Source organism: Streptomyces sp. NPDC091377 (genome assembly GCF_044757045.1).
In the GTDB taxonomy this organism is placed as follows: Bacteria; Actinomycetota; Actinomycetes; order Streptomycetales; family Streptomycetaceae; genus Streptomyces.
Window position 1 is genome coordinate 1 of sequence record NZ_JBIVUE010000031.1, and the last position, 57,277, is coordinate 57,277.

At 71.3% G+C, this 57,277-nt stretch carries 43 protein-coding genes; 30 read left to right on the forward strand and 13 right to left on the reverse strand.

Going from position 1 to position 57,277, the window contains the following annotated elements; translation table 11 throughout:
• From ACIQNG_RS37315 to ACIQNG_RS37330, 4 genes are all read left to right on the forward strand, one after another.
• Positions 1–453, forward strand: a 453-nt coding sequence (locus ACIQNG_RS37315; RefSeq protein WP_401491470.1) for a flavodoxin-dependent (E)-4-hydroxy-3-methylbut-2-enyl-diphosphate synthase, incomplete at its 5' end; no start/stop codon positions are given.
• A gap of 475 nt (positions 454–928) precedes the next feature.
• On the forward strand, positions 929–1,777 hold the full coding sequence (locus ACIQNG_RS37320) for a GNAT family N-acetyltransferase (RefSeq protein ID WP_401432706.1): 849 nt from the start codon (positions 929–931) through the stop codon (positions 1,775–1,777).
• A gap of 44 nt (positions 1,778–1,821) precedes the next feature.
• Positions 1,822–2,349 carry a GNAT family N-acetyltransferase gene (locus ACIQNG_RS37325; RefSeq protein WP_401432709.1) on the forward strand — a complete coding sequence of 176 codons (528 nt, stop codon included), beginning with the start codon at positions 1,822–1,824 and terminating at the stop codon, positions 2,347–2,349.
• 73 nt (positions 2,350–2,422) lie between these two features.
• Complete coding sequence (locus tag ACIQNG_RS37330) at positions 2,423–4,132, forward strand: proline--tRNA ligase (protein ID WP_401432712.1); 1,710 nt, start codon at positions 2,423–2,425, stop codon at positions 4,130–4,132.
• A gap of 209 nt (positions 4,133–4,341) precedes the next feature.
• Here ACIQNG_RS37330 and ACIQNG_RS37335 read toward each other — a convergent pair whose 3' ends face one another.
• The 3 genes from ACIQNG_RS37335 to ACIQNG_RS37345 form a co-directional block, all read right to left on the reverse strand.
• Complete coding sequence (locus tag ACIQNG_RS37335) at positions 4,342–5,253, reverse strand: aminoglycoside phosphotransferase family protein (protein WP_401432715.1); 912 nt, start codon at positions 5,251–5,253, stop codon at positions 4,342–4,344.
• Between the two features lie 69 nt (positions 5,254–5,322).
• Complete coding sequence (locus ACIQNG_RS37340) at positions 5,323–5,844, reverse strand: ferritin-like domain-containing protein (protein WP_401432717.1); 522 nt, start codon at positions 5,842–5,844, stop codon at positions 5,323–5,325.
• A complete protein-coding gene (locus tag ACIQNG_RS37345) occupies positions 5,841–6,365 on the reverse strand; it encodes a fimbrillin family protein (RefSeq protein WP_401491473.1) in 525 nt (174 codons plus the stop codon). Before ACIQNG_RS37345 ends, ACIQNG_RS37340 begins: the two co-directional genes overlap by 4 nt.
• A gap of 260 nt (positions 6,366–6,625) precedes the next feature.
• Here ACIQNG_RS37345 and rimP point away from each other — a divergent pair, with 260 nt between their 5' ends.
• The 9 genes from rimP (at position 6,626) to ACIQNG_RS37390 (ending at position 18,983) form a co-directional block, all read left to right on the forward strand.
• Positions 6,626–7,162 (forward strand): ribosome maturation factor RimP, encoded by a 537-nt coding sequence (gene rimP / locus ACIQNG_RS37350; RefSeq protein ID WP_401491475.1) that lies wholly within the window; start codon positions 6,626–6,628, stop codon positions 7,160–7,162.
• Positions 7,163–7,164: 2 nt separating this feature from the next.
• On the forward strand, positions 7,165–8,178 hold the full coding sequence (nusA, locus tag ACIQNG_RS37355; protein ID WP_401432725.1) for a transcription termination factor NusA: 1,014 nt from the start codon (positions 7,165–7,167) through the stop codon (positions 8,176–8,178).
• A gap of 201 nt (positions 8,179–8,379) precedes the next feature.
• Positions 8,380–8,661, forward strand: a complete 282-nt coding sequence (locus ACIQNG_RS37360) for a YlxR family protein (RefSeq protein ID WP_401432728.1) — start codon at positions 8,380–8,382, stop codon at positions 8,659–8,661.
• A gap of 163 nt (positions 8,662–8,824) precedes the next feature.
• Entirely contained in the window at positions 8,825–11,968 is a 3,144-nt protein-coding gene (gene infB / locus ACIQNG_RS37365; protein WP_401432731.1) for a translation initiation factor IF-2, read from the forward strand.
• Positions 11,969–12,134: 166 nt separating this feature from the next.
• On the forward strand, positions 12,135–12,428 hold the full coding sequence (locus tag ACIQNG_RS37370) for a DUF503 domain-containing protein (RefSeq protein WP_401432734.1): 294 nt from the start codon (positions 12,135–12,137) through the stop codon (positions 12,426–12,428).
• A gap of 47 nt (positions 12,429–12,475) precedes the next feature.
• On the forward strand, positions 12,476–12,922 hold the full coding sequence (gene rbfA / locus ACIQNG_RS37375; protein ID WP_401432737.1) for a 30S ribosome-binding factor RbfA: 447 nt from the start codon (positions 12,476–12,478) through the stop codon (positions 12,920–12,922).
• On the forward strand, positions 12,919–13,824 hold the full coding sequence (gene truB / locus ACIQNG_RS37380) for a tRNA pseudouridine(55) synthase TruB (RefSeq protein WP_401491478.1): 906 nt from the start codon (positions 12,919–12,921) through the stop codon (positions 13,822–13,824). The genes rbfA and truB overlap by 4 nt, the downstream gene beginning before the upstream one ends.
• A 383-nt stretch (positions 13,825–14,207) precedes the next feature.
• On the forward strand, positions 14,208–17,813 hold the full coding sequence (locus ACIQNG_RS37385; RefSeq protein WP_401491480.1) for a serine protease: 3,606 nt from the start codon (positions 14,208–14,210) through the stop codon (positions 17,811–17,813).
• A 183-nt stretch (positions 17,814–17,996) separates the two neighbouring features.
• Complete coding sequence (locus tag ACIQNG_RS37390; RefSeq protein WP_401491482.1) at positions 17,997–18,983, forward strand: bifunctional riboflavin kinase/FAD synthetase; 987 nt, start codon at positions 17,997–17,999, stop codon at positions 18,981–18,983.
• A gap of 173 nt (positions 18,984–19,156) precedes the next feature.
• Here the strand turns inward: ACIQNG_RS37390 and ACIQNG_RS37395 are convergent, their stop codons facing one another.
• From ACIQNG_RS37395 to eccE, 3 genes are all read right to left on the reverse strand, one after another.
• Entirely contained in the window at positions 19,157–22,735 is a 3,579-nt protein-coding gene (locus ACIQNG_RS37395) for an SCO5717 family growth-regulating ATPase (RefSeq protein ID WP_401491484.1), read from the reverse strand.
• Between the two features lie 468 nt (positions 22,736–23,203).
• Positions 23,204–24,058 (reverse strand): hypothetical protein, encoded by an 855-nt coding sequence (locus tag ACIQNG_RS37400; RefSeq protein WP_401491486.1) that lies wholly within the window; start codon positions 24,056–24,058, stop codon positions 23,204–23,206.
• 5 nt (positions 24,059–24,063) lie between these two features.
• Positions 24,064–25,236, reverse strand: a complete 1,173-nt coding sequence (gene eccE / locus ACIQNG_RS37405) for a type VII secretion protein EccE (protein ID WP_401491488.1) — start codon at positions 25,234–25,236, stop codon at positions 24,064–24,066.
• Between the two features lie 428 nt (positions 25,237–25,664).
• Between eccE and eccB the strand changes: the two genes are divergently transcribed.
• The gene (gene eccB, locus ACIQNG_RS37410) at positions 25,665–27,194 is read left to right on the forward strand and encodes a type VII secretion protein EccB (RefSeq protein WP_401491490.1); all 1,530 of its coding nucleotides are present in this window, start codon (positions 25,665–25,667) and stop codon (positions 27,192–27,194) included.
• A 191-nt stretch (positions 27,195–27,385) separates the two neighbouring features.
• Positions 27,386–28,636 carry a type VII secretion-associated serine protease mycosin gene (gene mycP, locus ACIQNG_RS37415; RefSeq protein WP_401491492.1) on the forward strand — a complete coding sequence of 417 codons (1,251 nt, stop codon included), beginning with the start codon at positions 27,386–27,388 and terminating at the stop codon, positions 28,634–28,636.
• Between the two features lie 10 nt (positions 28,637–28,646).
• On the opposite strand, the gene ACIQNG_RS37420 is transcribed toward mycP, so the two are convergent.
• From ACIQNG_RS37420 to ACIQNG_RS37430, 3 genes are read right to left on the reverse strand one after another with little or no spacing between them, the layout of a single operon-like run.
• Positions 28,647–29,237 (reverse strand): hypothetical protein, encoded by a 591-nt coding sequence (locus tag ACIQNG_RS37420; RefSeq protein ID WP_401491494.1) that lies wholly within the window; start codon positions 29,235–29,237, stop codon positions 28,647–28,649.
• A 2-nt stretch (positions 29,238–29,239) separates the two neighbouring features.
• Positions 29,240–31,552: a hypothetical protein gene (locus ACIQNG_RS37425; RefSeq protein ID WP_401491496.1), complete on the reverse strand. Its 2,313-nt coding sequence runs from the start codon at positions 31,550–31,552 to the stop codon at positions 29,240–29,242.
• Positions 31,553–31,582: 30 nt separating this feature from the next.
• The gene (locus ACIQNG_RS37430; RefSeq protein WP_401491498.1) at positions 31,583–32,095 is read right to left on the reverse strand and encodes a hypothetical protein; all 513 of its coding nucleotides are present in this window, start codon (positions 32,093–32,095) and stop codon (positions 31,583–31,585) included.
• Positions 32,096–32,875: 780 nt separating this feature from the next.
• Between ACIQNG_RS37430 and ACIQNG_RS37435 the strand changes: the two genes are divergently transcribed.
• The 5 genes from ACIQNG_RS37435 (at position 32,876) to ACIQNG_RS37455 (ending at position 37,286) form a co-directional block, all read left to right on the forward strand.
• Complete coding sequence (locus tag ACIQNG_RS37435) at positions 32,876–33,277, forward strand: hypothetical protein (RefSeq protein WP_401432769.1); 402 nt, start codon at positions 32,876–32,878, stop codon at positions 33,275–33,277.
• A gap of 2 nt (positions 33,278–33,279) precedes the next feature.
• Positions 33,280–35,097, forward strand: coding sequence for a hypothetical protein (locus tag ACIQNG_RS37440; RefSeq protein ID WP_401491500.1), 1,818 nt, complete (start codon positions 33,280–33,282; stop codon positions 35,095–35,097).
• Between the two features lie 90 nt (positions 35,098–35,187).
• Positions 35,188–36,414 (forward strand): S8 family serine peptidase, encoded by a 1,227-nt coding sequence (locus ACIQNG_RS37445; RefSeq protein ID WP_401491513.1) that lies wholly within the window; start codon positions 35,188–35,190, stop codon positions 36,412–36,414.
• Positions 36,415–36,562: 148 nt separating this feature from the next.
• Positions 36,563–36,910 carry a hypothetical protein gene (locus tag ACIQNG_RS37450; RefSeq protein ID WP_401432775.1) on the forward strand — a complete coding sequence of 116 codons (348 nt, stop codon included), beginning with the start codon at positions 36,563–36,565 and terminating at the stop codon, positions 36,908–36,910.
• 79 nt (positions 36,911–36,989) lie between these two features.
• Positions 36,990–37,286, forward strand: coding sequence for a WXG100 family type VII secretion target (locus ACIQNG_RS37455; RefSeq protein ID WP_401432777.1), 297 nt, complete (start codon positions 36,990–36,992; stop codon positions 37,284–37,286).
• Between the two features lie 373 nt (positions 37,287–37,659).
• On the opposite strand, the gene eccCa is transcribed toward ACIQNG_RS37455, so the two are convergent.
• Positions 37,660–41,634, reverse strand: a complete 3,975-nt coding sequence (gene eccCa, locus ACIQNG_RS37460; RefSeq protein WP_401491503.1) for a type VII secretion protein EccCa — start codon at positions 41,632–41,634, stop codon at positions 37,660–37,662.
• A gap of 428 nt (positions 41,635–42,062) precedes the next feature.
• Here eccCa and eccD point away from each other — a divergent pair, with 428 nt between their 5' ends.
• Together eccD and ACIQNG_RS37470 are read left to right on the forward strand one after the other, a co-directional pair.
• Complete coding sequence (eccD, locus tag ACIQNG_RS37465; protein ID WP_401432860.1) at positions 42,063–43,571, forward strand: type VII secretion integral membrane protein EccD; 1,509 nt, start codon at positions 42,063–42,065, stop codon at positions 43,569–43,571.
• 463 nt (positions 43,572–44,034) lie between these two features.
• The gene (locus ACIQNG_RS37470) at positions 44,035–45,525 is read left to right on the forward strand and encodes a PQQ-binding-like beta-propeller repeat protein (protein WP_401491505.1); all 1,491 of its coding nucleotides are present in this window, start codon (positions 44,035–44,037) and stop codon (positions 45,523–45,525) included.
• 205 nt (positions 45,526–45,730) lie between these two features.
• Here ACIQNG_RS37470 and ACIQNG_RS37475 read toward each other — a convergent pair whose 3' ends face one another.
• On the reverse strand, positions 45,731–46,057 hold the full coding sequence (locus ACIQNG_RS37475; protein WP_401432786.1) for a DUF397 domain-containing protein: 327 nt from the start codon (positions 46,055–46,057) through the stop codon (positions 45,731–45,733).
• Between the two features lie 277 nt (positions 46,058–46,334).
• On the opposite strand from ACIQNG_RS37475, the gene rpsO reads away from it, so the two are divergent.
• The 5 genes from rpsO (at position 46,335) to ACIQNG_RS37500 (ending at position 51,983) form a co-directional block, all read left to right on the forward strand.
• Positions 46,335–46,622, forward strand: coding sequence for a 30S ribosomal protein S15 (gene rpsO / locus ACIQNG_RS37480; protein ID WP_401432789.1), 288 nt, complete (start codon positions 46,335–46,337; stop codon positions 46,620–46,622).
• Between the two features lie 482 nt (positions 46,623–47,104).
• The gene (locus tag ACIQNG_RS37485) at positions 47,105–49,336 is read left to right on the forward strand and encodes a polyribonucleotide nucleotidyltransferase (protein ID WP_401432792.1); all 2,232 of its coding nucleotides are present in this window, start codon (positions 47,105–47,107) and stop codon (positions 49,334–49,336) included.
• A complete protein-coding gene (locus ACIQNG_RS37490) occupies positions 49,333–50,712 on the forward strand; it encodes a M16 family metallopeptidase (protein ID WP_401491508.1) in 1,380 nt (459 codons plus the stop codon). The genes ACIQNG_RS37485 and ACIQNG_RS37490 overlap by 4 nt, the downstream gene beginning before the upstream one ends.
• A 51-nt stretch (positions 50,713–50,763) precedes the next feature.
• Positions 50,764–51,516 (forward strand): 4-hydroxy-tetrahydrodipicolinate reductase, encoded by a 753-nt coding sequence (gene dapB / locus ACIQNG_RS37495; RefSeq protein ID WP_401432798.1) that lies wholly within the window; start codon positions 50,764–50,766, stop codon positions 51,514–51,516.
• A gap of 14 nt (positions 51,517–51,530) precedes the next feature.
• Positions 51,531–51,983, forward strand: coding sequence for a hypothetical protein (locus ACIQNG_RS37500; RefSeq protein ID WP_401432801.1), 453 nt, complete (start codon positions 51,531–51,533; stop codon positions 51,981–51,983).
• Positions 51,984–52,067: 84 nt separating this feature from the next.
• On the opposite strand, the gene ACIQNG_RS37505 is transcribed toward ACIQNG_RS37500, so the two are convergent.
• Positions 52,068–52,628: a hypothetical protein gene (locus tag ACIQNG_RS37505; protein WP_401432804.1), complete on the reverse strand. Its 561-nt coding sequence runs from the start codon at positions 52,626–52,628 to the stop codon at positions 52,068–52,070.
• A 102-nt stretch (positions 52,629–52,730) separates the two neighbouring features.
• Positions 52,731–52,970, reverse strand: a complete 240-nt coding sequence (locus tag ACIQNG_RS37510; RefSeq protein WP_401432807.1) for a hypothetical protein — start codon at positions 52,968–52,970, stop codon at positions 52,731–52,733.
• Between the two features lie 245 nt (positions 52,971–53,215).
• Between ACIQNG_RS37510 and thyX the strand changes: the two genes are divergently transcribed.
• From thyX to ACIQNG_RS37525, 3 genes are all read left to right on the forward strand, one after another.
• A complete protein-coding gene (gene thyX / locus ACIQNG_RS37515; RefSeq protein WP_401432810.1) occupies positions 53,216–53,974 on the forward strand; it encodes an FAD-dependent thymidylate synthase in 759 nt (252 codons plus the stop codon).
• A gap of 219 nt (positions 53,975–54,193) precedes the next feature.
• Positions 54,194–55,093 (forward strand): 4-hydroxy-tetrahydrodipicolinate synthase, encoded by a 900-nt coding sequence (gene dapA, locus ACIQNG_RS37520; RefSeq protein WP_401432813.1) that lies wholly within the window; start codon positions 54,194–54,196, stop codon positions 55,091–55,093.
• A 183-nt stretch (positions 55,094–55,276) separates the two neighbouring features.
• Positions 55,277–56,962 (forward strand): ribonuclease J, encoded by a 1,686-nt coding sequence (locus tag ACIQNG_RS37525; protein WP_401432816.1) that lies wholly within the window; start codon positions 55,277–55,279, stop codon positions 56,960–56,962.
• Positions 56,963–57,277: the final 315 nt, after the last annotated feature.

A 57,277-nucleotide genomic window follows, 5' to 3' on the forward strand; every position in this document is an offset into this window, starting at 1 on the left:
GCCCTCCTCTCCCAGGGCATCGGCGACACCATCCGCGTCTCCCTCTCCGCCCCGCCCGCCGAGGAGGTCAAGGTCGGCCTCCAGATCCTGGAGTCCCTCGGCCTCAAGGAGCGCGGCCTGGAGATCGTCTCCTGCCCCTCCTGCGGCCGGGCCCAGGTCGATGTCTACAAGCTCGCCGAAGAGGTCACGGCCGGCCTGGAGGGCATGGAGGTCCCCCTCCGCGTCGCCGTCATGGGCTGTGTCGTCAACGGCCCCGGCGAGGCCCGCGAAGCCGACCTCGGCGTCGCCTCCGGCAACGGCAAGGGCCAGATCTTCGTCAAGGGCGAGGTCATCAAGACCGTCCCCGAGTCCAAGATCGTGGAAACCCTCATCGAAGAGGCGATGAAGCTCGCCGAACAGATGGAATCCACCACCACCGAATCCGGCCCCCCCACCATCTCCGTAGCAGGCTGACCCAAAATCGCCCCGAACCCCCACCCCCTAAAGGGGCGCGGGGAACTGCGCAAACCCCACCCGCGGCGGACAGCCGAAGTCACACCCCGATCCACCCCCACCAGGGGCGCGGGGAACTGCGCGCGCAACCCCCCACAACCAGCACACGCAACCACACGGCTCCCGCGGCCCCAAGAACCCCCTGGGGCGGCCACCCCCTAAAGGGGCGCGGGGAACTGCGCAAACCCCACCCGCGGCGGACAGCCGAAGTCACACCCCGATCCACCCCCACCAGGGGCGCGGGGAACTGCGCGCGCAACCCCCCACAACCAGCACACGCAACCACACAGCCCCACCCCCCAGCCCTCCACCCCCACCCCCGGCCGGCAGGCCAACCGCCCCCAGGAAAACAGCCGGCCCCGCCGGCAACTCGGCACCACAGAGCATCCGCAGGTACAGTGCGGAGACCGGCAGCCCCCACCCGCGAAGGCCGTACGTGCTGACCCAGACCACCTCCCGGGTCCTCGAACCGAGAGACCTGGACGCCGCGCTCGCCGTCCTGCACCGCGAGCCGGTCGCCAACGCCTTCGTGACCTCCCGGGTCCAGGTCGCCGGCCTCGATCCCTGGCGCCTCGGCGGCGAGATGTGGGGCTGGTACGAGGACGGCATGCTCACCTCCCTCTGCTACGCGGGCGCCAACCTCGTCCCCATCTGCGCCACCCCCCGCGCGGTCCGCGCCTTCGCCGACCGCGCCCGCCGCGCGGGCCGCCGCTGCTCCTCCATCGTCGGCCCCGCCGAGCCCACCACCGCCCTGTGGCGCCTGCTCGAACCGCACTGGGGCCCGCCCCGCGAGGTCCGCGCCCACCAGCCCCTCATGGTCACCGACCGACTGCCCGCCACCGTCGCCCCGGACCCCTACGTCCGCCGCGTCCGCAAGGACGAGATGGAGACGATCATGCCGGCGTGCATCGCGATGTTCACCGAGGAGGTGGGCATCTCCCCGATGGCCGGCGACGGCGGCCTCCTCTACCAGGCCCGCGTCGCCGAACTCGTCGGCTCAGGACGCTCCTTCGCCCGCCTCGACGACCGCGGCAAGGTCGTTTTCAAGGCCGAGATCGGCGCCGCCACCGACCACACCTGCCAGATCCAGGGCGTCTGGGTCGCCCCCGAGTACCGCGGCCGGGGCCTCGCCGCCCCCGGCATGGCCGCCGTCCTCACCTACGCCCTGGCCGACGTCGCCCCCGTGGTCAGCCTGTACGTGAACGACTACAACACCGCCGCGCGAAGGGCGTACACCCGCGTCGGCTTCCGGGAAGTCGGCGCGTTCATGAGCGTCCTGTTCTGAGAACGTTCCGAGGCTGCCACCCGCCACCCCTGTACGCTCCCGCCATGGACCTCGTCATCGGCCCCCTCGACCTGCCGGCCCATGTGGACGAGGCCCTGGACGTCCAGGCCCTGGCCTTCGGCCTCTCGCCGGAGGAGGTCGCGGTCCGCCGCCAGATCGTCCTGCGCCACATCACCTACCCCGGCGCCCGCGCCTACGGAGCCACCGTCGACGGCGTACTCGTCGGCTTCGTGTACGGCATGCCCAACGACCGCACCCACTGGTGGTCCACCGTCGTGGAGCCCTACCTCCGCGCCGAGCACAACTCCCACTGGCTCGACGACTCGTTCGTGATCACCGAACTCCATGTCCACCCGGCCCACCAGAACCACGGCATCGGCCGCGCCCTGATCACCACCATCACCGACACCGCCACCGAGCCCCGCTCGATCCTCTCCGCGATCGACACCGACAGCCCCGCCCGCGGCCTGTACCGCTCCCTCGGCTACACGGACCTCGCCCGCCGCGTCCACTTCCCGAGCGCCCCCAAGCCGTACGCCGTCATGGGCGCCCCGCTCCCGCTCGGCCGGTAACGGATTTCCACCGGCCGGTGCCGCCCGGCTAACCTCCATGGCATCACCGTTACCCGGCAGGAGTACGAGAACCATGGCGAACGCACCGGTCCAGCGCATGTCCCAGTTGTTGGCGAAGACGCTGCGCGACGACCCGGCGGACGCCGAGGTCCTCAGTCACAAGCTGCTCGTGCGCGCGGGATACGTCCGCCGCACCGCCGCCGGCATCTGGTCCTGGCTGCCCCTCGGCAAGAAGGTCCTCGCCAACGTGGAGCGCGTCGTCCGCGAGGAGATGGACGCCATCGGCGCCCAGGAGGTGCTGCTCCCCGCCCTGCTGCCCCGTGAGCCCTACGAGGCCACCGGCCGCTGGGAGGAGTACGGCCCCGAGCTGTTCCGCCTCCAGGACCGCAAGGGCGGCGACTACCTCCTCGGCCCGACCCACGAGGAGATCTTCACCCTCCTCGTCAAGGACCAGGCGTCCTCGTACAAGGACCTGCCGGTCATCCTGTACCAGATCCAGAGCAAGTACCGCGACGAGGCCCGCCCGCGCGCCGGCATCCTGCGCGGCCGTGAGTTCCTGATGAAGGACTCGTACTCCTTCGACGTGAGCGACGAGGGCCTGACGGAGTCCTACGGGCTGCACCGCCAGGCGTACCAGCGGGTCTTCGACCGGCTCGGCCTGGACTACCGCATCTGCGCGGCGACCGCGGGCGCGATGGGCGGCTCCAAGTCGGAGGAGTTCCTGGCGCCCGCCGAGGCCGGCGAGGACATCTTCGCGGACTGCCCGAGCTGCGCGTTCGCGGCGAACACCGAGGCGATCCACTACGAGCTGAAGCCGGTGGACGGCTCCGCGGTCCCCGCCGCCGAGGACATCGACACCCCCGACACCCCGACCATCGAGACCCTGGCCGCCTCCCTGGGCGTCCCCGCCTCCGCCACCCTCAAGAACCTGCTGGTCAAGGTGGGTGGCGAGAACGGCGAGATCGTCGCCGTGGGCGTGCCCGGCGACCGCGAGGTCGACCTCGGCAAGGTCGAGGCCCACTTCGCGCCCGCCACCGTGGAACTGGTCACCGCCGAGGACTTCGTCGGCCGCCCCGACCTGGTACGCGGCTATGTGGGACCGCAGGGCCTGGCCAAGGTGACCTACCTCGCCGACCCGCGCGTCGCCCCGGGCACCGCGTGGATCACCGGCGCCAACAAGGAGAACGTGCACGCCAGGAACGTGGTCGCGGGCCGCGACTTCGACGTGGACGAGTACGTCGACGTCGTGGTGGTGCAGGAGGGCGACCCCTGCCCCAACTGCGGCACCGGCCTGCGCCTGGACCGCGCCATCGAGATCGGGCACATCTTCCAGCTGGGCCGCAAGTACGCCGACGCGCTCAAGCTCGACGTCCTCGGCCAGAACGGCAAGCCGGTCCGGGTGACCATGGGCTCCTACGGCATCGGCGTCTCCCGCGCGGTCGCCGCGATCGCCGAGCAGACCGCCGACGACCAGGGCCTGTGCTGGCCCGCCGAGATCGCCCCGGCCGACGTCCACGTGGTCGCCGCGGGCAAGGCCCTCCAGACCGAGCTGGCCCTCGACATCTCCGACCGGCTCGCCGCCGCCGGCCTGCGCGTCCTGGTCGACGACCGCCCCGGCGTCTCCCCGGGCGTCAAGTTCACCGACTCCGAGCTGATGGGCGTCCCCAAGATCCTGGTGGCCGGCCGCCGCGCCGCGGACGGCATCCTCGAACTGAAGGACCGCCGCACCGGAGAACGCGAGGAACTCACGGCCGAGGAAGCCATCACCCGTCTGACGGCCTGACCTCCCCCTCGAACGCCGGACCGGGCTGGACACAGCCCGTCCGGCGGGCGAGGACGGGTCCAGGGCCGAGGCCCGGGTCCGGGGGCGAGGCGCGGGTCCGGGTCCGAGGCGCGGGTCCGAGGCGCGGGCCCGGGTCCGAGGCCCGGGTCCGGGGGCGCAGCCCCTGGGACGGACCCCCGCGGCGACGCCGGACGACCGTCACCCCCGCCCTACAGCCACGCCGCGAACTCCAGCAACAGCTCCGCGTCCCCCCGCCGCCCCACCCGCAGCGCCCGCGCGCCGGACTCCACCGCCCGGAACAACGTCCACCCCCGCAGCCGCTCCTGGTCCACCTCCAGCGACTCCGCCAGCCGCTTCACCCGCCGCCGCGTCGTCGCCGCCCCGGACGGACTGCCGATCAGATCCTCCACCCGGTCCCGCACCAGCCGCGCCAGATCGAACGCGCACTCACCGACCACCGGGTCCGGCCCCACCGCCAGCCACGGCATCCGCTCGGCCGCCAGCACCTTGCTCTGCCGGAACGTGCCGTGCAGCAGCCGCCGCTCCGGCGGCGCCGCCAGCAGCGACTCCCGCGCCGCGAGCGCCGCCTCCACCAGCGGCTCCAGCGCCCCGTCCGCGTCCGCGCCCGCCGCCACACCCGCCCGCATCGCCGCCGCCTGCCGCCCGGTCCGCTCGGCCACCGACTCGAAGACCACCCCGGACGGCGGCTCGACCCAGAGCCGCCGCAGCACCCCGGCCGCCTCCAGCAACGCCTTCGCCTCCGGCAGCGACCGCACCGACACATCCGGATGCAGCCGCTCCAGCACCAGCGCCCCGTCGGCCGACCCCGCCTCCAGCAGGAGTACGGCACCCCGCCCCGCCCAGTGCGCCAGCGCGGCCCGCTCACCCTCCGGCCGGGCCCGCGGCGGCGCCAGCTTCAGCACCGCCGGTGCCCCGTCGGCCCCCCGCACCAGCACCACCAGGCTGCTCCGCCCGCCCGGCACCTGCACCCGCTCCACGGTCAACTCACGTAGCGCGACGGCCTGTCGGGCGGCCTCGGGCAGCCCCGCCAGCCAGTCGTCACCCTCCGGCGCCGTCTCGCCCAGCGCCCTGATCAGCCGCTGCGGCGGTGCGATAGCCATACGCGAGTCCGTTCCTTCCCGTCCCTTCCCCTGCCTGTCCCGTTCCCCCGCCCCACCCGTCCCGGCCGGTCAGTCCCCGGGCACGGGCGCCGCGGCCGACCCAGGACCGGCCCGCTCGGTGAGACCAGGGAAGGCTACGCTGCCGCCCCGCCAGCGCACCGACCGCACCGCCGCCTCCCGCAGCGCCTCGGCCGCCGTGCCCCGCAGCCCGCCCCCGACAGCCCGCACCAGGTCGGAGTAGACCCCGGCCACCCGGTCCTCCAGCTCGGCGGCGAGCCGTACCGCCGCCGACGAGTCCGGCACCGCGAAGGGCAGCGCGTACCCGGCCGCCGCCGGCACCGGCTCCCCGCCCCGGTCCCGCACCTCCCGGGCCAGCGCGTCCCGCCGGGCGCGATGGGCGTCGTAGGCCGCCCTGGCCTCCGCCCGCCGGCCCTCGCGGATCTTCCCGCCGACGACCCCGTACCCGTACACGGCCGCGTGCTCGGCCGCCAGCGCCGCCTGGACGGCGTCCAGTTCGGCCTTCTTCGCCTCGTCCGTCTTCTCCGTCTTGTCCGCCCTGTTCGCCCCGGCGGACCTCGCCCTGCCCGTCATGCCTGCCCCTCCGTCAGCAGAAACGCGTGTGCCGCCCCGGCCGCCGCCACCGAGGCCAGCAGCCGTGCCAGCTCGCCCGGCAGCTCCAGCAGCGCCGCGGCCCGCCGGTCCGCCAGCGCCCGCTCGGCGCTCGCGAGCGCGGCGAGTGCCCCCTTCTCGTCACGGGGCACGTCCACGGAAGGCGCCCCCGAAGCGGAAGGCGACGCCGACGAACCCCCGGCCCCCTTCCCCGTCGCCCCGAACGCCTTCGCGTGCCGTACGGTCGCCTCCCGCAGCGGTCGCAGCCGCTCACCGAGCGCCGGATGGGCGGCGAGGACGGCGTCGTAGCGCTCCACGAGCGCCCGGCTGTCCACGACGGCCCGCGCGCGGACCCGCTGGACCGCCGCGGGGCTGCCGCCCGTGGCCCCCTCGGAGCCGTCGTCGGAGGTGCAGCCCGTCAGCAGGAGCGTTCCCGCGGCCGAGGCGAGCAGGGTTCTTCTGCGCGGCCCGGAGCGGGCCCGCGGAGACAGGGGGAGCGGCACGGCAGACGTCCTCGGCAGGCTCGTACGGATGGAGAGGCGAACAGACGGTCGCATCAGGTGGCACGTCCGCGATCACCGTACCCGCGTGAAGGCGCGACGCTCGTCAGCGGCACCACCCGGGCGCCCCGCGCGCACTCCCGTACGCCCCCCCTGGCCGTCGGCCGTCCCGGGGTGGGCGGCGACACGTCCGCGGACCGGATACCCTTTGACCAGACACGCGACGTTCCCACAACAGCACACGCGGCCGAGGAGTCACCCGGATGAGCACCACCCAGAGCGAGAGGCTGCGCGAGCTGCTGGAACCGCTCGTCGCCTCCCAGGGACTGGATCTCGAAGAGATCGCCGTGGACTCCGTAGGACGCAAGCGGGTGCTGCGTGTCGTGGTCGACTCCGACACCGGGGCCGACCTGGACCAGGTCGCCGATGTGAGCCGCGCGCTCTCGGCGAAGCTGGACGAGACCGACGCGATGGGCGACGACGAGTACACCCTTGAGGTCGGTACCCCCGGCGCCGAGCGCCCCCTCACCGAGCCGCGGCACTATGTGCGCGCGACCGGCCGGCTGGCCAGGTTCCAGCTCGCCGCGGGCGGGGACGTGGTCGCCAGGATCCTGACCGTGGACGACGACGGCGTGGACACCGAGGTGCCCGGCGTCAAGGGCCGCAAGCCCACCGCGCACCGCCTCTCCTTCGAGGAGATCGCCAAGGCGCGCGTCCAGGTCGAGTTCGGCCGCCCCGACAAGGGTGAGAAGAACGGCAAGGGCAGCGACAAGGACATGAAGGAAGAGGAGGAGGCGTAGCCATGGACATCGACATGAGTGCCCTGCGGGGCTTGGTGCGGGAGAAGGAGATCTCCTTCGACCTGCTGGTCGAGGCGATCGAGGCGGCCCTCCTCATCGCCTACCACCGGACCGAGGGAAGCCGTCGGCACGCGCGCGTGGAGCTGAACCGGGAGACCGGCCACGTCACCGTGTGGGCGAAGGAGGACCCCGAGGACCTGGAGGAGGGCCAGGAGGCCCGCGCGTTCGACGACACACCGTCCGACTTCGGCCGGATCGCCGCGACCACCGCCAAGCAGGTCATCCTGCAACGGCTGCGCGACGCGGAGGACGACGCCACGCTCGGCGAGTACGCGGGGCGCGAGGGCGACATCGTCACCGGCGTGGTCCAGCAGGGCCGCGACCCGAAGAACGTCCTCGTGGACATCGGCAAGCTGGAGGCCATCCTCCCGGTGCAGGAGCAGGTGCCCGGCGAGACCTATCCGCACGGCATGCGGCTGCGGTCGTACGTCGTCCGGGTGGCGAAGGGCGTGCGCGGTCCGTCGGTCACCCTCTCGCGCACACATCCCAATCTGGTGAAGAAACTCTTCGCCCTGGAGGTGCCGGAGATCGCCGACGGCTCCGTGGAGATCTCCGCGATCGCCCGCGAGGCCGGCCACCGCACCAAGATCGCCGTACGGTCCACCCGGTCCGGTCTGAACGCCAAGGGCGCCTGCATCGGCCCGATGGGCGGCCGGGTCCGCAATGTGATGGGCGAGCTGAACGGCGAGAAGATCGACATCGTGGACTGGTCGGACGACCCGGCGGAGATGGTGGCCAACGCGCTGTCGCCCGCCCGGGTGTCCAAGGTGGAGGTCGTCGACCTCGCCGCCCGCTCCGCACGGGTGACCGTGCCGGACTACCAGCTCTCGCTGGCCATCGGCAAGGAGGGCCAGAACGCCCGGCTCGCCGCCCGGCTGACCGGCTGGCGGATCGACATCCGCTCGGACACCGAGCAGCCGTCCGAGCGGCCCGAGCCGTCGCGGCCGTCGGAGTAGTCCGGCCGGTAGTCCGGCCAGTAGTCCGGCCATTGGCTCGGCCGGTAGTCCGGCCGGTAGTCCGGCCGGTCGAGGAGGCCGCGCGGTCCTTCACCCTTCGGAGGGGAATAGTTCCGCGCCGTAGCGGGGTTGGATCACGACAACGCGCGTTCGATTCTTGCCCCGTAGGGGTGAGGTCGGTGCGGGGAGGTAGACTGAGCGGTGTCTGGCCGGACGCGTGCCGTTGCACGCCCTGAGCGCACCTGTCTGGGGTGCAGGCAGCGAGCGGCCAAGATCGAACTGCTGCGGATCGTGGCGGTCGAGGGCGCATGCGTCCCCGATCCTCGCGGTACGCTGCCCGGCCGGGGTGCGTATGTACACCCCGCCCAGGTCTGTCTGGACCAGGCGGTGCGCCGCCGGGCGTTCCCGCGGGCGTTCCGCGTCCCGGGACCGCTCGACGTAAAGGCGTTGCGCCTGTACGTCGAGCAGGCACACAGTTGCTGATGGCAACACGGTAGAAAGCATGCCGCGCGGAGGTCCCCGTGCGGTCAGGTACCTCGCGAGTCGAAAGCAGGTCGAGATTGCGATGAGCACTCGATGAGTACGCGATGAGTACGCCCATGAACTAGCGACGGTCCGGACGCAACCCGGACCTCAAAGGAGCGAAGTGGCTAAGGTCCGGGTCTACGAACTCGCCAAGGAGTTCGGCGTCGAGAGCAAGGTCGTCATGGCCAAGCTCCAGGAACTCGGTGAATTCGTCCGTTCGGCGTCTTCGACCATCGAAGCGCCCGTTGTACGCAAGCTGACCGACGCCTTCCAGCAGGGCAGTGGCAACGGCAAGTCCGCCGCCAGGCCCGCCCCTCGGAAGGCCGCCCCCAAGCCCGCCGCGCCCTCTCCGGCGCAGGGGGCCCGTTCTGCTGCCCCGAAGCCCGGCGCCCCGCGCCCGGCCCCGGCGCAGCCCGCGGCTCCGGAGGCCCCGGCCCCGGCCGCCGCCCAGGAGACCTCCGCTCCGGCGGCCTCCGCCCCGGCGGAGCCGGCCGCGGCGCCGGTGGCGCCCGGTCCGCGTCCCACCCCGGGTCCCAAGCCCGCGCCGCGTCCGGCGCCGGCCGCCCCGGAGTTCACCGCGCCGCCGGCCGCCTCCCCGGCACCGGCCGGGCCCAAGCCGGGCGGTCCCCGTCCGGGTGGTCCCAAGCCGGGCGCCCGTCCCAGTGGCGGCTCCGGTCAGGGGCAGGGTCAGGGTCAGGCCCGTCCCGGCCAGGGCGCTCCGCGCTCCGGCGGTCAGGGCGCCCGTCCCGGTGCCCGTCCTTCCGGGCCGCGTCCCGGTAACAACCCCTTCACCTCCGGCGGCAACGCCGGTATGGCCCGCCCCCAGTCGCCGCGCCCCCAGGGCTCGCGTCCGGGCGGTCCCGGTGGTCCCGGCGGCGCCCCGCGTCCGCAGGCGACCGGCGCCCAGGGTGGCGGCGGCGGTCCGCGTCCGCAGGCTCCGGGCGGCTCCCGGCCGTCCCCCGGCTCGATGCCCCGCCCGCAGGGTGGCGGTCCTCGTCCCGGCGGCGGTCCCGGTGGCGGTCCCGGCGGTCCGCGTCCCAACCCCGGCATGATGCCGCAGCGGCCCGCGGCCGGTCCCCGCCCCGGTGGCGGCGGTCCCGGTGGCCGTGGTCCCGGCGGCGGCGGTCGTCCCGGCGGCGGTGGCGGCGGCGGTCGTCCCGGTGGCGGCGGCGGCTTCGCCGGTCGTCCCGGTGGCGGCGGCGGTGGCTTCGCCGGTCGTCCCGGTGGTCCCGGTGGCGGTGGCGGCGGTTTCGCCGGCCGTCCCGGTGGTCCCGGCGGTGGCGGCGGTGGCCGTCCCGGCTTCGGTGGCCGTCCCGGCGGTCCCGGTGGCCGCGGTGGCACGCAGGGCGCCTTCGGCCGTCCCGGCGGTCCCGCGCGTCGTGGCCGCAAGTCGAAGCGGCAGAGGCGCCAGGAGTACGAGGCCATGCAGGCCCCGAGCGTCGGCGGCGTGATGCTGCCGCGCGGCAACGGCGAGAGCATCCGGCTCTCCCGTGGCGCGTCGCTCACCGACTTCGCCGAGAAGATCAACGCCAACCCGGCGTCCCTCGTCGCGGTCATGATGAACCTCGGCGAGATGGTCACGGCCACCCAGTCCGTCTCCGACGAGACGCTGGAACTCCTCGCGGGCGAGATGAATTACACGATTCAGATCGTCAGCCCCGAGGAGGAGGACCGCGAGCTGCTGGAGTCCTTCGACATCGAGTTCGGCGAGGACGAGGGCGGCGAGGAGGACCTGGTGGTCCGTCCGCCGGTCGTCACCGTCATGGGCCACGTCGACCACGGAAAGACCCGGCTGCTCGACGCCATCCGCAAGACCAACGTCATCGCGGGCGAGGCCGGCGGCATCACCCAGCACATCGGTGCCTACCAGGTCGCGACCGAGGTCAACGACGAAGAGCGCAGGATCACCTTCATCGACACCCCCGGTCACGAGGCGTTCACCGCCATGCGTGCCCGTGGTGCCCGATCGACAGACATCGCGATCCTCGTCGTCGCGGCCAACGACGGCGTCATGCCGCAGACGGTCGAGGCGCTCAACCACGCCAAGGCCGCCGAGGTCCCGATCGTCGTCGCGGTCAACAAGATCGACGTCGAGGGCGCCGACCCGACCAAGGTGCGCGGCCAGCTCACCGAGTTCGGACTGGTGGCCGAGGAGTACGGCGGCGAGACCATGTTCGTCGACATCTCCGCCAAGCAGGGTCTGCACATCGACTCCCTGCTGGAGGCCGTCGTCCTCACCGCCGACGCCTCGCTCGACCTGCGGGCCAACCCCAGCCAGGACGCGCAGGGCATCGCGATCGAGTCCCGGCTCGACCGCGGTCGCGGCGCCGTCTCCACGGTCCTCGTCCAGCGAGGCACCCTGCGGGTCGGCGACACCATGGTCGTGGGCGACGCCTACGGCCGGGTCCGCGCCATGCTCGACGACAACGGCAACAACGTCGCCGAAGCAGGCCCCTCGACGCCGGTCCAGGTCCTCGGCCTGACCAACGTCCCGGGCGCGGGCGACAACTTCCTGGTGGTCGAGGAGGACCGTACGGCCCGCCAGATCGCCGAGAAGCGCGCCGCCCGCGAGCGCAACGCGGCCTTCGCCAAGCGCACGCGCCGTGTCTCGCTGGAGGACCTGGACAAGGTGCTCAAGGCCGGCGAGGTCCAGCAGCTCAACCTGATCATCAAGGGCGACGCGTCCGGATCGGTCGAGGCGCTGGAATCCTCCCTGCTCCAGCTCGACGTCGGCGAAGAGGTCGACATCCGCGTCCTGCACCGCGGTGTCGGTGCGGTCACGGAGTCCGACATCGACCTGGCGATGGGCTCCGACGCCATCGTCATCGGCTTCAACGTCCGTGCGGCCGGCCGTGCCGCGCAGATGGCCGAGCGCGAAGGCGTCGACGTCCGCTACTACTCGGTCATCTACCAGGCGATCGAGGAGATCGAAGCGGCCCTCAAGGGCATGCTCAAGCCGGAGTACGAAGAGGTCGAGCTGGGCACGGCGGAGATCCGCGAGGTCTTCAAGTCGTCCAAGCTGGGCAACATCGCGGGTGTTCTCATCCGCTCCGGCGAGGTCAAGCGCAACACCAAGGCCCGACTGGTCCGCGACGGCAAGGTCATCGCGGAGAGCCTCAACATCGAGGGCCTGCGCCGCTTCAAGGACGATGTCACCGAGATCCGCGAAGGGTTCGAGGGCGGTATCAACCTCGGCAACTTCAACGACATCAAGGTCGACGACGTCATCGCGACGTACGAGATGCGCGAGAAGCCGCGCGTCTGATCGTCCGAGCCGGACACCACGGACCGGACACACGATCGGGGCCGGTCGGCGGGCAGTTCCCCCCAGGGAATTCCGTCGATCGGCCCCGGCCGTTGCGTGTACGGTTCCGGTAGCGGCGTCCACGTGTGGCGCCCGTACCCCGAACCGGCGGGACATCCGGACGCGTATGTATGTGGGGACGCTGTCCTTCGATCTGCTCCTCGGCGATGTCCACTCGCTCAAGGAGAAACGGTCTCTCGTCCGCCCGATCGTGGCGGAACTCCAGCGCACGTTCGGAGTGAGTGTGGCCGAAACCGGCCACCAGGACCTGCACCGCAGAACCGAGATCGGGCTCGCCGCGGTCTCGGGGGACACCGGGCACCTCGCCGACGTACTGGACCGCTGTGAGCGGCTGGTCGCCGGGCGGCCCGAGGTGGAACTGCTCTCGGTTCGACGCAGGCTCCACAGCGACGAAGACTGAAGCAACGAAGCCTGAAGCACGAAGAAAGCACTTAAGGAGACGGACCAGTGGCCGACAACGCGCGCGCCAAGAGGCTGGCGGACCTCATCCGGGAGGTGGTGGCCCAGAAGCTGCAGCGCGGGATCAAGGACCCGCGGCTCGGCACGCACATCACCATCACGGACACCAGGGTCACCGGCGATCTGCGGGAGGCGACCGTCTTCTACACGGTGTACGGGGACGACGAGGAGCGGAAGGCCGCCGCAGCCGGACTGGAGAGCGCCAAGGGCGTGCTCCGCTCCGAGGTCGGCCGGGCCGCGGGCGTGAAGTTCACCCCCACCCTCGCCTTCGTCGCCGACGCCCTGCCCGACAACGCGCGGACCATCGAGGACCTCCTCGACAAGGCCCGCCAGTCGGACGAGCAGGTACGCCAGGCCTCCTCCGGAGCCACCTACGCCGGAGAAGCCGACCCGTACAAGAAGCCCGGTGACGACGAGGACGACGCCGCCGAATGACGCAGCAGCCCACCACGCCCGACGGCCTTGTCATCGTCGACAAGCCGTCGGGCTTCACTTCGCACGACGTGGTCGCCAAGATGCGCGGCATCGCCCGCACCCGCCGCGTCGGCCACGCCGGCACCCTGGACCCGATGGCCACCGGCGTCCTCGTCCTCGGTGTCCAGCGGGCCACCAAGCTCCTCGGCCATCTCGCGCTGACCGAGAAGGAGTACCTGGGCACCGTCCGCCTGGGCCAGAACACCGTCACCGACGACGCCGAGGGCGAGATCACGGGGTCCATCGACGCCTCGAAGGTCACCCGCGACGCCATCGACACCGGGATCGCCCGGCTGACCGGCGCCATCATGCAGGTGCCGTCCAAGGTCAGCGCCATCAAGATCAACGGCGTACGGTCCTACAAGCGGGCGCGCGAGGGCGAGGACTTCGAGATCCCCGCCCGGCCCGTCACCGTCTCCTCGTTCAGCGTGTACGACGTCCGCGAGGCCGTCGCCGACGACGGCACCCCCGTACTCGACCTGGTCGTCTCCGTCGTCTGCTCCTCCGGCACCTACATCCGCGCCCTCGCCCGCGACCTGGGCGCCGGGCTCGGCGTCGGCGGACACCTCACCGCGCTGCGCCGCACCCGCGTGGGGCCGTACAAGCTCGACGCGGCCCGCACCCTGGACCAGCACCAGCAGGAACTGACCGTCATGCCCATCGCCGAGGCCGCGACCAGCGCGTTCCCGCGCTGGGACGTCGACACCAGACGCGGCCGACTGCTGCTCAACGGGGTACGGCTGGAGATGCCCGAGCAGTACGCGGGCGCTGGCGCGGTCGCCGTCTTCGACCCCGAGGGGACCTTCCTCGCGCTGGTGGAGGAGCAGAAGGGCAAGGCGAAGAGCCTGGCTGTGTTCGGCTGACGGGGGGTGCGGGAGCGGCCTGTGGGTCCGGGTACGGGCGTAGGTCCGAGTGGGTCCCGCGCACGGGCGTAGGTCCGAGTGGGTCGTGTAGGGGGCGCAGGTCCGACTGGGCCCGTGCCCGGGGCGTAGGCCGTGACCTGGGTCGGAGGGCTCTGTCCGTGGAGCGGCGGGCACGGGGTGATGCTCGCCCGCCGCTCCACGGCCCCCCTCGGTTCCCCCACCCCTAGGGATATCCAGCCGGAACCGCCCGTTCACCCGTTCAGACGGGCGCTCGGAGTGAACCGAGGGGGCGGAAGGGGGCGCGTTCACCACGCCCTGTGTTCTCCTGATCACTTCCTCCCTACCGTCGTACACAGGTACGTGCACGGCGGGGAGGTTCGGCGATGGCGGGAGAGACCGGTCCCCCCCACCGCGGCGCGGCGTTCCGCGCGACGGACGGCCCCGCCCTGGTCCGCCTCCACGACCTCGCCGGACGCCCCCGCGGCCTCGGCTTCCTCGCCGACCACCACGGCACCCTGATCACCAGCCACGAAGCCGTCGACGGACTGCCGCGACTGGTGTTGCGGGACGCCGGCGACCGGGTCTGCGTGGTCGGCGCCGACGAGATCACCGTGCTACCCGGCCGCGCCCTGGCCCTCGTCCGCACCACCGGGCTCGGCGCGGACCCGCTCCCCGTCACCGTGCGGGACCGCGTCGGCACCGGTGCGCATGTCCGGGTCGCCGCCGGATGCTGGCGCGCGGCCCGGGTGCTCGCCCCCGCCACCGTCTCCTACGCCGCCACCACCAGCGTCCACACCCTGGACGACGCCCTGGAACTGGCCATCGGCACGGCAGGGCGGGACGCGCTGCGGTACGGCGGGGGCGCGGCGGGGGGCCCGGTGCTCGACGACCGCACCGGCACGGTCGTCGGCGTGATCGGCACCGCCCTGCGCTCGGCCGACCGCGACAGCGCCTTCGCCGTCCCGTTGCGCCCCGCTCCCGACGGCCCCCTCGCCGCGCTGCTCGCCCGCAACGCCGCGACCGTCCCCGCCTACGGCACCGACCTCAATCTGGCCGGGGTCCTCGAACTCACCGCCACGTCGGTCGGCTCCGACGGGCCCGCGGGCACCTTCACGAGCCGCCCGATGGCGGCACCGGTCGAGCGGGCGGAGGTGGCGGGATGGCTGGCGGGGTTCGCCGCGGGTGGTGGGAGCGGCGGGAGCGGTACAGGTGGTGGGGGTGGTGCCGGGGTGCTCGCTCTCGTGGGGCTGCCCGGCAGCGGTCGTACGACCGAACTCGCGGCGCTCGCCGCCCGGCGCGGCGCCGGACCCGAACCGGCCCCCACCCTGTGGCTGCGCGGCGCCGACCTGGCCGACACGGACCTCTCGGTGGCCGACGCGGCGGGGCGCGCGCTCGCGCGGGCGGGGCGGATCGTCGCCGCGTCCCGGCCGGAACTCCCCGAGGGACTGGGGGACGTGACGCCCGAGCGGCTCGCACGGCTCGCCCGCGCCGGTGGTCGCCCCCTGCTGATCCTGCTCGACGGGCCCGAGGAGATGCCGCCGGTGCTGGCCCACCGCCTCGCCGCGTGGACCCGGGAGACGGGCGGGTGGCTGAGGGAGAGCGGGGCACGGATGGTGGTGGGGTGCCGGGAGGAGTTCTGGGAACGGGTGGAGGACGGGTTCGGGTTACCGGGGGCGGACCCGCCGCCGCCCCTGCGCGTTTCGCTCGGCGACCTGACGGAGGCGGAGGCCCGTGAGGCGCGCTTCCGGTACGGGATCCCGGACGGGGCCCTCCACCCGGCCGACGCCCGGCACCCCCTGACCCTGCGGCTGCTCTCGGAGGTCCGCGCGGTGCTCCCCGACGGGGTGCCGGGCGGGGCGGACGGCCGGGGCGAGGGCAGGGACGTCGGGCCTAACAACGGCCGGGGCGTCGGGCCGGACGTCGGTCGGGGCGACGCGGTGGTGGGGCACCCGATGCCCGGACAGCCGCCGCCGCTCGATCAGCCGTCCTCCCGCACCCTCCACCACCCCCTCGATCGGTACGACGTCCTCGCGGCCTATCTCGATCTGGTCTGTCTCCGGATCGCCCTGCGGCTCGGCGCGCAGACAGGGCTGGCGGGCGACGCCGTACGCCGGCTCGCGGCGAAGGTCGCCGGGCAGGTGCACGAGGCGGCGCGCGACAGTCTGGGGCCCGGACAGGGCGAACTGGACCGCGCGGCGTTCGAGGCGGTGTTCCCCTGGGGCCCCGCGCCGCGGCGGCTCGGCGGAGGAGCCGGCTGGGCGTCCGCCGTACTGGCCGAGGGACTGCTGGTGCCCGCGGGCGACGGCTACCGGTTCGCCCACGAGGAACTGGCCGACTGGATCCAGGGCATGCACCTCGACCTGGACGAGGCGCTGCGCGCCCTGGTCCACCGAGGACGCGACCCCGCCCTCCCCCCGAACCCCTTCCCCGTGCCCCGCCACCGCATCGGCCCGGTCGTCCAGGCCCTGCTGCTGCTCGCCCGGCAGCAGGGACCGCACCGACTGGCCCTGCGGATGCAGGAGTTGGTCCACGCGCTGGACGTCGACCCGGACTCCTGGTGGGCGCTGCGACTGCTGCGCGAAGTACTGCTGCGGGTACCGCAGGGGACGCCGTACGTCCCCGTGCTGCGGCTGCTCGCCGACCGGCTGGCCGAGCGACGGGAGCAAGGGCGTTCCGTGCCACGGGAGTTCGGGCCCGCCTTCTGGACCACGCTCGCCGTCCCGGAGGGGGAACGGCTGGACCTGCTGCGCCGCATGCTGCCCGCCGACGCCGCGCCGCGGGAGGCCGGTGGGCCCCGCTTCCTGGACACCGTGGCCGCGCTGCTCGCCGCCGACGCGGGCACCGTACAACCGCATCTCGTCCGGTGGTTCCACGACGAGCGGGCGCTGCCCGCGACCCCGCACGCTACCGTGGCGACGGCCGCCCAGGCGCTGCTGCACACCCATCGGCACCGGGCGCTGGACGACCTCACCGAGACCCTCGCCGACCAGCCGCACCCACGGTCCGAGGAACTGCTGGCCGCGCTGGTGGAGGAGGAGCCGTCCGCGCTGTGCCGGGCCGTGGACCGCTGGGCGCGCGACGTACGGCCCGGACGACACGAACTGGCCATGACCTACGGGACGGCCGTCGCCCCGTACGCCTGCTCCGACGCCGACCGGGATCTGCTGGGCCGCGCGGCACACGCCGTCCTCGCGGTACTCGCCGACGCCCGACTGCACGGCGCCGCGCTCGGGCTGCTCGTACGGGATCCGCGCAGCCGCGCCCGGTGTCTGGGGAAGGCGCTCACGCGGTTCGGGGCCGGAGATCCCGCCCTGCCGGCGAGCGCGATGGCGACGGCGGTGGCCACGGACCCGGAGGCGGTGCTCGGGGCGTTCCGGGTACGGCTGGTGGCGGCCACGGGAGCCGACGCGGCACAGGTGCTGGCGGCGCTGCTCGACACCGTGCCACCGGCGGTCGCGGGACGGGTCACGGCACTCGTGCGGGAGGTGGCGGAGGAGCGGGCGGAGTGCGCGGGCGCGCTGGCAGGCTGGGCGGATCGGCGGCTGGACTCCGGGGCCGAGGTTGCGAGTGTGGTGTTTCCGCTGGTCAGCGGGGTGCTGGGGAGCGGGGGAGAGCGGCTGCGGGCGGCGGTCGCGGGGGTGCTGGGCGGGAGCGGGCCGCTGCGGACCCGGCTGCGGGAGTCGCTGCTGGCCGGGGAGCGTGAGCCCGCCGTACTGGATGCCCTGCTGCGGGCCGTGGCGTCCGCCGGCGGTGACGCCGAGGACGACATGAGCGGGGTCGTGCGGCGGATCGGTGAGCTGCTCGTCCGGACGCCGGAGGGGGCGGCGCGCTTCGATCGGGGGCTGGTGGATCTCGGGCGGCATGTGCCCGGGTTCGCCGGGCGGGTGGCGGGGTGGCTGACCGAGAGCCCACGCGCGTGGGCGGCACTGGTGGGGCCCAGTACGCGACGGATGATCGGGTGTCTGGCGGGGGTCTCGGTGCCGGTGTGAGGCGGTCGCGCCGACGGGCGGGCGCGGGGGAGAAGGGCGTCGTCGGGTACGTGTGCCCGGTCACAGCGTGGATGCAGATGCCGATGCGGATGCCGATGCGGGGCCGAGGCATTCGGCATGGCACCCTTAGACCTGCATATGAAGCGTCCGTAAAGGCACACACGGGTTCGAGGAGCGGTCACAGTGCAGCGCTGGCGTGGCTTGGAGGACATCCCCCAGGACTGGGGGCGCAGCGTCGTCACCATCGGCTCCTACGACGGGGTCCACCGAGGCCACCAGCTGATCATCCGGCACGCGGTGGAGCGCGCCCGCAAGCTGGGCGTCCCGGCCGTCGTGGTCACCTTCGACCCGCACCCCAGCGAGGTCGTCCGCCCCGGCAGCCATCCGCCGCTGCTCGCCCCGCACCACCGCCGGGCCGAGCTGATGGCCGGCCTGGGCGTGGACGCGTTGCTGATCCTCCCCTTCACCGCCGAGTTCTCGAAGCTGTCCCCGGCCGATTTCATCGTCAAGGTGCTGGTCGACAAGCTGCACGCCAAGGCGGTCGTGGAGGGTCCGAACTTCCGCTTCGGACACAAGGCCGCGGGCAATGTGGAGTTCCTCGCCGAGCAGGGCAAGACGTACGACTTTGACGTCGAGGTCGTCGATCTGTTCGTGACCGGTGACGCGGGCGGCGGTCAGCCGTTCTCCTCCACCCTCACCCGGGGCCTGGTCGCCGAGGGCGAGGTCGCGGGCGCCGCGGAGATCCTCGGTCGCCCGCACCGTGTCGAGGGCGTGGTGGTGCGCGGTGCCCAGCGGGGCCGCGAACTGGGCTATCCGACGGCCAACGTCGAGACCCTCCCGCACACCGCGATTCCGGCCGACGGCGTCTACGCGGGCTGGCTGCACGCACAGGGCGAGGCGATGCCGGCCGCGATCTCCGTCGGCACGAACCCGCAGTTCGACGGCACCGAGCGCACGGTGGAGGCGTACGCCATCGACCGGGTGGGGCTCGATCTGTACGGACTCCATGTCGCCGTCGACTTCCTCGCGTATGTGCGGGGGCAGGCGAAGTTCGAGTCGGTCGAGGGCCTGCTCGAACAGATGGCGGTGGATGTGAAGAAGTGCCGGGAGCTGGTGGCGGAGGCGGAAGCGGAGGCCGAGGCCGAGACGGAAGCGGGCTCCTCGAACTGAGTGCCGTCTGCACTCGGGTGCTGGGTGCTGGGTGCTGGTTGCTGGGTGCTGGTTGCTGGTGAACCCGCCGCGGGAGCGGACCAGTGCGGTCTCGGTGATCCCTACAGATCACGGGAAGGGCGGCCGGTGCCTGGTGGGGCATCGGCCGCCCTTCGTGCTGTGGGGGCTGCCCGCTACTGCTGCGGGGGCGGCGGGGTCCGGCCCTCGGAATGCGGCGGCTGAGCCTGCTGGTCAGGCTGGGCCTGGTTCTGGTCTTGACTCTGGCCCTGGCCTTGGTTCTGGCCTTGTCCCTGGTGCGGGGGCTGGCCGGGGTGTTGGGGGTAGGGCTGGGCGCCGGGCTGCGGGAAGCCGGGGTGACCTGGTTGGCCGCCGGGCTGGCCCTGCGGCATCGGCTGACCGGGGTGGCCCGGGTGGCCGTACGGCTGGGGCTGGCCCGGCCCCTGCGGGAAGGGCTGGCCGGGGTGGGGCTGGGCCTGGGGGTGGGCCTGCTGGAACGGGGGTTGCCCCGGGTACCCCGGTTGGCCTGGCTGTGCCGGCTGTCCCGGCTGCCCCGGCTGTGCCGGTTGGCCTGGCTGTCCTGGCCGGCTTGGCTGTCCTGGCTGTCCGAAGGGGCCCGGCTGCCCGGGGATGGGCGGCTGTCCCGGCATCGGGTGGGCGGGGAACGGCTGACCGGGCGCGGCCTGCCCCTGCATCGGCGGCCGGCCGGGGACAGGCGGCTGCCCCTGCGGCATCGACTGACCGGGGAACGGCTGACCGGGGTAGGGCTGGGCCGGCGTCTGCGCCCCCGGCATCGGCGGTGCCGCCACCGGGGGCGGGTTGCCGTCGTTGGTCCACAGGCCGTGCATCTGCTGATGGCGTACGAAGTCCTCCGCGACCATCGCCGCGAGGTTGAAGTACGCCTCGCGCACCTTGGGCCGCATCATGTCCAGGTCGACCTCGGCACCGGCGGCGAGATGCTCGTCGAAGGGCACGACCACCACACCGCGGCAGCGCGTCTCGAAGTGCGCCACGATGTCCTCGACCTTGATCATCTTGCCGGTCTCACGGACCCCGGAGATGACGGTGATCGACCGGGAGACCAGGTCCTGGTACCCGTGCGCCGACAGCCAGTCCAGTGTCGTACTGGCACTGCTCGCCCCGTCCACCGACGGCGTCGAGATGATGATGAGCTGGTCGGCGAGGTCGAGCACCCCGCGCATGGCGCTGTAGAGCAGACCGGTGCCGGAGTCGGTGAGGATGACCGGGTACTGGTTGCCCAGGATGTCGATCGCGCGCCGGTAGTCCTCGTCGTTGAAGGTCGTGGAGACGGCCGGGTCGACGTCGTTGGCGATGATCTCCAGCCCGGAGGGGGCCTGGGAGGTGAACCGCCGGATGTCCATGTACGAGTTGAGGTACGGGATCGCCTGGACCAGGTCACGGATGGTGGCCCCGGTCTCCCGCCGCACCCGGCGGCCCAGCGTGCCCGCGTCCGGGTTGGCGTCGATCGCGAGAATCTTGTCCTGCCGCTCGGTGGCGAGCGTGGAGCCCAGCGCGGTGGTCGTCGTGGTCTTGCCGACACCGCCCTTGAGGCTGATCACGGCGATGCGGTAGCAGGACAGCACCGGCGTACGGATCAGCTGGAGCTTGTGCTGACGCTCCGCCTCCTCCTTCTTCCCGCCGAGCTTGAAGCGCGATCCCGAACTGCCGGGACGGCTGCTCTTCGCCTTCTGCCGACGGTTGTTGAGCAGTCGGTCCGAGGACAGCTCCACGGCCGCCGTGTAACCGAGCGGCGCGGCACCGGGGTTGGTCGGCTGCCGCTGGTCGTGCTGGAGCGGCTGCGGCCAGGCGGCGCCGGTGCGGGGGTCGACCGGGGGCTGGGGCTGTCCCTGCGGCTGCCCCTGCGGATGGGGCTGTGGTTGTGACTGCGGTTGTGGCTGCGGCGGCTGCGGTTGGTTCGGCAGCTGCTGCTGGAACTGCTGGAACTGCTGGAACTGCTGGAATTGCTGGGGTGGTTGTGGGAAGCCGTAGCCGCCTTGGGGGCCGGGGCCGGGGCCGGGGCCGGGGGCCGGGGTGGCGGGGGCAGCGGTCGGCTGTGCCGGTGCGGGTGCCGGTGCCTGCGGGTGCGGCTGCTGCGGGTGGTGCGGCTGCTGCGGGTACTGCGGTGGCTGGGGCTGGCTCGGCTGAGCCGGGGGCTGCGGGAAGCCGTACCCGCCCTGCGGATGGGGAGGTGCGGGCTGCTGGGGGAAGCCGTAGCCGCCGGGCTGGTTCGGATTCGGGGGAGTGGGGGCGGAGACGGGCGGCTGCGGGAAGCCGTAGCCGCCCTGCGGGGGCTGGGTCTGCCAGTCGGCCGGGGGCTGCCCGGGCGCGGCGGCCGTCGGCTGCGGCTGAGGTGACGCCGGAGAGGTCGGTGCCTGGGCCGGCGGAGCCGGCACCTGCGGGTGCGGCTGCTGCGGGTGCGGCTGCGCGGGCCAATGGGCCGCCGGTGCGGGGGCCGAGGGCTGGTACGACGGCGGCAGCGGCGGTACGCCGCTCTCCGGGGCCGGCGGGGGAGTCCAGGCGGGCGCCCCGGGCTGGGGCGGTACAGAGGCGGCGGGTTCGGCTCCGGAACCGGCGTCCGTACCGGTGACGGTGGAGATCGGGACCTCGCCGGAGTCCCCGGCCGTGACGTCGGACGCCGCCTCCTCCGGGGCGTTCGCGTCGGAGTCGGGGCCGGTGTCGGTGTCGCCGAGGGCGGAGTCCGTGCCGTCGGACGGGTCAGCAGCGTCGGGTGACGGGCTGTCGGTTCCGGCGGGCTCGCCGTCCTCGGATCGACCGCCGACGTCACTGGTGGCTCCGGTGTCGCCAGTGCCACCGTTGACGGCGCTGTCACCGCTGTCGGTGTGGGCGCCGCCGGGGCTGTCGACGGCAGCCTCACTCTCGGCGCCGTCGGTCTTGTCGCCGCCGGACGGGCTGTCACCGGCGTTCTCGGCTTCGGGCTGCTTCTGCGCGCCCCGGGCGGCCCGCGCGTGTGCGACGGCGTCGGCGGCGAGTTCGGCGATCTCCCGCTTCAGCGCCGCGGAGGAGAACCTCATCGTGGCGCCGCTCTCCAAATCACCGTTGGCCGGCTCCGGCTCTGGCTCCGGCACGGGCGCCGACTCGGGCGTCGGCGGCGCGCTGGGCGGGCTCGGAGGCGTGCTGCTCTCCGGCTCCACGGCACCCCCGGACATCCACTGCGGCGGAAGACCGCCCGGCTGCGAGGTCTGCGGCTCGAACCCACTGCCCTCCGGCAGCCGAGGCACCTCGACGTGCGGCGGAGTGCCACCGAACGGAGTGCCCGCGTCGGGCGTGTACGGAGCGGTACCCGCACTCGGCGTGTGCGGCGGCGTACCGCTCGCCGGGGTGTGGTGACTCGTACCCCCGGCAGGCGTGTGCTGCGCAGGAACACTCGGCGGAACACCAGGCGCACCAGGCGCACTGGGTGCACCGGCCACACCAGGTCCACCACCCGGCACACCGACCGGCACTCCAGACACCCCCGACGCCTCGGGAGCCCCAGGGGCCGCAGCGGACCCCGGAACCTCCGGCACCCCAGAAGTCCCCACACCCCCCGCACCACCGGTCGTACTGCCGTTCGTACCGCCGTTCGTGCCCCCGGACGCGTTCTGCGTGTACCAGGCGGGTGGGGCGTAGTCGATGGTGAACTCGCCCGTCATCTCCACGGAGGCATCCGTATCGGGCTGGTCATCGTCGGGCGACGCCCAGCCCCCGCGGATCCCGTCCCGATCGCTGCTCACAGTTCCTCCTGATGTGGTCGAGCACCCTCATGCAGTGCTGGGGCGACCCTTGCTGTCGTCCGATCCACCGCGCTGTCCCCCGGGGTCACCCCTGGAACGCGCATCGCCCGCTGACGGGTGCTCGCGACGTGCCCCACCCCAGCCTAATCATGAAAAGGACGGCCACGGCAGGCCCGCCCGCCACCGGGTCCGCGTCCGCCGCCCGGTGGTCCGTCCGGCACCGCCCCGAGGGTGGTGACAGACACCGAACCGTGACGAAGAACCCTGACGAACGTACGTCTGACGCCCTACCCACAAGCAAGTTGAAAACACGGCCATCGGTGCGAATCCCTGCGAGCGTGCCCGAATCGGGACACCATCGGCCCGCCAGCGCATCGATCCGTCACGGCCGATCCGTCAGTCGGCCGATCCGTCCGTCGGTCGATCCGCCGGTCCGCGGATCCGCCGGTCCGTCGGTCTGTCGATCCGTCAGTCCATGCGCCGGGCCACACCCAGCAACCCGATCTCCGCGTCCGTCGGCTGGGTCATCACGTACTGCCGGTCCCGTTCGGTGCACCACAGGGTGACTCCGTCGGCGAGCGTCGGCAGGGACTCGTACTCCGGGCGCGGGAGCCCTATCACGCGCCCGATCTCCGTGGCCTCGTCCGGCGACACCCGCTGCACGCCCACCAGTCGTGCCTGACGCATCAACCGGGGTGCCACCGGGCTGAGATACGGCAGCAGCGTCAGCACCGACTGCCAGGGCGCCGACACCACCCGCCCGCGCGGCGGTCGCATACCGCAGTCCCGGATCACCAGCACGGGACCGCCGGCGGAGGCGCCGAGCGGCGGCACCCGGCCGACCTCGTGCACGGTCATCCCGGACTGCCCGCCGCCCACCGCCTGCACCACCTGGGCCCAGTGCGCCGCGCGGCCGGTCTCCACGGCGACCCGCGCGCCCGTCGCCGCGGCCCGCAGGGCGAGGACCTGAGCCGTCCACAGACCGCCGATGAGCAGGATGTCGTAGGGAGTGGGGCGGTTGACCCCGAGGACGGCCGGGTGGCCCTCCGCGTCGACCCCGACGACCACCCCGTCGTCACCGATGGGCAGGGAGAGGGCGTCGAGCTGGTCGGCGGACAGGGAGTGGCGCGGGTGACGCGGGCCGATCAGCCCGAAGCCGGTGCGCAGCCGCTCGGCGAGGCCGGGACCCGGACCGGCCCCCGGCTGCCCGCCCGGCCCACCGGGACCGCGACCGCCGGGACCGAGGGAGGACGTGGAAGACGCGAAGGACGGGGAAGACGGGGAAGACGGGAAGGACGGGGAGGAAGTCGAGGGACCCGTCATGGCCATCAGCGGACACCTCCGAGCGGCAGGGTGGCGAGGACGCCGGGCAGTTGTTCGCGGTCCAGGCGGGCCAGGCCGGTCCGCAGTTGCCGGGCGGCGCGCTCCAGATCGCGGCGCGAGGTGGCCAGTTCGCTGCTGCTGCGGCCGGTGATCCGCACATGGCCGGTGACCGTGACATCCCGCTGGTCCCCGGCGGCCAGGGTCAGACTGAACGTCGTCGCGAGCGCGGGCACGGCGGTCAACTGGGCGACCAGCTGCGGCAGCGCGACACCGTCGCCGCCGAGCCCGGGCCAGCGGCGCACCCAGTACGTGGTGTGGCGGCGGTTGTCGCAACGCCAGCTACGGCTGGACTCCTCGGTACGCCGCCGGGGCGCGTCGCTCTGCCCGGCCTGGGCCGTGACCATCGGGTTGGCGCAGGCGGAGGTGGCGATCGCGGAGGTGACCTCCTCCTCCGTGAGCACATTGACCCGCAGCCCGGCGCCGGTCAGCCGGCTGGAGAGATGCTCGGCGGAGCGCACCAGGCACTTCTGCGCGCCCACCAGCGCGCCGCCGCGCGCCGCCACGGCCTCCGGGCACAGCTCGGGGTCCAGCTTGAGCGCGATCCACATGATGCGCACGGCGGGGGCGGCGGTCTGGGCCTGGAGCTGGGTGTAGTTGGTCACCACGACCGACTGCTGCGGCAGATGCGGGGCGGGCGCGGGCTGGGTGTGCACCACGATCTGCGCCGACTCCAGCCGGATGCCGTCCACCTCCAGCGCGTCCCGGACCAGACCGACAGGCAGCGGTCTCAGGCTGCGCTCGGCGCGCAACGCCCCGGCGTCCGCCTCCACCTGCAGCACGGCCGTCAGGAACCCGCCGTCGCCCACCATGCCCACGGGCCGTCGGTCGTCGCCCCGGCTGAAGCTGTAGGTGCGCAGCGTCGGGTCGCATTCGACCGCGGGCGCGAGCCCGGCGTCGGTGCCCGGCGGCACGGTGGCACCCGCCGCGCGGCGGCGCCGGGTGCGCAGCGCCTGCACCCCGCCCAGCCACTCGGGCAGGGAGCGCCCCCGACGTCGTACGACCGCCATGGCCACCAGGATCGCGGCGACGACGGCGGCCGGGACCAGCACATACGTGTCGATGAGCCAGCCGCACACCACGAGCGCGGCGGCCAGTTCCAGCAGCACCAGCCGGCGCACGGCGAAGGAGCCGCCGCGGCCCGAACGCGACCGCAGATGCGGCGTGACGGCGCCACCGACCGAACCGGTCGTCCGCGTCCCCGTCCGCGACCCCGGACCCGACCCCGGCGCCGCTCCTGGCCCGGACCCCGGCCCGGACCCCGATCCTGACCCCGGTCCTGCCCCCGATCTCGTCCCCGACCCCGATTGCGATCGCGACCGGATCCGCGGTGCGGAAGCCATCACTCCAAACCCCCCGAAGTCTCCCGAAATCCCTCGCGCACAGGTCCTTTCAAGCCCTGAGCACCCTACCCGTGCCACATGTACGGCCACGCAACAGGCATAGTAGGGGCCGGGTCTGACAATCGAGTCACCTGAGGCAACCGAGGGCGGGGGAAAGGCTCTTCACGGGTCCCCCATGGCTCCGCACGGGGAGAGAGCGGACACACATGGCATCACGGCGCGATGAACTCAACGCCTACACCTTCGCGAAGCGCCGCACCCTCGCGTCGTTCCTGCGGCCCTCGCCCTCGGGCTCCGAGGAGGGGGCGCCCAAGCCGCTGAGCGCGGTCTGGCCCGGGGTGGTCGTGGGGATCGTGATCCTGGCGGTGTTCGGTGCCATCGGCCTGTTCAGCCCCACCGCGCCCAAGGGCTGGAACACCCCCGGCGCGCACGTCATCGTCGCCAGCGACTCCACCACGCGCTACGTCGTCCTGAAGACCGGCGAGGACACCCAGCTGCACCCCGTGCTCAACATGGCCTCCGCGAAACTGCTGCTGGACCCGAAGAAGAACAGCGTCATCACGGTGGACGAGAAGGTCCTCGACAGCGGGAAGCCCCCGCACGGCGCCACCCTCGGCATCCCCTACGCCCCCGACCGCCTGCCCTCCGCGGGCGAGGCCGAGAAGGCCAAGCGCTGGGCGGTGTGCGAGCGCCCCGGCGAGGGCGGCCGGGCCATCCAGAACGCGGCTTTCCTGTTCGCCGAGAAAGAGTGGTCCAAGACCGAGGGCAGGAACAAGCTCAGGGGCGGCGACCTGATGTACGTCGTCGGACCCGACGGGAAGACGCAGTACGTGGTCGACCCCGGCGGCGCCGCGTACAAGCTCCAGGACCCGTCCGACAACGAACTCCTCAAGGCCCTCGACACCCAGGGCCGGGCACCGCAGCGCGTCTCCCAGGACTGGCTCGACACCCTCCACCCCGGCGACCCGCTGGCCATCCCGGAGATCGACGGCAACCCCGGTGAGCCCGCCGACGCCCTCGCCGACAGCACCCTGGACGACGTCGACAAGGTCGGCATGGTCATCCGGGCGTTCGAGGGCCAGCGGATGCAGTACTACGTCGTCCAGCCCGGCGAGGTCGCCCGCATCTCCGAGTTCACCGCCACGCTGCTGCTCAACAGCAGTGCCCTGGTCGCCGTCGGCCAGGCGGGCGAGGCCCACCAGGTCAGCCCCGGCGCGGTGGCCGACAGCGTCGCCTTCGGCGGGGAGCGCGACTGGCCCGAGTACAAGCCGCGGATGGTCAACGACCCCGGCGCGGCGAGCGGTCGGGACGTCGTCTGCAACGTGCTGCGCTCGGTCGACGGCGACAGCGGCCGTACGACGCTGTCGACCTGGGTCGGAACCGACTTCCCGTCGGCGCTGCCCACCGGCTCCTCCAGCGCGTACGTGACGCCCGGCTCCGGTCAGCTCTACCGCCAGTTCCAGGGCACCGAGACCGGCGCGGGCAGCGTCTTCCTGGTCACGGACACCGGCCTGCGGTACGCCATGCAGTCCAACAGCGACAGCGCCACCGACGACCAGGGCATCGGCACCTCCGAGAAGCAGCGCGAACAGGAGCTGAACGAGGCGAGGATCGCCCAGACCCGCCTCGGCTACGAGCAGGTCACCCCGTCGCCGGTCCCCGCCGAGTGGTCCACCTTCCTCCCGACGGGCCCCCGCCTGTCGGAGGCGGCGGCACGGCAGCCGCAGGGTTCGTGACCGGACGGGGCGGGCGCGTGTCGATGTCGAGGGCGAGCGGGACGACGGTGTCGGAGAAGGCCGAAGGCGTGAGGATGCGGAGTGCGACGGACGGGCAAGGCATGACGGTTCTGAGGCCGACGACAACGCTCGACGGCACGGCGCGGCCGACCCGAACAACCCGAGCGGCCCGAACGACAGGAACGACCCGGATGGCCCGGACGGTCCGCAGGTCGACGACGGTCCTGGCGGCGACGGCCCTGACAACCTCGGCCCTCCTGCTGGCCCCGCCGGCGCCGCAGGCACGGGCGGACGGCGGCCAGTGCACCTTCCCCTCGAAGAAGTACGAGGGCCGCCCCTGGTCCCTCCAGCGTCTCAACCTGGACGAACTGTGGGCCCAGTCGAAGGGCGAGGGCGTCCAGGTCGCCGTCATCGACACCGGCGTGGACATCAAGAACCCCCAGCTCAAGTCCGCGGTGGACGCGTCCAAGGGCGAGAACCTCCTTCCCAAGAAGAACAAGGAGGGCGAGGAGATCGACCGGGGCGCGGAGAACGGCACCACGGACACGGTGGGCCACGGCACCCGCGTGGCCGGCATCATCGCGGCCCGCCCGGCCGAGGGGACGGGCTTCGTGGGCCTCGCCCCCGAGGCGACGATCATCCCCATCAAGCAGAACGACGCGGAGGGCAACGGCACGGCGGCGACCCTCGCGACGGCGATCAACCACGCGGTCGCCGAGGGCGCCGACGTCATCAACATCTCCCAGGACACGGCGAACGCCGTGAAGCCCGACGAGGCGTTGAAGCAGGCCGTCGACCAGGCCCTGGAAGCGAAGGCCGTGGTCGTGGCGTCAGCGGGCAACGACGGCCTGGGCGGCAACGTGAAGGTGACGTACCCCGCGTCCTACGAGGGTGTCCTCGCCGTCGCCTCCTCCGACCGCAACAACGAACGCGCCCCCTTCTCCCAGTCCGGCGGATTCGTCGGCGTGGCGGCCCCCGGCGTCGACATGATCTCCACGGTCCCCGGCGACGGCCACTGCCCCGACAACGGCACCAGTTTCTCGGCCCCCTACGTCGCCGGGGTCGCGGCCCTGCTCAAGTCCAAGTACCCCGACTGGACGGCCCGGCAGGTCGTCGCCCAGATCGAGCAGACCGCCGAGCGCACCATCCCCGGCCACGACCGCCTCGTCGGCTGGGGCGTCATCGACCCCGTCAAGGCCCTCACCGACGTGGACCCCGCCAACCCCCTCGAATCCCCCCGGCCCGACCCTCCCGCCCCGGCGGGCGAGGCCCCCTCGGTCGCCCCCGTCCACTTCGGCGAAACAGCGACCGAACGCAACACCCGCCTCGGCACGTACGTGGTCGTCGGCGGCCTGGTCCTGGTGGCGGGCCTGACCGGCACGGCGGTGGCCGTACGGGACTCCCGACGCCGTCGGCCGACCACACCCGGCGAGCCGACTTGACCCCCACCCCTCAGAGCGCACCCCCGGTGCACTCGTCCGACCGCTCGACCTCTTCGATGTAGGCGAGAATGATGCGCTTCATGGCGTCGGCGTCTTCGTGTTTCGACCCTTCGGCCTGAACAGACGCGTACAACTCTTGCCCGTACTTCGTGTCGACACAGGTACGAGTCTTTCCGAAACCCTGGTTGCCGGAGTACAGGATCCGGTCTCCCTCAAGTGAACGATCGGGCCGGTCCAGGGTCTGGCCGGCAGCGAAGTAGGCGGTGGACTTTCCTTCCGCGATCCACGCCTGCATCGTGACGATGACCAGCGCGCCCTCGATGACCACTTTGCAGCTCTTGATGCCTGACCCATCGCTGCCCGTCACGGAGATCTCCCGCCCCGGCGGAAGGAACGGCTCCAGAGCCTTGGTGTCGATGGGAGTCCCGCACAATGAGCGCGGGGTGGCATATTCGCGCGCCGCTTCTTCACCGGAACATCCGGTGAAGAGTAAGAAAAGCGCAAGCGCGGCGGGACCGGCCATCACGTAACGGCGCGCCGAAGGTACACGTCGCTGAGACACGCGATCCAATCCGTCTGGACTGCTGAGACCGGCAGTCATCTTCATTCTCCTGCCAGAATTCCGGGGATCTGCCCCTCAAGGATCGCCTGGGAATTCAGATATCCCTGGCGTGCCGATTCGCGTGCTGTGGTGGCGATTTCTGCGCCATCCAGATCGTACTTCTCTGCTGCGCTTCGGGCTGCGTTGTCGGTGATGGTGGTGTTCTGCTTCCACCCTTCCTGCCAGACCTGCCCACCGGTCTTCGTGGCGTTCGCCACTGCGTTGCCCTCAGCGTCCTTGAAAACCGTCTCCAGGATCATGCTGGTGGTTGTGGCGGCGAATCCACCAGCCGCAGCGCCAACCCAGGGAGTCGCGAGAAACGACGCTCCCACAGCAACACCAGTGCCAATCGTTCCCGAGATCAGATTCTTCCGCTGGGCCACTGAGTGGGCGTATTCCTTGTCTTTTTCGGATGCTTGCTCGCCGATGTATTCTTTCGCACCGAGTCCTAGCGTGCCGGAGATTTCACCTGACCTCGATGCGATCGGTTCCACGAGTGCCTCGTAATTGTCGGTGATTCGTAGGTCGGCCGGCAGATCCGGATTCAAATGGTAGTCGAAGAGTCGCCCCAAGTACGCCTTCTGGCCGACCTCGACGGCAGCGTAACCTTCCGGGTTCTGCCCGATGGTAAAGAGGAGTTGACTCACGGCGGTGTGTTCAAACACCGCCTCCGAGCCAGCGATGGGATACATCCTTGCAACCCCCTCCCAGTCCTGAGCCCCCGGGCTCCTTTCCACTGTGCTGATCGCCCGATTAATATCCGGCAAATACTCCGAAGTGATCTGACCGATACTGTCGGACATATACGTGCTGTTCGTCAGACGCTCCGGATCATCCGCGATGGAAGCGACAAGGCTCTCCATGAGCTTGGTCTGCTCCGGGTTGTGGGCGGGGGTGTCGGCATTCGGTAGCTCACCCGCCGGGTGCCCCGTGGTGGCGGCCTCCAGGGCCAAGCCCAACGTGTTCTTCCCGGTATTCAACTCCTCACCCGTAAGACTCGTCTCGCGTGGCCACTGCCGTTCCTCGAAGAGGTACTGGAAGTTCGAGAGGGTGACCTTGCCCTCCCTGCCGTTGCCGTCGGTGTCCCGCTGGAACGGGTTGTCGGGGTCGCTCCGGGAGATGAACTCCTGGTTGAAGAAGTCGGTCGCCGCGTCAGGGCTGTTGGAGAGGCCCTTGAGGAACCCCGTGAAGGGATCGCTCCCGCTGTCCTCGCCGATCCGGTTGAGCCAGGGATCGGCGCTGTCGTGCCGCCACGCGGAAGCCTCACGCTCACCGTTGCCGGTCAGTTCGCGCTCGGTGGCCATGAGCCTGGTCCCGTAGTCCTTCAGGAACTGGTCGTCGTAGTCCCCGGTCCGCATCAGGTTGCTCATGACCTGGAAACCCACAGGCCCGCTGCCCCCGGTGAGCGGCTTGTCGCCGATGTCGATCATCGTGCGCTTCCACTCGCTCATCGCGACCGAGTCGCTCTGCGTGGCATGGGCCAGCGTCAGTCCGAGATGCCGCTGAAGGTCGTCGAACTGATCCAGACGCTGCTGTTCCAGTTCGTAGTTCGCCCGCCGCGGATCGCTCACCCCGGCCCAGAATTCCAACGTCCCCTGCGGCCCGAGCGCCGTGGCGAACGCCTCGGCGAACAACTCGTCGTCCGCGTACTGCGCAAGTCCCTTGTTGAGGAGATCGAACTCCCGGACGCTGAGACTCTCCGGGTTCCGCCCCGCCAGCCTCGCCAACTCCGCGGCCTTCCGCAGCGCTTCCTGAGCCGCCTCCCGGTCGTTGTAGTCGACCTCGGTGAAACCCAGCCGGCTCTGATCCGCGATCGCCTTCAGAATCTTCTGAGCGGAGTCGTCGCTCTCGGTGGCCTGGTCCAGGATGCGCTGAATCTGATCCCGGAGGCTCGTGACCGCCGTCTGATCACCCGCGCCCGCACCGCCCTCGCCCTGCCGACCGTCACCGCCCGCGACGGCGACGGTGAAGCCACCTTCGCGGCCGACGACCGTCAGATCACGCCTTCGGCCGCCCTCGATCGCCTCCGTGAGCTGCCGGTGATATTCCTTCAGCTCATTGCGGGTGTCCTCCAGAACCCGGTGGATCGTCCTGGCCTGACTGTGCGCGTCACTGAACTCGCCCGCCGTCTTGCCGATGAACTCCTTGGTCACCTGGGCGTTCACCCCGGCCCAGTCCGCCCGGTTGGCGGCCTGATGTAACTCGTCCTCGGCATCTGTCTTGAGACTCTCTAAACTCTTGACCAGGGTCGACCAGTCCTTGACCGCCTCGTCGAGCGGCTTGAAGTCGGCATTGCGCAATACGTCGAGATCCATGAGGTTCCCCAGAGAGTACGAGTAGCGGTTCTACTCTTCCTTCGCGTTCTTCCCGCCGTACACAGGGTTGTTCTTCCCGGGTTGGCCCACCCGGTCATCGAAACCCGCGTCCAGCAGAGCGATGCTGCTCATCTGCCGCACGATGTAGTTCTCGTCACCGGAGTGGATGTTCTTGGTGACCTGGAGATGATTCGTGATCTGCGCGCAGGCGTCCATCAGGGACTTGAGCTGTTCTTGCCAGCGGTTCGACACATGGCGTAGCCCACCGCCCAGGGCAAAGCCCTGCTGGGAAAGGCTTCCGGCCGCCGATTCACTGCTGGGAACGGCCACCCGGGCCTTGTCCCACAGCGCGTTGTACAAATCGTGCGCCGACTTGCCGATCTTCGTCAGTGAAGCGTTCGCCACCTTCAGGTCCCCGTACCGGCTCGGTCCACCGGCCGTACCCGGAGAACCGTCACCGGGATCCAGCTGATTCAGTTGCATCTGCGTGGACTGGCGCTCGGCCGCCTGAGCCTTGAGCTGTTCCCACTCGTCCCATGCCATGGGTGAAATCCCATTCCCCTTGTGCGCGGCCCCCAGGTGGCGCCTGACGCAGGCGCAGTGCGAATCCTCACGCTGCGGAGCCGACAAGTTAGCAACAGTCACCGAGCCGGCCCGGCGCAAGGAGTGCGGTTCACGCCATTCACTTGACGTACGGCCGGGGAAGGGATTCGAGGGTCCTGACCGCCCGCCGGTTTCCTCGGCAAGCCAACCGGGAAACCGTTTCGTCTGCCGTGGTGTCGCAGCCGACCCGACCCCTCTCGACCGAGGAACGGCGATCGTGCCGGCCGACGGACCGTCACGGTCCCCCACGCGGACGCAGCGCGGGGGCGGGCCGGACCGCCGGAGACCCCCCTCTCAAAGTCCTCCGGACAGGTGAAGTCCGCCGTCGGTCGGCCCGTGGCGTCCCCACGCCCGGCGTGCGCCGGTGCAGGCCAGACCCCCCGCCCGTAGAAGTCCCGTGAAGATCGCGGATGGTGTCTGGTGAGTCGCGTCGCGCACCGGGCGCACCGGGCAGAGTGGAGGTCCGGGACTCCGCGCACGCCGGAACCGCAAAGCGGCGAACCGGGCAATTCGCAGGGGCTGGTACAGGGTTGTAACTCAGCTGAGGCGCGCCCCGGTTGGAGTCGATGTGCGGATTGTCTACAGTGGTAAAGACGTTGTTAGCTGCGGCTCGCTTTGCGATCGTGTGGCCGGATGGTTCGGTCACCGGGGGCCGTGACGGGTGGACGCAACGGGGAAACGGGGGAGAAGCGTCATGCTTCTGACAGAGGTGATGGGCGCGTGACAGACCTCAAGGTCGACGAGGCGCTCAAAGTGTTCGTGGGTCGGGTCGACGCGGTGCTCCGGGATCTTGAGAAGTCGGCCGGCAACCCCACGAAGGTGGGTGGACAGACGATCAGCGAGGCGTCGCTGGGGCGGGGATCCTCGGTCTTCCCCGAGCCGTTGGCGCTGTACTCCCAGTACGACAGGGTGCACAGCGAGCTGACGAAGCTCTCCAGGACGCTGCATCTGCAGATCGAGGCGTTCGGCATCGCCACCAAAGGTGCGGCCGACGGTTTCGACACCCTTGAGGAAGAGCAGCGCAGGAGGTTCTGGGAGATCCAGGGCAAGATCCGCGCGCTGCAGCGGGACGACACGACCGACGGCACGCGCGGCAACGACGGCCAGGCCGGAAAGGCGTGACGATGACGGACGAGCAGCACCAGGAAGACATCGAGCGGGCCGCCAACTGGAACTCCTTCGCCGACCTCGCCCGCACCTACGAGAACCCGAAGGGCGGCGGCCTCTTCACCGGCCTGATCAACGGCACCATCCGGGCCGCGGTCGGAGCCACCGAGCCGGGCCGGGCCGTCTTCGGGAGCACGGACTTCGGCGGCACGGACCTGCGCCTCAATCAGCTCATCGACTTCATCGACGAGGCCAACCCGGAGGACCTGGAGACATCCGGCCAGGCCCTGTGGGACGCACGGGACGCCATCAAGGACGCGGCCAAGGACCTGGAAGGGCACATCAGCGCCGTCTCCTTCTCCTGGCTGGGTGTGGCGGCCGGCGCCTTCACCCAGTGGAGCAAGGACCTTGTCCAGAACACCGCGCTGCTGAGCGACTTCGCAGGCAGCGCCGGTGACCAGATCAGCTCCGCCGCGGTCGGACTCGCCTCGGTGCGCGGCGCCATGCCGAAGCGTGACCCGGCGAACCGTAAGCGCCCCGAGTCGTACAGCGAGACGGAGAAGGCAGCCAACAAGGAGGAGTACGCGGACGCCGTCCGGGTGGAGAAGGACCGCCAGGAGGCCATCAACCAGCTGAACCGGCTGGCGTCGTACTACGCAGTCTCCAACCAGCAACTCGCGTCCCTCACTCCGCCGAACTTCAGTGCGCCACCACCGGTGGGTGTGCCCAAGCCGCGTAGGACGTCCGGGCCGGGCCCCGGCACCGGGGACGGCCGGCGAGAATCTCCCGCGCGCCAGTACGGCGGGCCGGACGACACCGGACGTACGGGCCCCGACGGAACGCGCGAGCCGTCGTCCCCGCCGCCGGTCGAGGTCAACGGCAAGGTCACCTACCCGGACGCCCCGGTCCGCCCGGACGTCGACGGGCCGGTGCGCCCGAACCCTCAGGAGCCGGTGCGGACGAACATCGACAGCGTGGACACCCTGTCCCCGCCCGTCACCCCGGCCCCGAATGGTCTCACCCCGCCGTCGCAGCCGGTCGGCAACCCGCCCCAGACCGGTGGACAGCCCGGTCCGTTCGGCCCCTACGCCCCGATCAGCAACGCCAACGGCCGCCCGAACGGCCCCGTCGGCGGCCCACGCAACGCCGCCGCCCCGGTCCAGGGCCGGCCGACACCCGGTCCGACGGGCCCCGGCGGCGGTCGGCCCTCGGGGCCCGGGTCGCCGGGGATGTTCGGTCGGCCCACCGCACCGGGTCAGTCGGGGCTCAACGGGCCCAACTCCGGTTCCCGCGGCTTCCCGATGGGCGGCCCCGGCATCACCGGCGGCACACCGCGCCCCGGCGGCGGTCCGGGTGCCGCGCGGCCCGGAGCGGGACCCGCCACCGGTGCGGGCCGTGCCCACGGGGTGGTCGGCGGCCAGCCGTCGAACACTCGCGGATCCGGCACGCGCAACGGGTCGCAGATCCCCCGAGGCACCGTCGTCGGAGCGAACCCGGCGAACAACGCCCGACCCGCGGCAGGCCGACCGGGACAAGCCGGCGTCATCGGAGCGCCTCCGGCCACGAACCGGCCCGGCTCCAGTACGACGTCCCGCGCGGCCAGGGGCACGAGCCCGGCCGTCACCGGCAACCCCTCCGGGCGGAACTCCGCCTCGGGCGCCGAACGCAACGGGATGACCCGGGGCGGCGCCGGGCTGCTCCGCGGTCCCGGCAACCGGCGGCCCGGCGACGAGGAGGAGGCGGAGGGAACCACCCGCCCCGACTACGTGGTCGAGGACGAAGAGACCCATCTGCCGAACAACCCGCGGCGCGACGTGCCGCCGGTCATCAACTGAGCGCGAGCGAGGACTGACAACGCCATGACGTCTGGGACCAGCCGACGAGCCGGCAGGGCCGCGCTCCGCGGGACGCCGGGCAGAGGACGCCTGCGCACCGTGAGCGCCCTCGTCGGTGCCCTGGCCACGGTCGGTGTGGGGCTCGCCCCCGGCGCCGGAGCGGTCGACGCTCAGTCCAGCCAGTGGTACCTGGAACCGATGCAGGCCGAGAAGATGTGGCGGACCAGCACAGGGGAAGGCGTGAAGGTCGCGGTCATCGACACCGGGGTGAAGCCCGACACGCCCTCGCTCAAGGGGCAGGTCCTGGCCGACGAAGTCCCCGAGTCCGCCTCCTACGGCGCCACCGACGACTACAGCGGGCACGGCACGAGCATGGCCGAACTGATCGTAGGCACCGGCAAGGGCGGCGGCATCCAGGGACTGGCACCGGGAGCGAAGGTCATCCCCTTCCGCGTGGCACTGGAAGGACTCAAGCAGGGACCCGAGTACGACAAGACGACGGAGACCTGGGACGCGCTCCGGGCGGCAGCCGACTCCGACGCGAAGATCATCAGCATGTCCTTCGGCGGTATGACGACCGAGGAGGACGACGCTGCCGTCGAGTACGCCGCCTCCAAGGGCAAGCTTCTCGTCGCCGCCCTGGGCAACGACGGGTTCACCGACAGCCCGGCGGACACTCCCTACGTGATCGGTGTGGCCTCGGTCGACTCGTCCATCAAGGTCGCCGAGGGCTCTCCCGCCGGAGACTTCGCGGACCTCGCCGGACCCGGCGTCTCCATCCCCGGCTGGTGCGACGCCACATTCACCTCCTACTGCAACGCCAACGGCTCCAGCTCCGCCACCGCCCTCGCCGCCGCCTCCGCCGCCCTGATCTGGTCCGCCCACCCCGACTGGACCGTCAACCAGGTCACCCGCGCCCTGGTCGACACCGCGGGCCGGGAGTGGCCGAAGGACGACCCGAGCAAGTACCTCGGCTACGGCTTCGTACGCCCCCGTATCGTCCTCGACAACCCCGACTACGACGCGGGCAAGCCGAACGTCGACCCGCTCGCCGAGGAGAACGGCGGAGACCTGCTGGCGAAGGCCGGGGAGAAGAAGGGCGAGGCCACGCCCGCGCCCTCCGGCTCCTCTGCATCAACCTCGTCACAGGCCCCGCAAGGGGGTTCGACCGAGGGCACTTCGGCGGCAGGATCTGAAGCGGCGGACGCCCCGTCCGACGACGGCGGCTCGCTCTGGTACATCCTCGGCCCCGCGGCCGTGGTGATCGTGGCCGCCGGCGTGGGTGCCGCCGTACTGCGCGCCCGCCGGGCGAGGTGACGACGACATCACTCGACAAGCTGCCCGAACCATCCACCGAGCCGAACGCCGCTCAAGCGGCGGCACCACCGGCTCAGGAGCGTGCCCGCCCCGGTGAGGCGGGCACGTGGGACACAGAAGAAAACCGACACAGGAAGGGCAGGTCACTATGGCTACCGACCAGAAGCTTGAAGATGCCGCAGTAGTCCAACTGCAGAAGCAGATGTTCGAGAAGTACGAGAACATCCGCAAGCGGGTGGCCAACCTCCAGGGCGTCATCGACGGGCTCGAAGGCCAGTGGCAGGGTATCGGCCGCGCCGAGTTCGACCGCAAGCAGTACGAGATCAACGAGTCCCTCAAGGGCATCGGCGGCATCCTCAGCGAGGTCATGGAGGCCATGACCACGGCGCGCAACATCAAGGACACCAAGGAAGACGAGGTGCGCGCCTCGGTCAACCGGATCAACCTCAACGACGGTGCGCCCACGGTCCAGTCGTCCGCGTTCAACTCCATGTGAGAACCGCCCCGCACGGCGGCACGGCGGCGGACGACCGCACGCACCACCCGGCACCCACCATCGAGACGAGGTAGACAGCATGCGTAACAACGAGGGGCTCTCCGTCACTTATGACGGACTCGACTTCGCGGCCACGAAGATCGGTAACGAGGCCAAGCAGCTTGAGCAGGACCTCCAGGAACTCCGCCAGATGGTCGAGCGGAGCCGCGAGTACTGGGCCGGCGAGGCCCAGGGCCAGTTCGGCGAGAAGCTGCGCCGCTGGGACAAGGAGGCCAACGACATCCACACGGCGCTGATGGGCATCGGCCAGGTCGTCGGCCAGTCCGGCGGTACGTACATGGAAGGCGACAAGAAGGCCGCCAGCTACTTCGTGTAGGCCAGCTACTTCGTGTAGGCCGGGTACTTCGTGTAGGCCGGGCTTCTCCACACGCCGCAAGCGGCAAGCAGCAGGCCGAGCGGCAGGCAGTACCGCAACACCGCAACATCCCGGGGTGGGCGCGCGCGGGAGGCGCCCACCCCGCTGCTGTGCCGTACCCCGGAAGAGGCTTCCGGTACGGCACAGCAGCAGGAGTGGGGGCCGCGCTCATCGCGCGGCCCCCACTCCTGCTGGGGCCCTCGGCCCGTTGCATCCTCGAACCCTCAGCTCCTTGCGCGCCCCTCCGCCCGCCTCCGCCCGCCTCCGCCCGCCTCCGCCCTCCGGCCCGGCGCCTCGAACCCTCAGGCCGTCTCGAACCAGGCCCTCCAGGACGTCAGTGCCGTTCCTCCGGCACCAACCCCACCTGAACCAACGGCTTCCCCCGCTTCCGCGAGACGAAGACACCCCGCCCCGGAGGCATCGTGCGCGGCCGTACGCCGCCCAGCAGATCGCCCTCGGCCGGGTCGCCGGCCAGGACGATGCCCTGGGCGCCGAGTTCCTTCATACGCTGGATGAAGGGCTCGTAGCCCGCGCGGCCGGCGCCCGCGGTGGAGCGGGCGATGATGAAGCGGACGCCCACGTCACGGGCGAAGGGCAGCAGCTCCGTGAGCCCCGCCAGCGGGTTGCCGCTGGACGTGGAGACGAGATCGTAGTCGTCGATGACGATGTACACCGTCGGACCGGACCACCAGCTGCGGTCCCGCAGTTGCGCCGCCGTCACCTCCGCCGTCGGCGTGCGGCGCTGCATGAGGTCGGCCAGGGCGTCCATGTGGTGCTGCATCTGGTTCGACATGGGGATGTACTCGGCCAGATGCGTGGGCGGGGTGACACCCAGCAGGGAGCGCCGGTTGTCGACCACGAACAGCTTGCAGTCGTTGCCGTCGTACCGCTCGCCGAGCCGCTGCACCAGCAGCTTCAGCAGGTTGGACTTGCCCGACTCGCTCTCGCCGTAGATGAGGAAGAACGGATCCGTCTCGAAGTCGATGAAGACCGGCTCCAGGTTGTCCTCGTCCAGCGCGAAGGTGACCCCCCGCTCCGGGAAGCGGTCGCCGGGCGGGAGCTGGGCCGCCGGGAACTCGCGCGGCAGCAGCCGCACCGCGGGCGCCCCGGGCTGCTGCCAGTGCCGGGTGACCTCGGCCGCCAGCGCCTGTGCCGCCTCGGCGAGGTCGGTGTCGGACGACAGGCCGTCGATCCGCGGCACCGCCGCCATGAAGTGCTGCTTCTGCGGGGTCTGGCCCCGGCCCGGCACCCCCGTCGGGACGTTCGCCGCGACCTTGCGGTCGAACTCCGAGTCCATCGGGTCGCCGAGCCGCAGCTCCAGACGGTTCATCAGATGGTCCTTGAGGTTGGAGCGGACCTCCATGGACCGGGACGCGGTGAGGATGACATGGACGCCGTAGCCCAGGCCGCGCGCCGCGATGTCCAGGACGAAGGGCTCCAGCGCCTCGTAGTCCGTACGGAAGTTGCCCCAGCCGTCGATGATCAGGAACACATCGCCCCACGGCTGGTCCGTCACCGGGATGTCGCCGCGCGCGCGGCGACTGCGGAACTCGGCGATGGAGGAGATCCCGGCGGTACGGAAGTACTCCTCGCGGCGGGTCAGGATGCCGTACACCTCCGCCGCCGTACGCCGGACCTTCTCCGGGTCGAGCCGGGAGGCGACCCCGCCCACATGGGGGAGACCGGAGACGGCCGCGAGGCCGCCGCCGCCGAAGTCGAGGGCGTAGAACTGCACCTCGTACGGCGTGTGCGTGAGTGCGAAGGACGCGACGATCGAGCGCAGCAGGGTGGACTTGCCGGACTGCGGGCCGCCCAGGATCTGCATATGCCCGGCCGCGCCGCCGAAGTCCGTCCACAGCGGGTCGCGCCGCTGCTCGTACGGCTTGTCCACGAGGCCGACGGGGATGACCAGCCGCCCCGCGCCCTCATAGCCGGGCTGGGTGAGCCCGCGGCCCGGCACGGCCGCCAGGCCCGGCAGCAGCGAGTCCAGCGAGGGCGGGCTGTCCAGCGGCGGCAGCCACACCTGGTGCGCCGCCGGACCCTGCGCCTCCAGACGGCGCACGATCACATCGAGCACGGTGTCCGCGAGCGCGTCGTCCGGCCGGCTCGGCTCCTCCTCCTGCCGCTGCGACGGCACCGCCACGTACTGCACGGGCACCTGCGCCGCCGTGAACATCACCGGCCTGCGGTCCACCGGCAGCGGACCGCCGTACGACGCCGCCTGCTGGGCGCTGCTGCGGTACACCCCGGAGACGTACGCCGCCTTGAAGCGGATCATTTCGTCCGTGCCGAACTTCAGGAAGCCGGAACCCGGGACATTCGGCAGTTCGTAGGCGTCGGGGACGCCGATCGCGGCCCGCGACTCGGCCGCCGAGAAGGTGCGCAGACCGATCCGGTACGACAGATAGGTCTCCAGGCCGCGCAGCCGGCCCTCCTCCAGACGCTGCGAGGCAAGCAGCAGATGCACACCGAGGGAGCGGCCGATGCGGCCGATCTGGACGAACATCTCGATGAAGTCCGGCTTGGCGGTCAGCAGCTCGCTGAACTCGTCGATGACCAGGACGAGGGAGGGCAGCGGCTGGAGCGGGGCGCCGGCCGCGCGGGCCTTCTCGTAGTCGTGGATGTTGGCGTAGTTGCCCGCGTCGCGGAGCATCTCCTGGCGGCGGTTCAGCTCACCGCGGATGGAGTCGCCCATCCGGTCCACCAGCGTCAGGTCGTCCGCGAGGTTGGTGATCACGGCCGCCACGTGCGGCATCTGGGCCATGCCCGCGAAGGTCGCCCCGCCCTTGAAGTCCGCGAGGACGAAGTTCAGGGTCTCGGAGGAGTGGGTCACGGCGAGACCGAGCACCAGCGTGCGCAGCAGCTCGGACTTGCCGGAACCGGTGGCGCCGACACACAGCCCGTGCGGGCCCATGCCCTCCTGCGCCGCCTCCTTGAGGTCCAGCATCACCGGCCGGCCTTCCTCGCCGACCCCGATCGGCACCCGCAGCCGCTCGGACTGCGAACGGGGCCGCCAGGTGCGCCGGGGGTCCACGGAGGCCGCGTCGCCCAGGTTCAGCAGGTCGGTGAACTCCAGGTTGGCGAGCAGCGGTTCGTCGTCGTCCCCGCCCGACGCCATGCGCAGCGGCGCGAGCTGCCGGGCCAGTGCCTCGGCACCCTCGTACGCCAGCACCTCCGGCGTGCCCTCGTAGACCATGCCGTGGGCCGACTCCAGGCGCAGCTCGCGCGGGTGGACGACGATGGACAGGTCACCGCGTCCGGCGGTCAGCTCGCCGGGCACCACCTCCAGGACCGTGACGCCCTGGAGGCCCTCCGGGCTGGCGAGCAGCGAGGTGGGCGGCAGCGACACTCCGTCGAGGACCACTACCACGTGCGGCTGCTCGGGCACCGGCTGGCCGTCCGGGTGGAAGCGCGGGCGGCCCTGGAGGCGGGTGCCCAGCAGCTCCTCCAGCTCCAGCGGGTTGGTGGTGATCAGCCGCAGGCTGCCCGCGCCGTCCGCGCTGCCGCGCGCCTGCGCGTGCGGCAGCCACTTCACCCACTCCCACTCACCGGCCGTGTCGCGCGCGGTGGCGACCGCGATGACCAGATCCTCCGGGGACTGCATCGAGGCGAGCGAGGCGGTGACCGCGCGCGCGGCACCGCGCACGGTGACCGGCTCCCCGCTGATCGTCACGTGGTAGAAGGCGCGCAGCGAGACCGCCATCGGCAGATCCTCGACCGTGGAGTGCGTGGCGAGGAAACGCTGCATCGCGCCCGTGGTGAGCGGCTCCAGCTGATCCACCGGGGCGCTCTGCGGCGGCAGCAGGGGAGTGGCCAGCGACTGCGGGCCGAGGCCCACGCGCACCTGCCCGAAGTCCTCGTCGCCGGTGCGACGTTCCCAGACCCGGCTGCCCTCGGCGACCAGCGCCCACAGTTGCTCGGGTGAAGGATGGAGGTAGTACTGGGCGTCCCGCTGCGCCTGGGCCGTCTTCTGCGCGTCCCGGCGGGTCTGCGACAGGTAGTGGAGGTAGTCACGGCGCATGTCGGCCATCTGGCCCTGATTGCCCCGTCGGTAGCGGATCAGCATCGCGACGCCCATGGCGATGGTCGAGGCGATCATCACCATGCCCATGATCTTCATGAAGGGCTGGGCCTGCGGGTTGAAGAAGAACACCACCGAACCGCCCATGCCGAGCATGGGCAGCAACTGCATCAGGGCGCCTTCCTGCTGCCCGCGCGGCAGTTCCGGCGGCGGCTGTAGCACGACCTCGCTCGTGGGCACTTCCTTCGGCAGTGCCCGCGGTGGGCGCTTGACGACGATGTGACTCACTTCGCACCAATTCCCTTGCCGGGCCGATCCGTTCCGTCCGCCGCCCCGTGTCCGGCGAACGTCGATCGTCCAGCGCGATCCTACTGACCCCCACCGACAACGGCGGGCGGTAGGGTGCCCGTGAGACGTGTGAGCAGTTGCGAATCCGGCCGGGAAAACCGGGCAATCTGCAACGTTCGATAACGTTCGATGCGCGCGCTCCCCGCCGGCTCCCGGGCGCCGTGGCGCCTTCCACCGGCGAAGCGGGCGGGACAGCACGACGTACGCACGGCGGGACGGGAACGACGTATCCACGGCAGGACGGGAACGACGTACCCACAGCGGGACGGCACGACGTACACACGAAGGTACACAGGATCGTTACAGGCGGATGTGCGCCCCGGCGACGCGCCCGCCGTCAGCGAGACGAGGGGGAACAGCAGGTGAGCATGACGGCCTCCGCGCCGGCCGGCAGGTCCGGCGGAGCGGGCAGCGCGGCCCCTTCCGGGGCGGGCACCGGGTTCGGATTCTGCCGGGTCACCATCGTGGCCCCGGACAGCCGCATCGACGTGGCGCTGCCCGACGACGTACCCGTCGCCGACCTCTACCCGGAGATCCTGCGGCTCTCCCAACAACGCCCCACCGAGGGCGCCCCGGTCGGCTACCACCTCGTACGCCGCGACGGCACCGTCCTCGACGGCTCCCGCTCCTTCGCGGCCCAGCGCATCCTCGACGGCGAACTGCTGACCCTGCGTCCGTTCGCCGAGTCCCTGCCGCCCGCCGTCTTCGACGACGTGTCCGAGGCGGTCGCCCGCGCCGTCACCGAGGACCGCACCCTGTGGAACGGCACCCTCACGCGCGCGGCCGGTCTCGTCGCGGGCGGCATCCTGCCCACCCTGCTCGCCTTCGTGGCCTGGAGCAGCCACGTCCACCACGACATGCACAGCCTCCAGGGCATCCTCGCCGCCGTCACCGGTGTCCTCCTGGTCACCATCGCGTGCGTCCGCGCGCGCGTGTACGACGACCGCGGCTCGGCCGTCGCCCTGGGACTCGGCGCGCTGCCCAACATGGCCGTGGCCGGCTCCGGACTGCTGCCGCTCGCCGACGGTGAGGGCATCGGCCGGCTCCAGTTCCTGCTCGCCTGCGCGGCCGTCCTGGTCGCCGCCGTGGTGCTGACCCTGATCTCACCCGGCGGCGACGGCCCGTTCGTGGCGTTCGTCTTCGCCTCGATGATCGGGCTCATCACCACCTTCATCGCGATGCTCACCGAGCTGAGGCCCATCGAGACGGCCGCCGTCTGCGCCCCGCTCGCGGTGTGCGCGCTCGCCTTCCTGCCCGGCCTGTCCATGCGCTTCGCCCGGCTGCCCATCGGCTTCGAACCGCCCAACCCCGCCCGCGGCTACGGCAACGACGAGCCCACCCCACAGGAGCCCGTCGACGCCGAGCGCATCGCCGCGCAGGCCCGCCGCGGCCACGAACTCCTCGTCGGCCTCGTCGGCGGCTGCGCCCTCGTCACCGTCGGCGCCGCCATCGTCCTGAGCTTCTCCACCGACCTCTGGGCCCAACTGCTCGCCCTCGCCACCGGCATCGCGATGCTGATGCGGGCCCATCTGTTCCGCTACACCGCCCAGGTCGCCGCCACCCTCGCCGCCGGTCTCGCCTGCCTCGTCTTCCTCGGCCTCGGGCTCGCCCTGAACCCGCCGCTGGAGTACGTACGCGACGCGCTCACCGGCGACACCACCGCGCTCGACATCCGCACCGTCTGGCTCGCCGCGGCGCTCGGCGCGGCCACCGCCCTGGTCACCGCGATCGGCCTGGTCAGCCCGCGCCGGGGCGTGACGCCCTTCTGGGGCCGCTTCATGGAGATCGCCGAGGCGTTCGTGCTCCTGACGCTGGTGCCGCTGGCACTGGCCGTGTTCGAGGTGTACGCGTCAGCACGGTCGATGGCAGGCAACTGACCCGCCACCCGCGCGACCCCCGGCCGACGGACTGATCCGGCCGACGGACTGATCCGGCCGGGGGACCGCCCCCTCCCGGGCCTGTGCATCCGCTCGGGCAGCGGCCAGAGGCGGCGCGGTATCGGCGTGGGCGTAGACGCGGGTACGGCGGGCGGAGACTCGGGCACCGGACGCACTCGCCGGGGACGCTCTTGAGAGGCGGCCCCCACAGCCGGATGCCCGGAGCCGGGGAAGACCACGGCTCCCGGGCAGAGCCTCAGGGCCCGCCAGAAGCAGCGCCACCGCCATGCCACGGGCCATCCGTCCCACGGGCCATCCGTCCTACGGGCCTACGTGCTTACGGGCCGACGCGCCCACGCGTCTACGCGCCCACGCGCCTGAACGCGGGCGGCGAAGCCCCGGCCGACCGACCCCAACACCACACGAAAGGCATCCCAGCGTGAGTTTCGGCCCGCCCCATTCCATGTACACCGAGTCCCAACGCGCGGCCGAGGGCCGGCGCACGCGGCGGCGGTTCCGGCTGCTCGGGGCGGCTGCGGCGGCCGTACTGCTCGTCGCGGCAGGCGTCGGCACCTGGCTCGCGGTCTCCGGCGACGACACGCCGTCCGACGACAAGCCCGCCGCCGTCCAGCAGCACCCTGACGAGGTCCGCGAGACGGTCGAGAAGACGCCCGCCTCACCCGAGGGCCAGATGATGCTCCACCAGCGTGAGGCGGGCCTGGAGAAGTTCAAGAACGGCGACGAGCGCTACGCCCCCGGCACCTGGGCCACCGGCAAGACCTTCGCCAAGGGCATGGCCGACAAGATCCTCGGCTTCGAGGTCGCACCGGACTCCGAGAAGCCCGTCTGGACCCTGAAGCTCGGCGGCCACCTCTGCGCCACCAGCGAGCACGTCACGGCGGACGGCCGTACGGCGGTCGTCGTACAGCCCCCGAAGCCGGACGGGGACGCGGCCGAGGGCGTCTGTGACCAGGTGGTGTTCTTCGACATAGACACCGGCAAGAAGCTGTGGCAGGCCACCATGCCCTCGGCCGGCTCCGCCTTCGTCACCAACACCAACATCACCCTCACGCGCGGCGTGGTGGCCGTCGCCTGGGGACAGGGCTCCGTCGCCTACGACATGAAGAACGGCCGCCAGCTCTGGAACGGCACCACCGCCTCCAACTGCGAGGACGAGGGCTTCGCCGGCGGACGCGCCCTGCTGGCCCTGCTCACCTGCGGCTCCGGATCCGGCGCCGCTTCCGATGACACCTACCGCGTGGAGAAGCTGGACCCCCGCACCGGCAAGGCCGAGTGGACGTACAAGGTCGCGGACGGCGTCCAGGATGTCTTCCTGCCCTCGTCCGAGCCGCCCGTGCTCGCCGTCGCGGCGGGCGACACCATGGTGACCGAGCTGATCACGCTCGACGCCGAGGGCAAGCACCAGGCCACCGTCTCCATGTCCGGCCGCCACGACCCGGAGTGCGGCGCACGGTTCTTCGGGTCGCCGTACTTCGGTGTGATCGAGAACTGTGACGCGCTGGTGGTCGGCCGTGACCTGCTGTTTCTCGCCTCCACGGAGGAGATGTCGCTCGACCAGCCTGACAACTGGATCGTGGCCTTCGACGTGAAGACCGGCAAGACCGCCGGGAAGTTCGAGGGCCGCCCCTTCCAGCCGGTCTCCCCGCTCCGGATGAGCGGCGACGAACTGCTGATCCACCGGCAGAGCCGCAGCGAGGTCGAACCGGCCGCCGTGGTGAGCTGGAACCCCCGCACCGACAAGGCGACGCCGCTGCTCCTGTTCGGCCTGCCGCAGGAGGACGGCGACAAGCTCGGCGACCTGGAGTGGTCCGACATCGTGGTCGAACAGGGCCGCGTCTTCTTCTCCAGGCGGTCGCTCTCCCCGGACGAGAAGGACCCCGAGGCCGCGGTGATCGCGTCGATCGGAGTGGGAAGCTTCGGACTCAAGCACTGACACGGTCCAGCGGACAGGGGACAGCAGACGGCAGACAGGGGACAGCGGACAGGGGACAGGGGACAGGGGACAGGGGACAGGGGACAGCGGACAGGGGGAGGAGGGGCGGCACACACACGCCGCCCCTCCTCCCCCTGCAACAAGTCCCACAAGTCCCACAGTCACAGCAGGCGACCCACAGCACAGCGGGTCGCCGCCGGACCGCCTACTCCTGCGGCAGCCCCCCGTTGTGCGGCGCCGGCGTCAGATCGAACTCGCCGTCCCGCGCCCCCAGCACGAAGGCCCGCCATTCCGCCTCGGTGTACCGCAGCACCGTGCCCGGGTCGAGCGAGGACCGCATCGCCACGGCACCGTCGGGCAGGTACGCGATCTCGACCCGCTCCTCGTGCTGCTCGGTGCCCGGCGCGCTGTGCCACTCCACGCCGGAGATGTCCAGCGCGTACAGTTCGTCCCGCTCCCGTTCCTTACGCGCCTTGACGTCGGCGTCCACCTGCCCGCCGTCGACCTTCTGCCCGTTCACTTCCTCCGCCATGGCGAAGCGACCCCTTCCCGACCGTTCCCGACCTGCGGATGCATCCGGCGTTCACCCTAGTGGCCGCAGCCGGGACCGGCGGTCGGGTTCGGACACCGCGGTCGGGCCCGTCGCCGCCTGCTGGTACTCTGGGCGACGGCCGTTTGTGTACGCACCCCCGGAGCCCCGCGCCCCGGCGGTCGCGCCCAGCGGATCCCCGCCACCCGAGTTGTGGAAGCTCCCCCGAGACAGAGACCGGGGGCACTCGGTGGCCACTCACAGACTACGAGGAGTACGCGTGCCGCTCGACGCCGCTACGAAGAAGCAGATCATGGGCGAGTTCGCCACCAAGGAGGGCGACACCGGCTCCCCCGAGGTCCAGGTCGCGATGCTCTCCCGCCGGATCTCGGACCTGACCGAGCACCTCAAGACCCACAAGCACGACCACCACTCGCGCCGGGGTCTGCTCATCCTGGTCGGTCAGCGCCGCCGGCTGCTGCAGTACCTGGCCAAGAAGGACATCCAGCGCTTCCGTACGCTGGTCGACCGCCTCGGCATCCGCCGCGGTGCGGCGGGCGCCAAGTAAGACGCCGTGAAGGGGAGCGGTTCCTGTGATCAGGGGACCGCTCCCTTTGCGTACGTACGGAAACGTGCGCGTTGTCACTGCCGCTTTGTAGTGTGTTAGCACAACGTGCGTGACACGTAAGTGAGCACAGCGTGATCCGTGCGAACACAGAGTGACATTACGTGCACCATGAAGTACCACCGCACCAAGCACCACTGAGCACCACCAAGCGCCACCAAGCAGCACTGAGCATCACTCAGCACCACCAAACACCACAGAGCACCACCACGAACGACACCCGCGACCCACGAGAGGTCCCGAGTGTGCACGAGGAGGAGCGCGCCTCGCCGCCGCCGGTCCTCGGTAGTGGCCCCCGGGGAAAGCGAGCCCCGGGAGCTTCGATCGAAGACCGGCCCGCACCAGAAGGAGCGCTTCTCCGCCACCGTCCCCCCGCCACACGGGCGAGGCGGGACGAAAGACGACAAGTAACGGAGAAAACGCTAGTGGAGAACGAGACCCACTACGCCGAGGCCGTCATCGACAACGGCGCCTTCGGCACCCGCACCATCCGCTTCGAGACGGGCCGCCTGGCCAAGCAGGCCGCCGGCTCCGCCGTGGCGTACCTGGACGACGACACCATGGTGCTGTCGGCCACCACCGCCTCCAAGAACCCCAAGGACCAGCTCGACTTCTTCCCCCTCACGGTGGACGTCGAGGAGCGGATGTACGCCGCCGGCAAGATCCCCGGCAGCTTCTTCCGCCGTGAGGGCCGCCCCTCCGAGGACGCCATCCTCACCTGCCGCCTCATCGACCGTCCGCTGCGCCCGTCCTTCAGGAAGGGCCTGCGCAACGAGATCCAGGTCGTCGCCACGATCATGGCGCTCAACCCCGATCACCTGTACGACGTCGTGGCGATCAACGCCGCCTCGGCCTCCACGCAGCTGGCCGGTCTGCCCTTCTCCGGCCCGATCGGCGGCGTCCGCGTCGCGCTGATCCGCGGCCAGTGGGTGGCGTTCCCGACCCACAGCGAGCTGGAGGACGCCGCGTTCGACATGGTCGTCGCGGGCCGCGCGCTGGAGGACGGCGACGTCGCGATCATGATGGTCGAGGCCGAGGCCACCGACAAGACCATCAAGCTGGTCGAGGGCGGCGCCGAGGCCCCCACCGAGGAGGTCGTCGCCGCCGGTCTGGACGCCGCGAAGCCCTTCATCAAGGTGCTCTGCAAGGCCCAGGCCGACCTCGCCGCCAAGGCCGCGAAGCCGACCGGCGAGTTCCCGATCTTCCTGGACTACCAGGACGACGTCCTGGAGGCCCTGACGGCCGCCGTCCGCCCCGAGCTGGCCGCGGCGCTCACCATCGGCGGCAAGCAGGAGCGCGAGGCCGAGCTGGACCGCGTCAAGACCCTCGCCGCCGAGAAGCTCCTGCCGGAGTTCGAGGGCCGCGAGAAGGAGATCTCCGCCGCGTACCGCTCGCTGACCAAGACCCTGGTCCGTGAGCGCGTCATCAAGGAGAAGAAGCGCATCGACGGCCGCGGTGTCACCGACATCCGCACCCTGGCCGCCGAGGTCGAGGCCATCCCGCGGGTGCACGGCTCCGCCGTGTTCGAGCGCGGCGAGACCCAGATCCTGGGCGTCACCACCCTCAACATGCTCCGCATGGAGCAGCAGCTGGACACCCTCTCCCCGGTGACCCGCAAGCGCTACATGCACAACTACAACTTCCCGCCGTACTCCACCGGCGAGACCGGCCGCGTCGGCTCCCCCAAGCGCCGCGAGATCGGCCACGGCGCCCTCGCCGAGCGCGCCCTGGTGCCGGTGCTGCCGACGCGCGAGGAGTTCCCCTACGCGATCCGCCAGGTCTCCGAGGCGCTGAGCTCCAACGGCTCGACGTCCATGGGCTCGGTCTGCGCCTCCACCATGTCGCTGCTGAACGCCGGTGTGCCGCTCAAGGCCCCGGTCGCCGGTATCGCCATGGGCCTGATCTCCCAGGAGATCGACGGCGAGACGCACTACGTCACCCTCACCGACATCCTCGGTGCGGAGGACGCCTTCGGCGACATGGACTTCAAGGTCGCCGGCACCAAGGAGTTCGTCACCGCCCTCCAGCTCGACACCAAGCTCGACGGCATCCCGGCCTCCGTGCTCGCCGCCGCCCTCAAGCAGGCGCGCGACGCCCGGCTCCACATCCTCGACGTGATGATGGAAGCCATCGACCGGCCCGACGAGATGTCCCCGAACGCGCCGCGGATCATCACCGTGAAGATCCCGGTCGACAAGATCGGCGAGGTCATCGGCCCCAAGGGCAAGATGATCAACCAGATCCAGGAGGACACCGGCGCCGAGATCACCATCGAGGACGACGGCACGATCTACATCGGTGCCGCCGACGGCCCCTCCGCCGAGGCCGCCCGCTCCACGATCAACGGCATCGCCAACCCGACGATGCCCGAGGTCGGCGAGCGCTACCTCGGTACGGTCGTGAAGACCACCACCTTCGGTGCCTTCGTCTCCCTGCTCCCCGGCAAGGACGGTCTGCTGCACATCTCGCAGATCCGCAAGCTGGCCGGCGGCAAGCGCGTGGAGAACGTCGAGGACGTCCTCGGCGTCGGCCAGAAGGTCCAGGTCGAGATCGCCGAGATCGACTCCCGCGGCAAGCTCTCCCTGATCCCTGTCCTGGAGGGCGAGGACAGCTCCGCCGACCAGTCCGCCGACAAGAAGGACGCTGCCGACCAGTGACGTCCCGTGGCTCCAAGGTGACGGCCCGCTCCTCCTCGGAGGCGCGGGCCGTCGCCCGTACCCAAACCCTCATCAAGGGCACCGCCGGCATCGGCACGGTCCGCAAGACCACTCTTCCGGGTGGTCTTCGCGTGGTCACCGAGACCCTTCCCTCGGTGCGCTCCGCCACCTTCGGCATCTGGGCGCACGTCGGCTCCCGCGACGAGACGCCCTCGCTCAACGGTGCCACCCACTACCTGGAGCACCTGCTCTTCAAGGGCACGGGCCGCCGCTCCGCGCTCGACATCTCCGCCGCCCTCGACGCGGTCGGCGGCGAGATGAACGCGTTCACGGCCAAGGAGTACACCTGCTACTACGCCCGTGTGCTCGACACCGACCTGCCGCTGGCCATCGACGTCGTCTGTGACATGCTCACCGGCTCGCTCATCCTCGAAGAGGACGTCGACGTCGAGCGCGGCGCGATCCTCGAAGAGATCGCGATGACCGAGGACGACCCCGGCGACTGCGTGCACGACCTGTTCGCGCACACCATGTTCGGCGACAACCCCCTCGGCCGCCCGGTCCTCGGCACCGTCGACACGGTCAACGCCCTCACCGCCGACCGCATCCGCCGCTTCTACAAGAAGCACTACGACCCCACCCACCTGGTGGTCGCCTGCGCGGGCAACATCGACCACAACACGGTCGTACGGCAGGTCCGCGCGGCCTTCGAGAAGGCGGGCGCCCTCAAGGACCCGGCCGCCGTGCCGATCGCCCCGCGCGAAGGACGGCGCGCCCTGCGCACCGCCGGCCGGGTCGAACTCCTCGGCCGCAAGACCGAACAGGCCCATGTCGTCCTCGGCATGCCCGGCCTGGCCCGCACCGACGAACGCCGCTGGGCGCTGGGCGTGCTCAACACCGCCCTCGGCGGCGGCATGTCCTCCCGCCTCTTCCAGGAGGTCCGCGAGAAGCGCGGCCTGGCCTACAGCGTGTACTCGTACACCTCGGGCTTCGCCGACTGCGGGCTCTTCGGCGTCTACGCCGGCTGCCGCCCCTCGCAGGTCCACGACGTGCTGAAGATCTGCCGCGACGAACTCGACCAGGTCGCCGAGCACGGACTGTCCGACGAGGAGATCGACCGCGCCATCGGCCAGCTGCGCGGCTCCACCGTCCTCGGCCTGGAGGACACCGGCGCGCTGATGAACCGGATCGGCAAGAGCGAGCTGTGCTGGGGCGAGCAGATGTCCGTGGACGACATGCTGGCCCGGATAGCCTCGGTCACCCCGGACGACGTCCGCGCGGTCGCCCGCGACATCCTGGGACGGCGGCCGTCCCTGTCGGTCATCGGCCCGCTCAAGGACAAACAGGCGGCCCGGCTGCACGAGGCCGTGGCCTGAGTCCGCCCGTTCCTCGCCCCACCCTCCGTATCCGGTAAGGAATCCAAGAAGATGAGCAAGCTGCGCGTGGCGGTCCTCGGCGCGAAGGGCCGGATCGGTGCCGAGGCGGTACGGGCCGTCGAGGCCGCCGAGGACATGGAACTGGTCGCCGCCCTCGGCCGCGGCGACTCGCTGGAGGCGCTCACCGCGTCCGGCGCCCAGGTCGCCGTCGAGCTGACCACACCCGACTCGGTGATGGCCAACCTCGACTTCTGCGTCGGCCACGGCATCCACGCGGTCGTCGGTACGACAGGCTGGACGGACGAGCGCCTCGCCGAACTGACGGGCTGGCTCGACCGCTCCCCGAGGACGGGTGTGCTGATCGCGCCCAACTTCTCCATCGGCGCCGTGCTGACCATGAAGTTCGCGCAGATCGCCGCGCCCTACTTCGAGTCCGTCGAGGTCGTGGAACTGCACCACCCGAACAAGGTGGACGCCCCCAGCGGCACCGCCACCCGCACCGCCCAGCTCATCGCCGAGGCCCGCGCCCGGGCGGGCTCGCCCCCCGCGCCGGACGCCACGGCCACGGCCCTGGACGGCGCGCGCGGCGCGAACGTCGACGGTGTCCCCGTCCACGCCGTCCGGCTGCGCGGCCTCCTGGCCCACCAGGAGGTCCTGCTGGGCGGCGAGGGCGAGACCCTCACCGTCCGCCACGACTCGCTCCACCACAGCAGCTTCATGCCGGGCATCCTGCTCGGCGCCCGCCGCGTGGTCAGCACCCCAGGGCTGACCTTCGGCCTGGAACACTTCCTCGACCTGAGCTGAGCCCGACGACCGTCATGCGCGCCAAGATCTCCTACGCCCTCACCGCCGCCGTCCTCGTCTTCTACTTCGTCCTGGTCGGCAGCCGAGGCATCCTGCTCATCAAGGCCGGCACGCTCCTCACCGTCACCTTCGGGGTGGCGGTGCTGATCCTGCCGGTGATCGGCGTCTGGTTCCTGTGGAAGAACACCCAGTTCGTCCGTAAGGCCAACGCCCTGGCCACCCTGCTCGACACCGAGGGCGGCCTGCCCGAGGACGAGCTGAGGCGGCTGCCCAGCGGCCGGGTCGACCGCGACTCGGCCGACGAGGTCTTCGCCCGCCGCAAGGCCGAGACCGAGGCGTCCCCCGAGGACTGGCGCACCTGGTTCCGCCTGGCCGTCGCCTACCGTGACGCCCGCGACACCCCGAGGGCCCGCAAGGCGATGCAACGCGCGATCACCCTGCACGACACGGCGGGAAGGACGAGCTGAAGGGTTCTTCCCCTCCCGGGGTGGGACCAGGCGCGGCCCCGCACCCGGCAGGGGTCCGGCCCCAGCCCTGACAGGCTCTGCGCCTCAGCGACGGTCCCCGTACTCGTCCGCCCACACCTCCACCGAGTCCGCCGCCCGGTCGAACGCCTCGACACGGGCCAGGAAGTCGGTGTTGTGGGTGGTCATGAGAGGGGCCGGTACGTCGTCGGAACCGCGGCCCCGCCGGTCCAGGACCAGCGCCTGCCCCTGGACCGTCCGCGGCAGCCCCAGCCAGCGCACCGGCTGCTGCACCGTCCGCACCGCTGCCACCTGCCCCCACGGCACCGTACGGGTGATGAAGAACCGCACATGCCGCAGCCCCTTGGCGCTCACCCACACCCCGGCACGCAGCAGCCGCAGCGCCACGGCGATCAGCGCCAGGGCGATGCCGAACACCGCCGCGGCTCCGTTCAGTGTGCCCGTCAGGGCGATGATGACCGCCGCGAACAGCACGTACGACGCCAGGAGCAGCCAGAGCGCGGCCAGGCCGACCCGCCAGGGGCCGGGGCGGTAGGGCCGCCGCCAGCGGTCGCGGTCGTCGAACGGCAGCGGTGTGTCGTCCGTCGTGTCGAAGGCACGGTCGGCCGTCAGGAAGGGCAGGGGCACGGCTGGTCCTCACTCATCCATGCAGGGGCTGTGCCCGGTGAGGCTATCTACCCGGGTCCCGGCCCACCACCCTTGGGGGTCCGGACGGGGGGCGGTGCCGGATCAGCGCCCGTCCGCCGCCTGGGACTGCTGGGTCTGTGTGGCCGAGTGATCCAGCTCCAGCGCCGGCATGCCGAGGATCAGGGACCCGGCGAGGGCGGCGACGATGGTGAGCCCCAGCAGCGAGCGCCCGGCTATCTGCCCGGCGGTCGCCCGCGCACGCGGTGGGGGAGTGACATTGCTGCGGAACTGATCGGCCTCGGCGAGGAAGGCGAAGGGTACGGGCTCGCGCCGGCGGAACATGGGTGGTGCTTCTCCTCTCGGGCCGCTCTTCACGGTTTCGAACGCACCGTGCTCACCTGTACAGACGAACGAACGCCCCAGAAGGTGCCCACAATCACCGAATTGACAGAAGTTCGCAGATATCGGCACGAGTTCACCGGCGTTGCCCGCAGTTGTCGCGGCCCGGCACCGAACGCCCCGTTGTCGGTGCCGGGCCGTAGAGTGGGCGCCGCCCGAGTGAAGTGGACCGAAGGGACCCTCCGACCGTGACCGACACCCCCACCGACACCGCTCCGGACGTGCCGGACCTCAAGCCGAGCTTCCGCGGCGACGTCACTGTCGAGCTGGTCAAGCACACCGCGTCCGACGCCGACGTGCTGTTCGCCGCGCGCGTGTCGACGGCCGGCGAGCAGTCCCTGGACGAGCTGAAGAAGGACCCGGAGCGCTCCAAGGGCCTGATCAACTTCCTGATGCGCGACCGGCACGGCAGCCCGTTCGAGCACAACTCCATGACGTTCCTGATCAGCGCCCCGATCTTCGTCTTCCGCGAGTTCATGCGCCACCGCGTGGGCTGGTCGTACAACGAGGAGAGCGGTCGCTACCGCGAGCTGCAGCCCGTCTTCTACGTCCCCGACGAGTCCCGCAAGCTGGTCCAGCAGGGCCGCCCGGGCAAGTACCGGTTCGTCGAGGGCACGCAGGCCCAGCAGGAACTGGTCGGCCGGGTCATGGAGGACTCCTACCGGCAGGCGTACGAGGCGTACCAGGAGATGCTCGCCGCCGGTGTGGCCCGCGAGGTGGCCCGCGCGGTGCTCCCGGTCGGCCTGTTCTCGTCGATGTACGCCACGTGCAACGCGCGCTCGCTGATGCATTTCCTCGGCCTGCGCACCCAGCACGAACTGGCGAAGGTGCCGTCCTTCCCGCAGCGCGAGATCGAGATGGTCGCCGAGCGGATGGAGGCCGACTGGTCCCGCCTCATGCCGCTCACGCACGCCGCCTTCAACGCCAACGGCCGCGTCGCGCCATAGACACGGCCGGACCGACGCGCGGCCGGTCGGGCACAGATGTACGGATCAGCCAGGCGAAGTGTCCGTATTGCGGCATTTGGTGAAGTTCATCTAGCCTGATCAAACGGACCCGGCACTGCTTGAACCCCCGAGCAGGCAGTGCCGGGCTCCATATTTGTCATGACCTATCCGACACCCCAAGGGCAGACCGCGCCTTGAGCAGCGAGTAGCGTGTAACCCATGGCTCCGACCACGACTCCGCAGACCCCCTTCGGGCGGGTCCTCACCGCCATGGTCACGCCCTTCACGGCGGACGGCGCACTCGACCTCGACGGCGCGCAGCGGCTGGCCACCCACCTGGTGGACGCAGGCAACGACGGCCTGATCATCAACGGCACCACCGGTGAGTCCCCCACCACCAGCGACGCGGAGAAATCGGACCTCGTACGAGCCGTGCTGGAGGCGGTCGGCGACCGCGCCCACATCGTGGCCGGCGTCGGCACCAACGACACCCGCCACAGCATCGAACTGGCCCGCACCGCCGAACGCACCGGCGCACACGGCCTGCTCATCGTCACGCCGTACTACAACAAGCCCCCGCAGGACGGCCTCCTCCGGCACTTCCAGGCCATCGCCGACACCACCGACCTGCCCGTCATGCTCTACGACATCCCGGGCCGCAGCGGCGTCCCGATCAACACCGAGACGCTCGTCCGGCTCGCCGAGCACCCCCGCATCGTCGCCAACAAGGACGCCAAGGGCGACCTCGGCCGCGCGAGCTGGGCCATCGCCCGGTCCGGCCTCGCCTGGTACTCCGGCGACGACATGCTCAACCTTCCCCTGCTCTCCGTCGGCGCCGTCGGCTTCGTCTCCGTCGTCGGCCATGTCGTCACCCCCGAGCTGCGCCAGCTGGTCGAGGCGTACACCAGCGGTGACGTGCAGAAGGCGACCGAGATCCACCAGAAGCTGCTCCCGGTCTACACCGGCATGTTCCGCACCCAGGGCGTCATGACCACCAAGGCCGCCCTCACCCTCCAGGGACTGCCCGCAGGGCCGCTGCGCGCCCCCATGGTCGAATGCACAGCCGAAGAGATCGAGCAGCTCAAGATCGATCTTGCCGCGGGCGGGGTACAGCTCTGACATCGGACTTCGCGAGGCATGCGCCTCGCACCACGCTTCACAACTGAATACGCGGGCCACCGGTGCCCGCATCGCGACAGCGAACACACAAAGAAACATCGACAACGACAACTGCGTCTTGCACGAACGTCATGCGCGCCACGTGCCACACCGGTACGTGGCGCGCGTGGTGAGGAGAGTCTTTTGAGTCATCCGCATCCTGAACTCAGCCCGCCCCCGCCGCTGCCTGAAGGCGGCCTGCGGGTCACCCCGCTCGGCGGTCTCGGCGAGATCGGCCGGAACATGACGGTCTTCGAGTACGGCGGCCGTCTGTTGATCGTCGACTGCGGAGTGCTCTTCCCCGAGGAGGAGCAGCCCGGAATCGATCTGATCCTGCCGGACTTCTCGTCGATCCGCGACCGTCTCGACGACATCGAGGGCATCGTCCTCACCCACGGTCACGAGGACCACATCGGCGGTGTCCCCTACCTCCTGCGTGAGAAGCCGGACATCCCGCTGATCGGCTCCAAGCTCACCCTCGCCCTGATCGAGGCCAAGCTCCAGGAGCACCGCATCCGCCCGTACACCCTGGAGGTGGCGGAGGGGCACCGCGAACGCATCGGCCCCTTCGACTGCGAGTTCGTCGCGGTCAACCACTCCATCCCGGACGCGCTGGCCGTCGCCATCCGCACCCCCGCCGGCATGGTGGTGCACACCGGCGACTTCAAGATGGACCAGCTCCCGCTGGACGGCCGGCTCACCGACCTCCACGCGTTCGCGCGCCTGAGCGAGGAAGGCATCGACCTTCTCCTCTCGGACTCGACCAACGCCGAGGTCCCGGGCTTCGTCCCGCCCGAGCGCGACATCTCCAACGTCCTGCGCCAGGTCTTCGGGACCGCCCGCAAGCGGATCATCGTGGCGAGCTTCGCCAGCCATGTCCACCGCATCCAGCAGATCCTGGACGCGGCCCACGAGTACGGCCGCCGGGTCGCCTTCGTCGGCCGCTCCATGGTCCGCAACATGGGCATCGCCCGGGACCTCGGCTATCTCAAGGTCCCACCGGGTCTGGTCGTGGACGTCAAGACCCTGGACGACCTTCCGGACCACGAGATCGTGCTGGTGTGCACCGGTTCCCAGGGCGAACCGATGGCCGCCCTGTCCCGGATGGCCAACCGCGACCACCAGATCCGTATCGTCGACGGCGACACGGTGATCCTGGCGTCGTCCCTGATCCCCGGCAACGAGAACGCGGTCTACCGGGTGATCAACGGCCTGACCCGCTGGGGCGCCAACGTCGTCCACAAAGGCAACGCCAAGGTGCATGTCTCGGGCCACGCGTCCGCGGGCGAGCTGCTGTACTTCTACAACCTGTGCCGCCCGCGCAACCTGATGCCGGTCCACGGCGAATGGCGTCATCTGCGCGCCAACGCGGAGCTGGGCGCCCTGACCGGAGTCCCGCACGACCGCATCGTCATCGCGGAGGACGGTGTCGCCGTCGACCTCATCGAGGGCAAGGCCAAGATCTCCGGCAAGGTCCAGGCGGGCTACGTCTACGTCGACGGACTCTCCGTCGGTGATGTGGGCGAGCCGACGCTGAAGGACCGCAAGATCCTCGGCGACGAGGGCATCATCTCGGTCTTCGTGGTGATCGACTCCTCGACCGGGAAGATCACCGGCGGCCCGCACATCCAGGCCCGCGGCTCCGGCATCGAGGACTCCACCTTCAGCGATGTCATCCCGAAGATCACCGAAGTGCTGGAACGCTCGGCACAGGACGGTGTGGTCGAACCCCACCAGCTCCAACAGCTCATCCGCCGCACCCTCGGCAAGTGGGTCTCCGACTCGTACCGCCGCAGGCCGATGATCCTGCCGGTGGTCGTGGAGGTCTGACGGACCGCCAGGATCCCGACAGCGCACCGCTGAGAGCGGGGCACCTCGATTTGCATCGGGGCGCCCCGCTCCAGTACGTTTACGGCTCCACCTCAGCGGGAAGCCCGGCCGCCACGTGCGTCCGGATCGACAACCGCGGGGGATGGAAATCCGACTCAGAATCTCTGATAAAGTCGGGCCCGCCGGAAAGGGAAACGCGAAAGCGGAAACCTGGAAAGCATCCGAGGAAATCGGGCCGAGAAAAGGTCTGATAGAGTCGGGGACACCGAAGGGAAGCCCGGAGGAAAGCCCGAGAGGGTGAGTACAAAGGAAGCG

Bases quoted from the DNA above. Each gene is read 5' to 3' on its own strand.
- dapB (WP_401432798.1), top strand. From the start codon at position 50,764: ATGAGCAAGCTGCGCGTGGCGGTCCTCGGCGCGAAGGGCCGGATCGGT.
- ACIQNG_RS37335 (WP_401432715.1), bottom strand. From the start codon at position 5,253: ATGGCTATCGCACCGCCGCAGCGGCTGATCAGGGCGCTGGGCGAGACG.
- mycP (WP_401491492.1), top strand. From the start codon at position 27,386: ATGGCCCGGACGGTCCGCAGGTCGACGACGGTCCTGGCGGCGACGGCC.
- ACIQNG_RS37500 (WP_401432801.1), top strand. From the start codon at position 51,531: ATGCGCGCCAAGATCTCCTACGCCCTCACCGCCGCCGTCCTCGTCTTC.
- ACIQNG_RS37510 (WP_401432807.1), bottom strand. From the start codon at position 52,970: ATGTTCCGCCGGCGCGAGCCCGTACCCTTCGCCTTCCTCGCCGAGGCC.
- ACIQNG_RS37400 (WP_401491486.1), bottom strand. From the start codon at position 24,058: ATGACGGGTCCCTCGACTTCCTCCCCGTCCTTCCCGTCTTCCCCGTCT.
- ACIQNG_RS37340 (WP_401432717.1), bottom strand. From the start codon at position 5,844: ATGACGGGCAGGGCGAGGTCCGCCGGGGCGAACAGGGCGGACAAGACG.
- ACIQNG_RS37450 (WP_401432775.1), top strand. From the start codon at position 36,563: ATGGCTACCGACCAGAAGCTTGAAGATGCCGCAGTAGTCCAACTGCAG.
- ACIQNG_RS37420 (WP_401491494.1), bottom strand. From the start codon at position 29,237: ATGACTGCCGGTCTCAGCAGTCCAGACGGATTGGATCGCGTGTCTCAG.
- ACIQNG_RS37370 (WP_401432734.1), top strand. From the start codon at position 12,135: ATGTATGTGGGGACGCTGTCCTTCGATCTGCTCCTCGGCGATGTCCAC.
- eccD (WP_401432860.1), top strand. From the start codon at position 42,063: ATGACGGCCTCCGCGCCGGCCGGCAGGTCCGGCGGAGCGGGCAGCGCG.
- dapA (WP_401432813.1), top strand. From the start codon at position 54,194: ATGGCTCCGACCACGACTCCGCAGACCCCCTTCGGGCGGGTCCTCACC.
- truB (WP_401491478.1), top strand. From the start codon at position 12,919: ATGACGCAGCAGCCCACCACGCCCGACGGCCTTGTCATCGTCGACAAG.
- ACIQNG_RS37470 (WP_401491505.1), top strand. From the start codon at position 44,035: ATGTACACCGAGTCCCAACGCGCGGCCGAGGGCCGGCGCACGCGGCGG.
- rimP (WP_401491475.1), top strand. From the start codon at position 6,626: ATGAGCACCACCCAGAGCGAGAGGCTGCGCGAGCTGCTGGAACCGCTC.
- ACIQNG_RS37325 (WP_401432709.1), top strand. From the start codon at position 1,822: ATGGACCTCGTCATCGGCCCCCTCGACCTGCCGGCCCATGTGGACGAG.
- ACIQNG_RS37430 (WP_401491498.1), bottom strand. From the start codon at position 32,095: ATGGCATGGGACGAGTGGGAACAGCTCAAGGCTCAGGCGGCCGAGCGC.
- ACIQNG_RS37455 (WP_401432777.1), top strand. From the start codon at position 36,990: ATGCGTAACAACGAGGGGCTCTCCGTCACTTATGACGGACTCGACTTC.
- eccB (WP_401491490.1), top strand. From the start codon at position 25,665: ATGGCATCACGGCGCGATGAACTCAACGCCTACACCTTCGCGAAGCGC.
- ACIQNG_RS37475 (WP_401432786.1), bottom strand. From the start codon at position 46,057: ATGGCGGAGGAAGTGAACGGGCAGAAGGTCGACGGCGGGCAGGTGGAC.
- ACIQNG_RS37440 (WP_401491500.1), top strand. From the start codon at position 33,280: ATGACGGACGAGCAGCACCAGGAAGACATCGAGCGGGCCGCCAACTGG.
- ACIQNG_RS37425 (WP_401491496.1), bottom strand. From the start codon at position 31,552: ATGGATCTCGACGTATTGCGCAATGCCGACTTCAAGCCGCTCGACGAG.
- nusA (WP_401432725.1), top strand. From the start codon at position 7,165: ATGGACATCGACATGAGTGCCCTGCGGGGCTTGGTGCGGGAGAAGGAG.
- ACIQNG_RS37330 (WP_401432712.1), top strand. From the start codon at position 2,423: ATGGCGAACGCACCGGTCCAGCGCATGTCCCAGTTGTTGGCGAAGACG.
- ACIQNG_RS37385 (WP_401491480.1), top strand. From the start codon at position 14,208: ATGGCGGGAGAGACCGGTCCCCCCCACCGCGGCGCGGCGTTCCGCGCG.